This is a genomic window from Azospirillum sp. Marseille-Q6669 (assembly GCF_965111635.1).
Genome location: NZ_CBCOOP010000001.1, coordinates 1,207,844 through 1,261,687, shown reverse-complemented (window position 1 = coordinate 1,261,687; position 53,844 = coordinate 1,207,844). Strand labels below are relative to the sequence as shown.

Here is a 53,844-nt window from a genome sequence, read left to right as displayed (position 1 = left end):
TTCCCCAGGACCAGCGACGACTGTGTTTGGCTGTGGGCCGCTGTGAGGGTGATGTCCATGGCTGTGCAGGTCCCCTCAAAGAACTATCCAGGGTAGTCTTTGTGGGGAGTGCCTAACGAACCATGAATGGCTGCAGCCCCTCATCCCGCCAAGGCGACGACCAGCGGCAGCGTGGCGGCGGAGGCGAGAGTCTGGACGGTGATGATGCTGGCCACGAGCGCGTGGTCGCCGCCCATCTGCCGCGCCAGGACATAGGAACTGGCCGAGCAGGGCAGGGCGTTGAACAGCACGGCGACGGTCAGCGGCAGCCCATCCACCCCCAGCCACAGCCCGGCGAGCGCCGTCGTGGCGGGGACCACAAGCAGCTTCAGGACGCTGGACAGCGCCACGCCGAGCCCGGCGCCGCGCGCCGCGGCGAGGTCCAGCCCGGCGCCGACCGACAGCAGCCCCATGGGCAGGGCGGCCCGCGCCAGAATGCCCACCACGTCACTGACCACCGGAATGCGGCCGATCCCATTCAGGTTCAGGGCGGCGCCGATGGCGACGGCGATGATGATCGGGTTGCGGAGGATGCCGAAGACGACCGCGCCAACGCCGTTGCTTTGCGGCGCTCCGTCCGCCACGCGCCCATAGCGCACCATCGCCGTGACGCAGAGCAGATTGACCAGCGGCACCACCACGGCGATGCCCACCGCCGTCAGTGTCAGCCCGGCGGACCCGTAGAGCGCGCTGGCCCCCGCCAGCCCCACATAGGTGTTGGGCCGGATCGCCCCCTGGAAGACCGAGGTGAAGGCCGGACCGTCCAGCCCGATCGGGCGACGGACGGCGAGCGCCAGGGCGGCCCCGGCGAAAATCCCCACCGCCATCGTCCCGCCCATGGATCCCATGGACAGCGCGCGCAGGTCGGTGCGCGTCAGCTCGTCCACGATCAGGCACGGAAAGAACAGCAGATAGGTCAGCCGGTCGAGCGACGGCCAAGCGGAGTCGGGAATCACGGCGCGGCGGCGCAGCCCCTGGCCGAACAGGATCAGCAGGAAGATCGGGGCCAGCGCCCCGGCGATGGGCAGCATGGAGCCGTCAGGCGTCCCCGTCGCCGCCAATGTCGTTGTCGTACTCGTCGCGCTCCCGCTGCTCCCGCTCCATGCGGCGGATGTGGGCCAGCGCGTCCAGCGCGCCTTGCAGGATGTAGGCGGCGGCCATCTTGTCCACCACCTCGTCCCGGCGCTTGCGGGTCATGTCGGCCTCGCCGATCATGAAACGCTCGACCGCGGAGGTCGACAGCCGCTCGTCCCAGAAGGCGATTTCGGCGTCCCAGCCCAGCAGGTCGGACCGCTCCATAAGGTTCTTGGCGAAGGCGCGGGTGGATTCGGCGCGCGGCCCCTCCGACCCGTCCATGTTCAGCGGCAGGCCGATCACCAGCCCCCCGATCCCGTAATCGCGCAGCGTCCGCGACAGCTCGCGGGCGTCCTGGGTGAACTTCGTCCGCTTCAGCGTTCCGATCGGCGAGGCGACGACGAAGTTCGGGTCGGACACGGCCATGCCGACGGTCTTGGTGCCGACGTCGAGGCCGAGCAGGCGCTGGCCTCGGCCCAGGCGGGCGGCCAGTTCGGGAAGCGTGTGGATCATGCCGCGAACCATAGAAGCCACAAGCCGGAACGGCAAGTCCGGCGAAGATGTTGGGCGATGCGACGGCGCAGCGAAGCCGCTTGAGTTGTTTTTCGGCGCACTTATTCTATCACGCATGAATTCCGGAGTTCGTCCATGTCCACTGCCGCACCGGCTCCACCCCCCGCCATCGCGTACAGCCACCGCCCCCTGTCCGATGCCGACATTCCCGACATCTGCCGGTTCGCCCGTGATCGGGAGGAGCTGTATTTTCTCTTTCCTCGCGCCACGTGGCCTCTGACACCGCAACAGCTGCGCGATTCCCTGGCCTTGCGCCGCGATCCCACGGTGGTGCTGCGCGGCGGCGAGGTGGTCGGCTACGCCAACTTCGCCACCTTCGAGGAGGGACGCAGCGCCAGCCTGGGCAACGTCAGCGTGGCACCCTGGGCGCGACGAACGGGCGTGGCGAAGCGCTTGGTGCGGACCATGATGGACCGTGCCTTCGACCATCACGGCTTGCCCGAGCTTGTGCTGCGCTGCTTCAACACCAACACGCCGGGGCTTCTTCTCTACGCCGCGCTGGGATTCGTCCCGATCGCCATCGAGGAGCGGACGGCGCCCTGGGGAAACCGGCTTGCTCTCTTCACCCTGCACATCGACCGGGCGGGCTGGAACGCGGGCCGTGGCGAGGGGTGACACGGCCCCTCTTTCATCGCCGGGCGTCGTCGCAAGGTCAGGCGCTGCGGATGCGCTGAACGAACTCGTCCCACCATGCGGTGGCGATTGCGGAAACCTTTTGCCGCGCCTCCGTCACCCGGAGCCATCCTGCCGCCGGTGCGGAGGGGCGCGCCGGTGGAAGGGATATCCCTGAATCATTGCGGTAATAGAATTCGGGTGATAGCTTCCAAGCCGTTTTTCCAGACGTTTCGGAAGAGAGTGGAAGGCATGTCGCTCGACAAGGCCACCGTGGCCAAGATCGCGCATCTGGCCCGCATCAAGGTGCCGGACGATGAACTGGATCACCTGGCGGGTGAGCTGAGCCAAATCCTGACCTTCGTCGAACAGTTGGGCGAGGTCGACACGCAGGACGTGCCGCCGATGACCAGCGTGGCCGCGCAAACGCTGCGCCGCCGCAAGGACGAGGTGACCGACGGCGGTTACCGCGATGCCGTCCTCTCCAACGGCCCGGAGACGGCCGAAGGTTTCTACGTCGTTCCGAAGGTGGTCGAGTGATGACCGGTCTTACGCATCTGACCATGGCGGCGGCCCTCGACGGCCTCGCCAAGAAGGAATTCACCGCGGTCGAGCTGACCGAGGCCCACGTCAAGGCGGTGGAGACGATCCGCCCGCTGAACGCCTTCATCACCGAGACGCCGGAGCAGGCGCTGGCGATGGCCAAGGCGTCCGACGCCCGCCGCGCCAAGGGGGAGGCCGGCCCGATGGAGGGCCTGCCGATCGCGGTAAAGGACCTGTTCTGCACCAAGGGCGTGCCGACCACCGCGGCCAGCCACATCCTCGACGGCTTCAAGCCGGAGTATGAGTCCACCGTCACCAGCAACCTGTGGCGCGACGGCGCCGTCATGCTGGGCAAGGTGAACCTGGACGAGTTCGCCATGGGCTCAGCCAACATCACCTCCCACCACGGCAACGTGATCAGCCCGTGGAGCCCGGGCGAGGTCGGCAACTGGTCGCGCCAGCTCGTTCCCGGCGGCTCGTCGGGCGGTTCGGCCGCGGCGGTCGCCGCGCGCGCCGCGCTGGGCGCCACCGGCACGGACACCGGCGGCTCGATCCGCCAGCCCGCCGCCTTCACCGGCATCGTCGGCATCAAGCCGACCTACGGCCGCTGCTCGCGCTGGGGCGTGGTCGCCTTCGCCTCCTCGCTTGATCAGGCCGGCCCGATGACCCGCACGGTCGAGGACGCGGCGATCATGCTGCGCTCGATGTGCGGCTTCGACCCGAAGGACTCGACCTCGGTCGACATGGCGGTGCCGGACTTCCGCGCCGCGCTGACCGGCGACATCCGTGGCCTGAAGGTCGGCATTCCCAAGGAATACCGGGTGGAGGGCATGCCCGCCGAGATCGCCGCGATCTGGGACCAGGGCATCGAATGGCTGAAGCAGGCCGGCGCCGAGCCGGTGGAGATCAGCCTGCCGCACACCAAGTACGCGCTCGCCACCTACTACATCGTCGCTCCGGCCGAGGCGTCGTCGAACCTCGCGCGCTACGACGGCCTGCGCTACGGCCTGCGGGTCGAGGGCGCCAGCCTGAAGGACATGTACGAGAACACCCGCGGCGCCGGCTTCGGCAAGGAGGTCCGCCGCCGCATCCTGATCGGCACCTACGTGCTGTCGGCGGGCTATTACGACGCCTACTACAACAAGGCCCGCCAGGTGCGCACGCGCATCAAGTGGGACTTTGACGAGGCGTTCAAGCAGTGCGACGTCATCCTGACGCCGACCGCGCCGAGCACCGCCTTCGCCATCGGCGAGAAGATGGACGATCCGATCCAGATGTACCTGAACGACGTGTTCACGGTCCCGGCTTCGCTGGCCGGCCTGCCGGGCATGTCGGTTCCGGCGGGCGTCGGGTCGGACGGGCTGCCGCTGGGGCTCCAGCTCCTGGGCCGGCCCTTCGATGAGGAGACCGTCCTGCGCGTCGGTCAGGTCATCGAAAAGGCCGCCGCCGTCACCGCCACCCCGCCGTTCATGGCCTGAGCCGGACGAGAGAAGAGACCGATGTCGTACATTCAGGGCGAAACGGGCGATTGGGAAATCGTGATCGGGCTGGAGGTCCACGCCCAGGTCATCTCGAACGCCAAGCTGTTCTCCGGCGCCGCCACCGCCTTCGGCGCGGAGCCGAACAGTCAGGTCAGCTTTGTCGACGCAGCCTTTCCCGGCATGCTGCCCGTCATCAACGAGCGTTGCATCGAGCAGGCGGTGCGCACCGGCCTGGGGCTGAAGGCGCAGATCAACCTGCACTCGGTGTTCGACCGCAAGAACTACTTCTACGCCGACCTGCCGCAGGGCTATCAGATCAGCCAGTATCTGCAGCCCATCGTCGGCAAGGGCGAGATCGTGCTGGATCTGCCGGACGGCTCCTCCCGCACGGTCGGCGTGACGCGCCTGCACCTGGAGCAGGACGCCGGCAAGTCGCTGCACGACCAGCACCCCGCCAAGACCTACATCGACCTGAACCGGTCGGGCGTGGCGCTGATGGAGATCGTGTCGGAGCCGGACATGCGCACCGCGGAGGAGGCCGGCGCCTATGTGCGCAAGCTGCGCTCCATCCTGCGCTACCTCGGCACCTGCGACGGCAACATGGAGGAAGGCTCCATGCGCTGTGACGTCAACGTGTCGGTGCGCAAGCCGGGCGCGCCCTTCGGCACGCGCTGCGAGATCAAGAACGTCAACTCGATCCGCTTCGTCATGCAGGCGATCGAGTACGAGGCGCGCCGCCAGATCGAGATCATCGAGGAGGGCGGCAAGATCGACCAGGAGACGCGGCTGTGGGACACGACCAAGTTCGTGACCCGCTCCATGCGCTCCAAGGAAGAGGCACACGACTACCGCTACTTCCCCGATCCGGACCTGCTGCCGCTGGAACTGGATCCGGACTGGGTCGAGGACATCAAGCGCACCCTGCCGGAACTGCCGGATGACAAGAAGGCCCGCTTCATCAGCGAGTACAAGCTGTCTCCCTATGACGCCAACGTGCTGGTGTCGGAGAAGGCCCGCGCCGACTTCTACGAGGCCGTCGCCAAGGGGCGCGACCCGAAGCTGGCCGCCAACTGGGTCACCGGCGAGCTGTTCGGCTATCTGAACAAGGCCGGCAAGGAGATCGAGGAGAGCCCCGTCTCGGCGGAAAACCTCGGTGGCCTGATTGACCTGATCGCCGACAACACCATCTCCGGCCGAATCGCCAAGGAGGTGTTCGAGGCGATGTTCGAAACCGGCGAGAAGCCGGCCGACATCGTCGAGAAGAAGGGCCTGCGCCAGGTCACCGACACCGGCGCCATCGAGTCGTCCATCGACGCCGTGCTGGCCGCCAACGCCGACAAGGTGGCGGAGTTCCGGTCGGGCAAGGACAAGCTGTTCGGCTTCTTCGTCGGTCAGGTCATGAAGGCGACCCAGGGCAAGGCCAACCCGGCCCTGGTCAACGAAATCCTGATGACCAAGCTGAAGGGCTGATTGGGAAGCGGTTGTGACGCCGTGCCATGGCATGGTGCGGCGTCATAACCGTTGATTTTGTTCTCCCGTCGGTTTCAAGTGGGGCCGGCGGGAGGCCCAATGATTGCAGATTCGCTGACGGTGGCGCTGTTCGCGCTGTTCGCCGGTCTCCTGGCCGGATTTCTTGCCGGCTTGCTGGCGGCGCGTCGCGTTGGGCGAAGACCCTTGGCGGAGAACATGGCTCCCCCCTCCGTCATGACGGAAGAGCGGTTGCGGGCCATCTTGGACACCGCCCCCATCGGCGTCCTCATCAACACGCGCGACGGCGACAACCTCTACCACAGCCCCAGTGCCGCGACCTGTTTCAAGGTCAGCGGCGAGCAACTCCAGCGCGACGGTATGTGGCCGCTCTACCATGACCCGCGGGACCGCCAGGCCGCCATCGATCGGCTCTACGCTGATGGCCTCTTTGATGGACAGGAGGTGCTGCTGCGCCGCGGCGATGGCGAAACCTGCATGGGCTCGCTGAGTTCGACTGTTATCGACTTCGAAGGGCAACGCTGCCACATCAGCTGGTTCTACGATCTGACGGAACAGAAGAAGGCCGACGCGGTTCGCCGCGATCTGGCCGACCGCCTGGAAATGGCGCTGGACGCCACCGGCGCCGCGGTGTGGGACACCGATATTCCGCGGGGAACCTGCTGGTGGTCCGACAGCTTTCCGCGCATGCTGGGCTACGCCGAGCCGCCGGAGATGCCGGCCCATTTCTGGGACGTGCGTTTGCATCCCGACGACCGGCAGCGCGTGCTGACCACCATCGATGCCCATCTGCGTGGCGAGACCGCGGCCTACGCCTACGATTACCGGCTGCGCCGCGCCGATGGCGACTGGATGTGGATCGCAGCGCAGGGGCGGGCGATCCGCGACGACGCAGGGCAGGCGGTGCGCTATGTCGGCATCATGACCGACATCACCGAGCGCCGCCGCCAGGAGGAGGAGGTCCGCGCCGGCAAGGAGCGGCTGCTCCGGATCCTGGAGGCCAGCCCTATTGCCGTGAACATCACACGCCGCGACGGCCTGCTGGTGTTCTGCAACACCCAGTCGGAGATCATTCTGGGCCGGTCGCGCGACGACCTGCTGCCGATGCCCGCCGAACGGCTGTACGCCGATCCGGCGGACCGTCAGGCTCTGATCGACCGCTTCGAACGGGAAGGCCCCTTCCGCGACGCCGAGGTACGCTTCCGCAAGCCCGACGGAACGATCATCTGGGTGTTGTCGAGTTGGGGTGAGATCGAGATGGACGGGGAGCCGGCGCTTCTGACCTGGCTCTACGACATCAACGACCGCAAGGCGGCGGAGGCCGCCATGGTGACCGCCCGCGACGAGGCGGAGCGCGCTCTTGCCGACCTGCGCGCCGCCCAGGAGAGCCTGATCCAGGCGGAGGCCATGGCCTCGCTGGGCCAACTGGTCGCCGGGGTCGCGCATGAGATCAACACGCCCATCGGCATCGGCCTCACCGCCGCCAGCCACATCGCCGAACAGGCCCGCGACCTGCGCGTCCGTTTCGATTCGGGCGCGCTGAAGAAAACCAACCTGGCCGAGTATCTGGATGCGGTGACGGAGGCCGCCCGCCTGCTGGTGTCGAACATGAACCGGGCGGCGGCGCTGGTGCAGAGCTTCAAACAGGTGGCGGTGGACCAGACCTCCGGCGAGCGGCGAACCTTCGATCTGCGGACCTACATCGACGAGGTGCTGTTCTCCCTGCGGCCCCGCCTGAAGCGCACGCTGGTGACGGTCGACGTGGACTGCCCGGAGGGGCTGGAAATGGACAGCTTCCCCGGCGCGCTGAGTCAAGTGCTGACCAACCTCGTGATCAATGCGCTGATCCATGCTTATGGCGAGGAGCAGCGGGGGACCATCCGGATCGCCGCCCACCCGGACGGTGGTGATCACGTCGTCATCGACTTTTCCGACGACGGGTCCGGCATTCCAGAAGACCATCTGGCCAAGGTTTTCGAGCCATTCTTCACGACCAAGCGTGGCGAGGGCGGTTCGGGTCTCGGGCTGCACATCGTGCAAAGCACCGTGACGGGGGTGCTGGGTGGTACGCTGGCGGTGCGCTCGGTGAGCGGGCAGGGCACGGGCTTCACCCTGCGATTGCCCCGTCGCATCACGCAGGAGGCCGTCGCGCCAACGGCGCTGCCGTCTCTTCCGGGATCGGTGTCGGGGCCAGTGGTGCCGGTCTGATGAACGCCGGGAGATTGCGTCAGGCGTGCAAATCCTGGGGCTGCAGATGCTTGGGCCGGCGGCCGCGCCGCTTGGGTGCCGCGAATGCGGCTGTGGCCCCATCCTCGCCGCGAACTTCGGCTTTCAATTCCTGAACGCAACGCAGCAGCAGTTCCTTCTCCCGAAGGTCTTCGCGGTCGGTGATCTCCAGGCAGCTCAGCTTGATCTCGACCAGATCGATCAGCGTTTCGGCGCAGCGGCGTGACAAGCTCATGGCGTCCCCCTGACCAAGAATTGCTATCGCGTTCTGGTGGTAAACTACCTCTGATTTTCTAAAAAGTACATAAAATTTTATACAGATTTTGTTCTTTCTCGTTTTGATCACATTTTTGGTGAGTAAGCGTTGACAGGCCCCATCCGGATCGTTAGAACGCACCCACGCCAGCGGCGCCACAGAGCGCCGACCCGGTAGGAGGGGTGGCCGAGAGGCTGAAGGCGGCGGTTTGCTAAACCGTTATAGGGGCTCAAACCCCTATCGTGGGTTCGAATCCCATCCCCTCCGCCATTCCTTTCAAATCAAATACTTAGCTGGCTGATTTGGCGGTTTCCTGGGATGCAACCCAGGAGAAACCGTTATAGATGTGCCGGTTTTTGTGCCGGCCCTGGACGGGACATACCCCAGATAAATCTCCGTCGTTTTCACGCTGCTGTGCCCCAGGTGCTTGGACAGGGCGTAGATGTCCCACCCGTTCCGCAAGGCCCGGATGGCGAAGCCGTGCCGCAGATCGTGGCAGCGAAAGGGCCGGAACGGTGTGCCCACCCGCTGTGCCGACTTTTGTGCCGACCACACCATCTCCCGAAACCGTGACAATACGTTGAGATAACGCGACCCCTTCCCGTGCCAGAACACCGCGTCGGAACCCAGGAAGTGGGGCAGGGCGGTCAGCATCGTCAGCGTGTCCGGTTCCAGGCGGATCGTGCGCGGCCGGTTGGTCTTCGTCTTCAGAAAGGTCACCGTGCCGGACTTCAGATTGACCTGCCTCCAAGTCAGGCCGGCGGCCTCCTCCTGCCGGCAGCCGGTTTGGGCGAGGAACCGGATCATGCTGGCGAACAGGCCGGAGCATCGCGTGATGCCGGCCTTGACGTCCGCGCTCGACAGCGGATGGATCGACTCGCGCTGTTCATGGGGGAGGCGGCGATTGCAGTCGCGTGCCGGGTTCGCCTCGCACGCCCCCCACTCGACGGCGGCGCCCAAGACGGCGGACACCGCGGCCAGGTCCTGGTTGATGGTGGCTTTCCTGGGGCCGCCCTTGCTCCTGGCGCTGATCAGGGCGGAGATGGTCTTCCGCGTGATCTGATCGACGTACAGCGCCTCCAGATGTGGGCCAAACCTGCCCAAGGCTGACCGTGTACCACTTCAAAGTGCCGGGCTTCACCGCGTCCGGCCCCGCCTCGGTGAGGTACCGCACGACTGCGGCCTTCCACGTCAGGCGTGATTCGCCGAAGTGGACCGCGGCGGTGATTTCCTTCTTGAGCTGGTCGAGGCGCCTTTGGGCTTTTTTCCGATCAGGTGCGCTAACAATGCGGACTTCATTCTTCTCTCTAAATCAAGATCGCTTGACGTAAGGCGATGTGATCGCAAATCTCTCTTAAACTTTAGTAAATACATCATTTTTTCTTTAGTGTTATCTAATAAGATTTTATGCAATCTACGTATTAATTTATCAAATGCTCCGTCATTTGGCATTGATTCTGCGTCGCATGTGTTTTGTTTGATAAATATAGTATGGTATGCATGCGACGAATTTTCGATATTTGTTGCCACAAATATGCTTTCTCGGTCAAATGCAATTGAGTATCCAGCGCGCCGCCCCGGCAAAGCCTATTACCTGAACGAAGGCCAAGCGCTGGTCATCTGCGCCCTGTCCCGCACCCCGCAAGCCGCCCTGGTGCGCCGGCAGATCATCGAGGTGTTCTTGGCTTACCGGCGGGGCGTGCTGCCCGTGGCCGAGGAACAGCAACAGACCATCGCCCACCTCGCCGCGGCCCCGCACATCCGGGCGATCTTCAAGGGCGGCTACCCACATCGACCAGCACGACCGTCGGGTGGCGTGATGCCGGAGCCGCCCGCCTGCTGCTGGCGCACCAGTTCATCGTTGCCGCCCGGTCGATCAGCAGCGGTTCCGAACGGCAGGAGGCGAACGCGCTAACCCGCTGAAAAACGTTGTGATCGTGGTTTGGAGGGAAACTGATGCGCTGGAAGTCTGGCTATTGGAAGCCGAAGAGACGATCCCCCAGCACGGGACGATGGCTCAACCGGATCAAGGTCCGCCGAACCCACCAACCCTCTGAGAATCCTTGCGATTTAAAAACGAAGCATCCCATGACCACGACCGCCGGTGCGGCGATCCCGCGCGACATTCACGACGACGCCCTGGCGCTGGTCCGTCGCTTCGAAGGCCTGTACCTGAAGGCCTACCTGTGCCCCGCGGGTGTGCCGACCATCGGCTACGGCCACACCGCCGGGATCCGGATGGGGCAGGCCATCAACGGCCTCCAGGCCGAGGTCTACCTGCGCGCCGACATGGGCACCGCCGCGGAGCAGGTCGACAAGCTCGTGAAGGTGCCGCTCACCGATCGGCAGCGCGGCGCCTTGACCTCCTTCGTGTTCAACCTGGGGGCCGGCGCCTTGCAGACTTCGACCCTGCTGCGCCTGCTGAACCAGGGCGACTATGACGGGGCGGCGGCGTAGTTTCCGAATTGGGTCGATGTCATCGTCAATGGCGTCAGGAAGCAGCTTCCGGGGCTGGTGAAGCGTTGCCCGGCGGAGAAGGCGCTGTTCGAGGCGGGCTGATCGTCGGCCGGTTATCGCGCTGGGGTTGGCATGTCAGCAGGCCGGTGGCTCGACAAGCGATAGTGCTCAGCGGCACGGCGCGTGATAGAAAATTGAGCCTACCTCGTGCGAGATGAGAATGAGAACGCCTTCAGCCTTAACAGCTTCCCGAAGCGTCTTTTGTGGACTACTGGCGCTACTCTCCGTTGCGGCTCTGACTGCGCCGGCTGCTGCGGAGCCGGCCTACGGCTTCGCACCAGGGAGCACACTGCCGATCTTCACATTTCACGGTGAGGACGGTGTGCGTCGCTCAACGGCGGAGTTTCGTGGCAAGTGGTTCCTTTTCAAGCGGGGAGCCGAATGGTGCTTGCCGTGCATCGGAGAACGGCCTTCGGTCGAGAGCTTCATGAAGGCCCACCCCGATGTGCCTGTCGTAATGCTCGTTTCCCCGCGTCCCAGCGAGACCGACCTGGAAGGGGCGTTCCAACGCGACCTGGACTATCAGCGGCGAAAGGCGCTGCGCACGGACTACATCGCCGTGTTTGACAGCCGCGACCCGGCACCCCGCGACCTTCCGACGCCGAAGTCCGTCACTGACCTTCCGTTGACCGTTGTCGTCGATCCGCAGGGCGTTATCGCCGCGTTGTGGACCAGCACGTACCAATACCAACGCCACTTCATGAGGCATGGGATCGTCGGCAAGGCTGAACCAGAGTTCCGTGACTACGTCGAGGCTTTGCTTTCGTGTAAGGGAGCTAAAGGGGGAGCTGCAACCTCCACAGCGCTGGAGATTGCGAAGACGTTCGACGTTTCCTGCTCATGACGTAAGGACGCCTCGGCCACCAGTCCAGCACCGCCGAACAGCGCCGTAAACCCAGCCCGCCCGGACCTCCGCGGCGGGCTTTTCCTTTTCCGGCGTCCCCATGACCGATCCCCTCAGCCGGAAGCTGGTCCGCCGGCAGTACGACGAACTGCCCCTGCACGAGCACTGGTGTCCTGGCTGCAACGCGATGCCCCAAATCGCCGCGGACAACCACCGGCGCCTGCACGAACCCATCGGCAACATTCCTCCCGCCGAGGCTGAAACTCGCTACTATGTTCAAACCGAGGACATCGTCATGGTGGCGTGCCCCAAGCCGAATGTACTCAGGAAGAAAAACCCGGAGCGATTTACTATGACCTCTGGCCGCTTGTCCGGCGGGCGGCCTTCTGTATAGTCCAGCCCATCCAGTGTCTAAGCCTTCGTGCTTCCGGTCGGCGACGCCACATCAGCAGCACGAAGGGACAAGATCGCCATGGCGATGCCAAGGAAAGCGGGGCAGAGAGCAAGGCAGATGATGGGAGTGGATGCGGTGCTGGAAGCGAACCGGAGGCGAGAGTCTTGCGGCGGCTTCTGAGAACCAACCGTCCGCTCCGGCGCATCGGCGCGCTCGGTGGGATCGTGCTGGCGGCCCTGTGCGGCGGCACCGCGATGATGATGGATCGTCTGCATGACGAGACGGTGGCCGAGGCGACACTCGGCCTGCGCACGCTCAACGCTTCGCTGGCCGAGCAGACGCTGCGCGCCATCGAAGGCATCGAACTCACCGTCAGCGGAGTCGTCGATCAGATACCCGCCGCCAACCGGCGCAGCGCCGACGCCTTCAAGCGCCTGGGCGCCGACTACGAAACCCATGAATTCTTGAAAGCCAGGGTGTCCAGCCTACCGCAGCTGGAGGCTTTGAGCTTGATCGCCGCCGACGGCACCTTGGTCAACTTTACCCGCCAGTTCCCGGCTCCGCCACACGACCTGTCGAAGCGCGACTATTTCCTGGCGCTCAAGAACGCTGATCCTGAGCGCGTTTTCGTCAGCCGACCAGTGAAGAGTGTCGCCACCCAGGATTGGACGCTCTACATCGCTCGCCGCGTGAACGATCCCGATGGCGGATTGGCTGGGCTGGTCGTGGGGGCCATGCGCCTGTCCTATTTCGAGCAGTTCTACCGCAGCCTGCATGTGACGCCGGGAACCGGAATTAGTCTGTGGTGGCGCGATGGCATGCTGCTGGCGCGCTACCCGACGTTGCCAGACAAGGTCGGGACCATCGCCATCAGCCCCGGCGTCGCCGAACTGGTCGCAAACCACGCAGCCGGCACCTATGAGACGCCGCAGTCGGTCGACGGCCAGGCCCGCATCCTGTCCTTCCTGTCCTTGCGCAACTACCCGCTGGTCGTCGGCGTAAGCCGGACACGGGGAGAAATCCTATCCCGCTGGAATGATCAGGCGCAGATCATCGCCGCCGCCGGGCTGCTCAGCGCGGTGGCGCTTGCCCTGATGCTGTGGGCGATGGCACGCCAATTCCTCGCGTATGAAACCGCCAACCGGGCGCTCCAGGAGCGGCAGCAAGCGGTCGAGGCGCGCAATGTGGCGGAGGAGCATGTTCGCCAACTGCAGAAAATGGAGGCGCTGGGCCAGCTGACCGGCGGGGTGGCTCACGACTTCAACAACCTGCTGCAGGCGGTGCGCTCCAGCCTGCACCTGCTGGAGGGCAGCGGCGAGGTGGTGGAGGCGGAGAGCCGCCGGGCGCTGCAGGTCGCAAGCCAAGCGGTCGAGCGCGGCGCCACCCTGACCCAGCATCTGCTGGCCTTCGCCCGCCGGCAACGGCTGGCTCCGGCACCCGTCGACCTCGGCGCCCAGGTGGCGGGGATGGTCACGCTGCTGGAACGCACTCTGGGCAGCGCCATCCGCATCCGCCTCGACCGGGAAGCCGACGTGCTGCCGGCCCTGGTCGATCCCCACCAGTTCGACATCGCCCTGCTGAACCTCGCGATCAACGCCCGCGACGCCATGCCCGGCGGGGGCACCCTGACCATCGCCATCGCCAGTCTGTCAGTGGGTGAGGAGACCAAGGGAGGGAGCGAGGGAGAGGCGAAGGAGATGGGCGTCTCGCCCGCCTTGGCGCCGGGTGATTACGTCGCGGTGACGGTTCGCGACAGCGGGACTGGGATGCCGCAGGACGTGCTGGACCATGCCATCGAGCCCTTCTTCACCACCAAACCGGTCGGCCAGGGCAGCGGGCTGGGACTGAGCATGGTGCACGGCCTGACCGCCCAATCGGGCGGCGGCATCCGCCTGGAAAGCCACCTCGGCGTCGGCACCGCGGTGACGCTGTATCTTCCCCATGCCCCTGCCGACAGCCGGACCGACACTCCGGACGCCGTCACCGCTCCTCCTCCCCTTGCCGCTCCCCTGACTGCCGCCTCGGACGGACCGCCGCTCGGGATGTCTCACGTCCTGCTGGTGGAGGATGACGCCCTGGTCCGCATGGCCAACGCTGCAGTGCTGGACGAGGCCGGCATGGTGGTGACCGAGGTCGGCTCCGGGGAGGAGGCTCTGGCCCTGCTGGAGGCGGACGAGAATCTGAGCATCCTGGTCACTGACTTCGCCATGCCCGGCATGACCGGCGCCGACCTCGCTCGTCTTGCCCGCCGCCATCGCCCCGACCTGCCGATCCTGATCGTCACCGGCTATGCCGAGAAGGCGGCACTCCAGGATCTCGGCCGTGAGCCCGGCATTCGCATCCTGTCCAAACCTATCCCACCGACAGCCCTGATCGAGCATATCTCAGCGGTGCTGTAGGGATCACGTCGAACTGGTCTCAGGTGGCGCTCGTAACGTTTACAACCGAGCGGCCTTCCTTACTCCAAGCCGCCCGGCAGCTTTTCCTTTTCCGGAGTCCCATGTCTGAACTCCTCAGCCAGAAGCAGCCCGCCGGTTGGAGCGAACGATGAGGCAATGCCTCCATGGTCGGCGGCAAGCGCTCATCGGAAAGGCGCAGCCAACCCCTGGAAACAACTGGTTGGCGACTGGTTCAGGCTGGCCCAGAACGCGCTCAAACTACGGATCGCCTCGGATAAAGCTTCGAAATCCATGGGCTTAACAACGAACGCATTCGCGCCCAGCTCATAGCTGAGTGTGATGTCGTTGTCCTCGCATGACGCTGTGAACATGACGCTGTGAACATGACGATGGGAACGTGCCGGATGGCCGGGTTGCTCTTCACCCGTTCCAGCACCTCCAGCCCGTCGATCTTGGGGAGATCGAGTTCGAGCAGGACGACCGCGGGTAGCTGGGTTGGCCATCCAGATTCCGGATCGCGAAGAGACAGCATCCGTAGCGCCTCTTCACCATCGCGGGCGACAATAATCCCGTTGGAGAGCTTGCATTTCTTCAGCGCCGCCAGCGTCATTTCCAGGTCCCGCGGATTGTCCTCGACCACCAGGATGGGCTTCAGGGCACTTGTCGTCACTCGCATCTCCCGCATCAGTTATTTCTTCGTTGAACACCGCGGGCGCGAATTTATTCGAGCACTCCCCAAATGTGACGATTGATGCTCCTTCGATGCTGTCGAGGGAATTTAGGCGGAGGGCGGGACGATACAGGTTCAGGTCTGCATCGGCTATCGGTCGAAGAACTGGCGGAGATGGCGACAGCACGCACGCTCTCGCCGGACATCCCGGCGGACGAGCCGGATTGAAGGCGTGACCGCCGGGTAGGGACGTCACCCCCTACGTTCAGTCGCCCCACCCGCAGATGGGCCGACGCCGGCCCGTATTGTCCGGTCCACACGGCGGTCACTGTCCGCGACGTGTGCATGCTGAGCCGAGGCTCCTCCCGCCACTCTACGTCCGAAACGTCTTCGCAGACTGACCAGAGCCTACAGCACCGAGGTTTCACCCACCAGCCGCCCGGCCCCCCGCCGAGGCGGCTTTTTCATGCCCGAGTTTAATAAGACAGCCGGACAGGCCCCTTATTGAACGGGCGAATAGCATGCCTGAAGGAGCGGCGTCCCCATGCTGCCACTGCTCATCCCCATCATCTCCGCCCTCGCTCCGGTGCTGCTGCCAGAGATCGCCAAGGCCGCTCTTGGCACTGGCGAGACCGCCCAGAAGGTGGGCGAGGCCGCGGTGTCCGTCGTCTCGGCCGTGACCGGGGTTCCGATCAGCAACACGGCGGATGCCGAGCGGGCCGTCGCCGCGGTGCAGACTGATCCCGCCAAGCTGGCCGAGTTGTACCGCCAGCAGGGCGATCAGGTCGTGGCACTGCTGCGGCTGGACAACGAGGACCAGGCCGACGCTCGCGCGCAGACCGTCCAGCTTGCGCAGGCTGGCAGCCGCATCTCCTGGGGCGCGCCCATCGTCTCGACCATCGTCCTGGTGACGTTCGGCATCGTGCTGTACCGAGTGCTGAGCCGGCCGGCCGGCGCAATTGACCAGAACGCCACGCTGATGCTCGGCGCCCTGACCACCATGGCGTCGGCGGTGGTGTCCTACTGGGTCGGCTCCAGCGCCGGGTCTGCGGCGAAGGACAAGCTGCTCCGGAAGTGAGGGAATCGCCATGATCGTTCCTCATCTCTCCGACCTCTCCGGGGCCGCCGGGTTCGCGCTGGTTGCCCTCTGGCCCTGGCTGTCCGGACGCCGTGCTCTGCTGGCCGGTCAGGGCGCCTTGACCTGGGCAGGCTGGCCATCGGCCTGTGCGGCGGCCGGGATGATCCTCGCCACCGTAGCGCGTTGGTGCCGGTCCGCCCTCCTGCTGCGCGTGTTGTTCCTGGCCGCTGGCGTCTGCTGGGTCGCGCACGACCTGCTGACCGGCTCGACCTTCGGGTTGGCCGCCGACCTGCTCTGCATGGCCGGGCTGGTCTACGGCGCGTTGCGCGGTTGCGTACCTCGGAAGCGTGACGAAGCAGCGCTCCCGGAGTCACTTCCTACCTCCCAAGGGCCAACGCCGGGGCTGCCTTCCGTTGAGCCGCGATGAGGAGCAGGATCAGGAGGAACGGCCGAATGCAGGTGAGAACGAGAAGAATGCCGGCGTTCCCAGGCGCATAGTTCCCGGCCACCCAAATCTGATGAAAGTGGCCGTACGCCACGCCGATGTAGAACAGCGATGCGTAGGTCACGACCGCCGCCTTGAAGCCGAGTGATCTGTGGAAGGCAAGCACCCCCATGACGCCCAGCGCTATGTCGGCGACGCCGATCTCGAACTGAAACGGGCTTGTTGTCCACCCGATGAACGCCGCGGCGCGCTCGGGAGCGAACACATGGAACAGCCCAGCCCAGAGAGCATCGACTCCAACGGCCAACAGCAGCAGCCAGGACAGATAGCTTTCCGGGGTCCGATCAGATCGGCTGAGGGTGGGAATGATAATCGCCAGTAGAAAGGTGATCAAAGGAATGTGTGTCAGGACAAATCGTATCAAATTAGCGATGTCCATTTCGTCCTCCTTGGAAGAGACGACAAGCGGACGTTGAGACGTTTATCTCGCCCGTTCCAAGAGGCTATCGGAAATACCTCGATGTAGGCGCTTTCCTCGCGCCTGTATCTGTTATGGCGAGGTGCGCAACCGTATCGATCCTGCGAACTGATGTCTGCAGATCGTCGGTCTGACTACCCAATCCCTATCATCAATCAAAGGATACCAACCGTGAACGCCTTGTTCCCGGCGCGCACCGTCGCGCCCGACTTCCGCCTCGTCGAAACCCTGTCGCTGAGCACCGGCCCGCTCGCCCCGGCGCTGGGCGCCGCGCGAGACCGCCTGTGCGCCGAACTGGTCACCCGCGGCGTGACACCAATCCTGTGCGACTCCTGGCCGGATATGCAGGCGCTGAATGCCCAGCACCGCGATAGCTGGTTCCCGCTGCTACCCAAGCCGTCCAGTGCCCCGGCCTTCTGGCTCGGGCTGGTCGACGGCGCAGGGGAGGTGGTCGCCACACACGCCGTGGTGTTGCTCGACTGCACCGCGTTCAGCTTCGGCGCCCCGCTGGCGGACCTGTCAGCGCTGCACGATCCCGGCTCGGCGCCGGCGGACGAATGGGCCTTCGTCGCCAGCAAGGCTGACCTGCTCCCCTGAAACTCCTCCAGGCTGAGTTAGAGTCCGTCGAGCAAGGGACGGACATGAAGAAGAGCCGGTTCAGCGAGGAACAGATCATTGGAATCCTGCGCGAGCAGGAAGCTGGCAGGCCAACGGCGGAGGTCTGCCGGCGGAGGTCTGCCGCAAGCACGGGATCAGCGAGGCGACGTTCTTCCGGTGGAAGGCGAAGTAGGGCGGTCTGGAGGTGTCGGAAGCCAAGCGGCTGAAGACGCTGGAGGACGAGAACGCCCGCCTGAAGCGTCTGCTGGCGGAGGCGATGCTCGACAACGCGGTGCTCAAGGATCTCGCTGCAAAATAATTGGCCGGCGGTGTGCGTATCGGACAACGGCGCGACGAGTGCCTCAACGAGACGCTGTTCACCTCGCTCGTCCATGCCCGTGCCGTCCTGGCGGCGTGGCACAGCGATGACAACCACGGCCGACCGCATTCCGGCCTCGGCGCCGCCACACCGATCGAGGTCGCCACGCGGATGTCGCCGAAAGCGGGGCCGGGGCATGCCCCGGTTGCCATCAACGCCCGGTCAGGGCATCACATGAGAGGACTCCCACTCTGAGCGGAGGAAACTTGGGGAGCAGGTCAGTCGTGACAGCGCCAGAGGGGATAGCCATACCTCCCCATGCACCATACTGATGCAGCTGGCTTGTATGTGCCCGGCGCGGAGCAAGTTTATGTCAGCGACAATTGTCGCTCAAGCCGGAAGCCCGAGTCGTCCCCCAAGAACGGAAAATGAACGAGAAGTCGTTGCCGTGTTGCATCCGCGTTGCACGGAATTTTTGGCAAGGCTTGTAAGTCGTTGATTCTTCAGTGAATCGGTTTGCAACCCCTTGCAACACAAAACCCCGCCGTTGGGCGGGGTTAAGTACCTGAATTCTCAGGGAATAAGTTGGCTGGGGCGCCAGGAGCCTGACAGAGGCTCGGTCTTTCCCTTTCAGATCAATGGCTTAGGTTCTGGCTGCGGTCGGCTTGGGTATCATGGTGGAGCTATGTTGCGGAGAGGTCAATGGCCATTCGTTGGTTTCAGCAACTCCGCGGAGCTCCGATGAGTGCTGTAGCGAACATAGCTGGTTGCTTGTCCATCGAGGTTGAACGCAGCCTGCTATAATGCCTTCGCGGCAGAGCTAACGAGAAAATCGCATGAGGCCGGATAGCTGCGGTCGGGCAAACGGCCCTTTCCGCAACCTGTTGGCCTGCGACTAAGTCCGGCGTACGAAAGTGGTTGCGTTTCTCCAATTATGGCAGCGTATATATCACGAATTTCTGAACTTGGTGCTGTCCGTATGGGGAAGTTCGATGCCTGTTGAACGACGTGAGGTGGATGGTTTAGACGGGCTGCTCAAGGAGACTCTGGCGATTGCTCAGGAGCTGTCACCGTCAGAATTTCTTTGGTTCCGAGGTGTAAACCTGGGTAAACATAAGTTGCTCCCGAAAATTATGAGGGATGGAAAGAGTAGCGATGAGGTGTTTGATCGAGAGAGGCGCTTACTAACTCGTTTCAGACAAAGAAGCATAGCATATTGGCCGGCGGGTTATCCCCAAAATGATTGGGAACACCTTTTTGCCATGCAGCATTTCGGAATGCCGACGCGCCTCCTAGATTGGAGCGAGAATTTGTTCGTGGCGGCACACTTTGCGTTAGGCTTGATGCCTCAAGAAAATGAAAGGAATGAAAGCCCGCCTGTTATCTGGTGTGTCAATCCGATTATTTGGAACAGATCGACTCCAGCACTTTCTGATTTTGGTGAGTCCATTCAGGTATTGACAACTTCTGATGAAGAAATTGAGGCGTACCAAACTCAAACAAATAAGCGCAGGAACAAGTTTCCAGTGGCAATATTCGGGACTCATAATTCCAATAGAATAGTTGCTCAGCGCGGTACATTTATGGTCTGGGGAAGCGACGTAAGAGCTCTTGAGGAATTTGCTGAAGAAGTTCCGGCGAAATTATGGAGAATACAGATAAATGGAAATCGAGATGATTTGGCGGAGGCGCTAAATGTGTTAGGGTTTGGCGAAACTATGGTTTTCCCTGAGCTGCCGTCGCTTGCGAGTGAGCTTAGTCGTGTAGAGGGATGGAGGAAGTAACTATGGCTGAACCGAACTCTCTAGAACTCCAGATTGCTGAGGCTCGGCGCTCAATATTTTCCGATGGCTACCCAATGAGCGTTGGGGAGATTACGAACTTATATCGCGACAATGAGCTTATAATTAGGCCCGAGTTTCAGAGGTTTTTCCGTTGGACTAGCATTCAAAAATCGCGACTAGTAGAAAGCCTTCTTTTGGGAATTCCGCTGCCATCGATATTCGTTGCGCAGACAGAAACAGGAAAATGGGAGCTTGTAGATGGGTTGCAGCGTATTTCTACAATACTTCAGTTGCAAGGAGAGCTTCTGAACCCACATGGGGGAAAGATCGAACCTCTGATTTTGGAGGCGACAAAGTACCTTCCAGCAATGGAAGGGCGGGTATGGTATGATGAAGACCCTGCGCGCTCACTTACAGAAGCTCAAAGGCTCGACATAAAGCGGTCTAAGATCGATATTAAGATAATCAAAAGGGAGTCGTCTCCTTCTACAAAATACGACCTGTTTCAGCGTCTAAATAACTATGGAACGCCTTTAACCACGCAGGAAATACGATCTGCTCTTCTTGTTTCTGTGTCTCCTGAGTTTTTCTCTTGGCTGGAGTCCTTGGCTTCGTACCCGAATTTTGTTGAGGCGACACAGCTTGGTGATAGGTTGATTGAGGAGCGATATGATCTAGAGATTGTTACCAGATTTTTAGTGCTTCATAATCGCCCTGAAAGCAAGCTCACACTAACGACTTTGCGTGACGTTCCGCAGGTGCTTGATAATGCATCCGTTGAAATGGCTATGAACTTTCCTGCCGGCATTGCCGAGCAGGAGAATGTGTTCAAGGCGACGTTTGATCATATAGCGATGCACGGAGGTGAGGACGTATTTCGTCGATGGGATAGGAAAAAGAACGAGTTTCAAGGCCCGTTTCTCAATACAGCATTTGAGATATTCGGTCTCGGTATCGGGTATAACATTGCAAATCGGGTACCCGTCCGGTCTGATCTGATGCAAATGGTCAAGGAATTTTGGTTCGATCAGGAAAAAGGCTATGCAACGGGCAAAGCAACCGAATGGCGCCTTGCCAAGTTTATGCCGCTTGGTCGGAAAATCACGGCAATGAACCCAATCTAGAAAAACGAATGTCGTCGACGGTCTCCTACACCCGGCACCCTGTTCTTGTAGCGGAACCACACAGCGGCCGTTGACTAAACGTCGGTGGTGCAACTAAATTCGCCCGATAGTCATCTCGTGAAGGCGTGTCTAGGAGAGTGTCATGGACGGGGCCACGGCTCGTTCGAAGGCGGATGCGAATAGCGCTCATCGTGAGCGGTGCACGTCTCTCCTGCGTCAGGGCGCGATGACGGTCGACGACTATCTGCGGCAGGTCTGCGGCATCACGGGCGACGTGCCGCCCCAGCTGCGCGCTGCTGTGCTGGCGCAGATCAATGCCACCTAAGAGTGCGGATCAAAACCCCGCCTCCTTAGGCTGAAGCCATTGATTTTGCTAGGCCCGGCAGCGGTTTTGATCCGCACTCTAAGCCATCCTGAGCACAGACGTAGAAAAGGGGCCAAAAGGCCCCTTTTTGCTGTCCGCATGTCGTGTGGGGTGGGCGTTTCTGCCACATGCACTGTCTGCCTAGCCGGCGAGTAAGGCGATGGCGAGGAAGAATCCGAAAATCAGGACAACGCCCCAGAAGATGGCCTTTAGCGTGCCTTTGACGACACCTATTGCCGCGTCGGTGGTGGCCTGAACAGCCTTGTCGGCGCTGGCTTCGGGAAGGACGCGGAAGGCGCGTAACAGGTTGACGATGAGGATGACGGAGAAAGCGCCGAGAAGCAGACTACCGATTATACCAAACTCGCCGATGATGCTCGTCATGATGCGTCCCTAAGACGATTGCGCTCCTACGCTTCGCGCGCAACCGTCCATAGTCAAGCTGGAGTTTAGATAGAGTTGAGCATCCCGCCCGGCCGCATCTGCGTGCGCAGCTCCTGTGTCACCAGGGCGCGCATCTGGTCGGTGACTTGGCGGCCGATCTGAGCTGCAAGCTCCTGGTCGGCCTCGCGGTTGCCGCTGGAGCCGCCGTTCACCTCGATGTTGTTAGTGACGCTGATGCTCGTCCCGCCGCCGTTCATCGCGGCATTGATTAGGCGGTCGGCGTTGGTCATCTGCTCCGGGGTGAAGACGGCTTCCCCCTGCTTGGCGATAATCGGTACCTCGCCGCGCAGCAAGCCGCCCTCGTGGAAGCGCGGCGCACCGGAGAACAGAGACATGGGCACGGAGCGCGACGGCATTCCGCCAGCGCCAACGAGGCCGCCCTCGTGATAGATGTACCCGGTTCCGGGGCCGATGATCGGCGTGGCCCCGCCACTGAAGAAGTTGGCAATGCCCATGATCGCCCTCATCATGAGCTGTTGAGCGAGCCACTCCGCGAAAAAGTCGAGCATATACTTGGTCATGTTGGAAAACATGGAGTGCGCGCCCTGGGCGAGCGTCTGTTGGCCGGTGATGACGTTGGAGATGAAGCCGGAAAACTCCCCGGTGAAGGCGTTGATACCGTCAGCGCGGACGAGCTGGAGGCGCTCCTCCATGCTGAGGCTGTATTCGTAGTAGAGCCGGCTGAGCTCGAGGTCGGCGCTGGCCTTGTCGTTTGCGAACAGCTCTGTGCGGAACTCCGGCCGGAAGTAGTCGGCCGCGTGGGCTTGCGTCTCCTTCGTGTTCAGCCGGAGCTGGTCTAGCCGGAGCTGGGCGTGCGCGGCCTGGAGCGCCTTGTCGTCATACAGCGCCAACTCGCGCGCAGCGTCCCGTAGCTGCTGTGTGACAGAGACTTGCGCCTGGAGGCGGAACAGCTTGTCTGTCTCGGCCTGGATGGAGGCGTTGCCGAGGTGCGCCAAATCGAGCCCGACGCGCTCCTGCTGTTCCTGGAGCTGCAACACCTCGCCCTGCACGGCTTTCCGCGACAGCTCGGCCTCGGAGAGCGTGAAGAGGCGTTCCCGCTCGTCCATGAGGCCGGCGGCGATCCGCTTCTGTTCGTCGGCCCGGCGCGCGGCAAACTCGGCGCCGTTGTGGTGCATCATCACCAGCGCGTCGCCGGCCTTCAGAAAGCTGTCGCGCAGTAGGTTGGCCTGCTTGACGGCGGCGCGTAGCTCCTTGTCCATCTGGGCAAGGAGCTTGAAGCGCTCCTCGGCACCCACGCTGCCGTTGCCGGCGTCGCCGAGGTCGATACCGGTGGGCTTCGTCTCGCGCGCCTGCCGCGCCTTGTCCCGGCCTTCTCGGATGCCGGCGAAGGTCGAGGCCGGGTCCGGCAGGGAGAGGGATGACCAGCCGGTTCCCGGCCCGGTCGTGGGGTTGAAGGTCGGCGACGGAATCGGCGTGGCGATGGACTGCGACAGACCCACGAGCATCGCCCGGCGCTCCTCGGCCGCCTCGATCTCGCCGGACAGGGCCTTGCGTTGCGCGGCGATCTGCGCCGGGATGGCGCTGCCTTCGGCGACCAGCCCGACCGGCTTGTTCGCGTCGTCGAGCTGCTTCTTGAGCTGGACGAGCTGCTTCTCCTCCAGGGCGAGCCGCTCCTTGACGACGGCCTGCCGGCGCTCGTCCGTCACCTTGCCGTCAACCACGCTGGCACCGTCGATGGCGAGGCGCGAGAAGTCCTCGCCGAAGGCCCGATCGTAGTTGTCGCGGGTGAAGAAGCGTCCGATGCCGGAGCTGTTCGCCTCCTTGTACCATCCCGCCACATCGCCCTTCATGAGCGCCTCCAGGCCGGCAAGGGCGCTGCCGCCCTCCTTGATCGCGGCCAGCGCGGCGATGATCTGGAGCGGCTTGGCGCCAAGGAGCATAGCGCCGAGAATGCCGTACTGCTTCACCACGTCGGGCAGGCTGTTGTAGGAGGCCATGGCCTCGTTAAAGACGCCCCCGGTCAGTCGGCCGAGGTTCTCCACTAGAGGCGCCACGGCGTTCCAGGTGCCGACGAACGCTTGGGCGACGGCCTCGGCGTCGTCGATCAGAGTATCGCCAATGCCGTCGCTGTTCTGCCGGGCTTCCCGGACGAGCTGCGCGAAGCTGGCGTTGAACTGCCCGGCCATGCCGGCGAGGGCGTCGTTGATGCCGGAATCGACCATGAGGCCGCCAACCTCGGTGCGCCAGATCGTCTTAAAGTTCTGGAGCTGCCCGGTGAAGTTCGCGGCGAGGAGCGAGCCGAACCCCTGGAACTCCTTGGCGCCCTTCGCCCATGCCTCAAAGAACTGGTCTGCGGAGACCTTGCCCTTCTTGGTCAGGTTCATGAGCTCCTGGGTGGTCACGCCGAGGCCCCGCGCGGTGATCTGCATGGCGAGCGGCAAGTGCTCGCCCATCTGCTGCTTCAGCTCCTCTAGGTAGAGCTGGCCCTTGCCGCCGACCTGGGACATCGCGTTGAAGACCTTGTTCAAGCCGTCCGCCGACACGCCCATTGCGGCGCCCGCGCCGATGGTGCCCTTGATGCCTTCCTGGAGGTCGGCGAGCGACACGCCCGCGCCGTGGGCCGTCGTCGCGAGCTTCACCCACGCCTTGCTCAAGCCGTCAAAGTCGGTGCCGGTCTCCATGGCGGTCTTGGAGAGCCATTCGAACTGTTCAGCGGCCGTGGTCGTCTCGCGCCCGGTCTCGTTGACCGACGCGGCGACCAGCTCCAGGCGCCGTTGAAGGGCGATCATCTGCTCGCCGGCCTCAACGGCGCCCTTGGTGACGGTCGCCAGCGCCAGCGTGCCGATAACGGCGTTGAACCCGGCGAAGGCGCGGGAGGCGCGGGCCGTGTTGGCCTCGAACACGCGCAGCTCGCGATGGGCGTTGCGGATGCCGGCGATGAAGGCGCCGGAGTCGAGGTCGAGCGTGGCGCGGAGGCTGCCGATAGTGATGCTCATGGTGTTGTCCTTCGAATCTGCGCCGCGACGGGGGGCGCGGATTTCGAGTGGTGCCCGTTCGATTGGGTGGTCAGGGTGGCGCTACGCCTGGAGGCGGGCGAGAACGGCAACAAGGGCTGTTTCGTCGGCCTCTGCACGTTGCGCGACCGCCTCGGCCAACGCGTCGAGTGCGCGTGGCGCTGGTGCGTCGATGGACAGCGCTAGTTGCCGGAGGGAGACGGCGCCCTGCTGATGCGCGAAGGCGCCGAGGCGCTGACGGAGGTCCGGCGGGGTGTCGGCCGGCGGTTTGGGCGTGGGCGCTTCTGCTGGCGCTGGCGTCGGGGAAGGCGGCGCGTCCGCGTCGTCGGCGGGATCATCGTGGAACCCGAGGCTGGCCTCGGCCTCGATGGTCTGCCGCATCCTCTCGGCATCCTCGGCCGACATGACGCGCACGGTCAGCTCCTCAGCCGCGTCGTTCTCCTCGCCGAAGGTGACAACGCCCACACGCTCCAGCACGTCGGCGACGCCCTGGAGGGCCGTCACGGCGGCTTTCAGGGCGGAAGCGCCAAGTCGGGCGTTCTCGCCGCGAGCAAGCGCGGCGAGCTGTACCAGGAGGTCGCCGGACGCACCAACGATGAGCCCACGCAGCGCGTCGGCAGTCTGTGCGGGCGAGGGCGCGCCGTTCGGATGCCCGACACCGGCCGTAGGAAGGCCGCTGGCGAGTCCTGGGGCAATCGCCGCTGGGGTGGGGGCCGGAGATGGCGCGGGCATCTCCTGAGTCGCGCCACGGCTCTTTAGCCACGCGCCAACCCGCTGCCGCGTGACACCAGCAGCGGCGGCGAGGTCGCGCATCGTCTTGCGTCCCTCGCGCCATGCCTGCACGTCTTCGTCGGTGAGGTCGGCGATTGCCATGGGCTAACCCCGACGTGCGGCCAATGCGGCAGCAATGCGCGATACCCCGAACAGGGCCGCACGCTCGGCCTCGGGCGACGGGGCGGTCTGCTGTTCGGCCTCAGCTTTGCGGCGCTTGGCGTCGGCGATGATCTCGGCACGATCAACGTCGGCCTCGTCGATGTCCTCGCCGGCCAGCGCCCGCTTAACCAAGTCATGCATTACGCGGCCTCCCTCTGAAGGTCACGCCCGATGGCGTTCGCGGCAAGACGCAGATAGTTCGAGGCGATCAGGTCGCCGGCTGCCCGGCGCGCGCCGGTCCATTCCTCATCGGAGAGGGGGCGCCCGATGTCGTCCTCATGCGCTAAGCGAAGGGCGGCGTCGTTCTGGGCGAGGCCGCCCCCTACTTCCAGGCCGCCGATCAGGCTGTAGAGCGTGGGGCGGCTCATGCCGTAGGTCGCAGCGATGCCGGCCAAGGGCAGGGCGACGCGCCCGTACAAGGCAACGGTCATCCGTGCCACTAGCCGGACGAGCGAGGGCTTACGTGCGGGCATCGGTCAGGCCCTCCAGCGCGGCGGCAACGGTGCCCATACGGGCCAGCGCAGCGGCGGCGGTTTTCTGGGCGTCGGAGAACTCGGCCACCAGCTCCGGCACGCGGCGGGCGAGGTCGCGCTGAAGCCTTACGCCGGCCAGGCGGCCGGCGGCTTCGGGCGAGTCCATCTTCAAGAGCGCGGTCTCCAACTCGGCCTTGCGCTTGCCTGCCGTGTCGCGGGCGCTGGCGATCTTCTTGACCTCGGTCTCAAAACGCTCCACGGCGGCGAGGATCGGGGCGGTGTTGCCCTCGAAGCGGACGCCCCAACGAGCGACGGTCTCGCCGGCACGAACGTCGGGGGTGGGGGCGGCGATTATGGCCTCGGCCTCGACGATGTAGCCGCGCACCGTCGCGCGGTCGGTGGTGAGGTCGGCCGGCAGCTCGGCGAGCTGCTGAGCGTCGGCCACCAGCTTCTTCAGCGCCTCGGCGCGTCGGGCAAGGTCAGCTCGGAACGCGGCGAGCTCGGCCGTTCCGGCGTCGGCGATGCCGGCCAGCAACGCGGCGGCGTCGGCATCGTCAAGTTCGTGCGCAGCGGCACAAGCAGCTGAGAAGGTAGAAATCAGCTCAGGACGAACGCGGAACAGCGATACTCCTGAGATGAACGGGCTATTGAAGAAAAGATGGTCTTCAATATTCCCGATAGTAGGGCAGTGAACGAACTTCATTTGCAGTCGCCTATGTTCTGAAGGTGGCTCGATCAGCCATTCTCATAACTATAATCGTCTTAACGATTTCTGTCAAAATGGCACCGGAGCTGCGTCTTGTGCGGCTCCGGGGCGCTACTTGTGGCTACGTGGCGTTGCGTACGATCCGCAGCGCCACACACTCGGCGAGCTGGTCGGTGTCGTCCGGGTCGATGTCGGACACGCCGAGAGCCGCGGCAGCCTGCCGGGCGCTGGCGATGCGCTGGGCGCCGGGCATGGAGGCGACAATCGCTCGAGCATCGGCCAGCGCAGCCGAGCGAGTCGCGGCCTCTGCCGGTGAATTGGCAGACAGAGCGAGCGACCGAACCGCAATGCCAGAGGGAAGCGGTTCGACCGGCGGGGCATCCATGAGACGACGGAAAAGTGAATCCGCCTCCGGCGCGGCCGGCGGAGTGTCAGGATTACCGGCGGGAAACTGGTCAGCCTCTTCGCCGGGATTCAATGAGGTGTCGGCCGGCGAAGGGAGCGAAGCGACCTCGCCGGCCGTGAATGATAGATCCTCTTCCTGTAGGGCGCTCTCTGTAACTCCTTCCTGTAGAATTTCTATGTAATGGCCGGACGCCTTGTCCGGGGTGGGCGGACGCCTTCTCCGGGGAGGGGAGGACACTGTGTCCGGGGAGGGGCGGACGCCGTGTCCGGGGGTGGGGAGGACGCTGTGTCCGGGGGGTGGGGCGGACGCCGTGTCCGGGGTAGCTGCCGGATTGGCGGGCTGCGGCCAGCGCAGCCCATACACGGAACTGCGACCTCCGCGGTGTTCATCCCAGAACATCCCGGCAGCCTTAGCAAGATTGATCGCTTGCCGACGCACCTTGTCGGAGACACGGGCCTTGCGACAGACCGTCTCCGCAAGCAGGGCGTAGTGTCCGTGCTCTGCGTTGTAGTGGCTGGCATAGACGTGCATCACCCGGTCATGGCCGTTGGTGGCGTCGGGAAGCTGCATGAAAAGCCCGAGCCACACGAACCGCTCCTCCATTGTCGACGGCTGGGTATCCTTCCAGCCGTCCGGCATAGCGATCAGCGGCTTGAATTTGGCGCTCATTGCCGGGCCTCCCCGGTCAACTCCGCAACCGTCATAGAGACGTGGGCGGCGAGCCGGTCGGCCAGCACATCCCAGCGCCCACCGCGCCGCACGCCAACTCCATGCCGGACGCACCAGACGCGGACAGCCTCATGCGTCAAGCAAATGCCGCGCTTCGAGAGAAGATCACGAGCTTGATTGATAGTCATCGAATTGCGCTCCCAGTCAAAGTGGAGCGCAGCAACGCGTTGCCTGGGATCGTGCCGGGTGCTATATTCGCACCTACACACACACGATGACCGATCCGCAGCTTGTCGGAGCTGCGCGATTGTGCCGGTGGCGCTGCGAACGCCACCGGCACTTCCCTTATCCTAAAAATCCAAACGGATGTCAAATCGCCTTGAGCCTCGGCCGGCGATGTCTGTTGCCTGTTGCCCGATTCTGCGCCCTGGCGGGAGTATCGAAGGCATTCCGCCTCATAGCGGCTTTGTTTTTTATTCCTATGATTTCGGCATAATTCGCATACGAATAGGCTATGGCTTCGCCCATAACTTCATCTGTTGTTTCTATCTGTCAGAGCTGACTGTGAAAGCTCGCCCCTGGCCTGAGAACATCTTCAAATAGCTTCTCGATTCTCACGAATGCTACACCTTTCGATAGTGGTTGATTCAGACAGGTGGAGTTCAATCGTATGGCGTTAGTGACTATCGTGCTCGATGACGAGCGCTGGGGCGGTATGTCGGAGGCTGATGCTCTGGACTGCATCGTGACGGACTTGGAAGAGAACGGGCTTCGGCCGGGCAACGGCGTACAGGTTATCAGTGTTGCCTTTGGTGCTCCGGCAACGGTCGAGAAGCCGCCAACGGAGGAGGAGCTCGCCGCATGGAGCCGTGAGTATGACGAGCTCAGGGCACCGATACGGGCAGTGCGCCTTGCCGAGAAGGAAGTGAAGCGATTGCGGGCACTGGAGAGGCGTAGGAAGCGACGCCGGGAGCTGCGCCTACAGGCAGCACAGAAGGCGGCATGATGGAAGAGGGCGCCCGGTTGGGCGCCCTTCGCTGTTTCGGCCTAATCAGCGAGACGCTTGAGGGGGCGTTCCACTCATAGTGGGCCAAGGTGCCAACGGCGCTGGCGAGTGTCACCACGGCGCCATCAAAGGCGCTGGCATAGCGGCAAGGCTGAGCAAACACGGTACCGTTGCGGCGGCAATGCTGGGCTTGGGCGTGGATGGCACGGTCGAGGATGTTCTGGAAGGTGAGCATAGTCGGGCCTATCGTGTCGGTCCCGTTACCGCTGCTCGAGATCGCTCATGCCGGACGGTATGATGTATAAGCGCGGATAATCGGCGATTTAGCCGATGCTTGTGCTCAGTGCAACCATCTCAATACGGCCTTCTCGGTATGTTGACTTACCCGGCGCTAATCCCGGAATGTTGGACAGAATTAGTCCCACGGAAAGGTGAGCTATGAAGGCGAACGATCGGGCGTTTAGGGATGTGCTCATTAAAGGTAAGCATGAAGGGCACGCTGGAAGGGCGCGTCACCCACATACCGCGGCAACTCGTGCCATGGTCTATCTAAACAAAGCCGAACCGAGGATTTTCCACTATCATCAGCATTACAGGGTAGAGGTGACGGACAGAGCTTTCGTGGTGACTGAACGTCCTAACGGTGAGAGAAATTGTGATGTGATGGCGCCTTAAATTCTGAAATCCGAGAAAATTATATAAACGTAAATAGGAAATAAATATGTATAAAAATGATGAACGCGAAGAATGTACTGTCCTTGATAATGTAATTAGACTGCAAAACAGCCTTGTTAGCTGTGCTACTGGTGGGGGATTTGACGGCGGAGATCCTGTCTATCAGCGGCTCAGGCGAGAGCTATTGGATAGGGCGGATATAAGAGATAAAGTTCCTGATTATGTTCGGCGAAGCCGCGATACCAATCAGTTCTGGCAGTTTATCAAGCATAAACTTGATACTTATGCGGAGCGGCGAGTATTTATATGGGACTCTTTCCACTCTCTGATTGAGTATCTGGAGGCTATTGACCGTAGCCCCGGTGTGCAGCCAATCACCGAAACGCTTGAACGATTCGATCCTCAGACGGTGCAGGCTGTTTGGCAAAAGGCTCTTGACCGAAGGGCAGAGGACCCGGACGGAGCCATCACGGCTGCGCGGTCACTGTTGGAGTCCGTCTGCAAGCATATTTTAGATGATGCGAGTGTTGAGTACCCGCATGATGCTGACCTGCCGAAGCTATGGGCGTTGTGTTCGGTAGAGGTGAACCTCGCGCCACACCAGCACCAAGAGCATGTTTTCAAATCTATTCTAGGAAACTGCCAAAGCATTGTAAACAATTTGGCTTTCATTAGAAACAAAATTGGCGACGCTCATGGGCAGGGACGAAAGCCAGTGAAGCCCACTTCCCGTCACGCCGAGCTGGCCGTCAATCTGGCTGGGACAATGGCTGCATTTCTTGTTGCGACGTGGGAAAACGATACGGGGAAAAGCGGTCAGCCAAAGTAGCGTTTCCTTTCTTCTGGATGCCTCATTCATCACGCGGCTCGCTGCATGACGCGCTGCACGGCCTTCGCCGTCCACGAACCGTTGTTCGTGGCCGTAGCGATGCCGCGGGCGTTTAGCTCCTTCGCCTTCGCGTTCAGCGAACCGGGGATGCTCTCGATGATCGGCAGCACCTTCGCGGCGAAGGCGCTTGCCTTCTCCGCGTTCACCGCTGCGCCCTTGGCCTGAGCTTCAGCGAGGTTGGTCCGGTTGCCGAGGAGCACCCCTTGTGCCTTCTTGGCGGCCAGCGCCACACGGGTGCGCTCGGCGATGAGGGAGCGCTCCTTCTCGGCCAGGGCGGCGTAGAGGTGGAGCATGAACGGGTCGGCATCGGCGCCCAACTCAGCGACGATGAAGGCGACGCGCTGAGCCATGAGGCCGGAGATGAAATGCACGTCCCGGGACAGCCGGTCGAGCTTGCTGACGATGACCGGGCACTTGGCCTTGCGTGCGGCGGCCAGCGCAGCGGCGAGTTGGGGGCGACGGTCGAGGGCGTCAGCCCCCTTGCCAGTTTCATGCTCCTCAAAGGTGGCGATGATCTCAATGCCCTCGGTTTCGGCGAATCGGGCGATAGCGTCGCGCTGAGCCTCGATGCCGAGGCCGGACTTGCCCTGCGCCTGGGTCGAAACTCGGAGGTATGCAATCGCCTTCGTCATGGTCGGTTCCCCGTGGCGCGTCGTCTGTGTCATGACTATACGAGCGTTTAGAGATGACACAAAGCGCCTTCCGGGGCCGGAGTCATGCGCTCCAGGAATCGACGGGATTCGCGGAGCGCATAACTTGTCAGGGCTTGAGGTGGTCGAGCTGTAGGCCGGGGTAGGCCAGCCGATTGAGCGCGTCGGCGAGCTGGGGGAGGGGGTAGCCCTTGGAATAGCGATGCGTCTCCGAACCACTCCCCTCATGGCCGACCAGATCGCGGATGATCGGCTCCGCTACCTCGGCGCGCTGCAACCCGGTGATCGCGGCATGACGAAACCCGTGAACGTCCAGATCGGGGATGCCCACCGCATCAAAGTACCGGCTCAGCTTCTTCGTCGGATAGAAGCCAAAGCGCTTGTCCGGGCCTCCAGGTTGGAGTTCGGGGAACAGCCGCTCTACCTTGGCTCGCCGCTGCTGCTCGACGTAGCGCAGGAAACCGACGCCGACCAGCTCCTTATGGACGGGGACGCGGCGCACGGCTGCGGCGGTCTTCAGCAGCTTTCCCCCCGCTGGTGTGATGTCGAAGAAGGCGATGCCGGAATCAGTCTGCACGTCCTCGACGCGCAACGCGGCGATCTCCTCCAGGCGCATCCCGGAGAACACGGCGATCAACGGTATCCAGAAGAGCGCGTCGCGCAGCATGAGCGTGCCCGGTGCCGAGCGGCGAGACTCCGATTTGCAGCCGGTCCAGATCGGGGAGGCGAACAGCTTGTTCAGCTCTGGTGCTTCCCATGCGGCCCGCTGCTCCCGTGCCCGGCGGTCCTTTTTGTAGCGGAAGGAGCGCGTAACCGGGTTGTCGTCTATGTGGCCCCGGTCCCGGCACCAGCCGAAGAAGCCCGACAGGGCAATGGTGTGCTTCTGAACCGTCCGGGCCGTCACCGGCTCAACAGAAGGATTGGCGGCGGTGTAGGCAGCTAGCTCCTTGAGGGTCTTGCCGCGGAGGGCTGTGGATTGGCCGTAGGTCGAGGGAATCTGTTGCAACGCCTCCACCCACCGGCCGATGTCGGCGCGTGTGTAGGCGTTTACAGGGCGGTCGCCCAAGAAGCCCGAGAACAGCTCATAGAAGCGCCGGTATTGATGCTCGGTGCTGCCCCGCCATTCCCCGGCCCGGTTCTTTTCGGCGGTGTAGGAGGCCACGGCAGCCGTAAATAGCGGCGCAACGGGCGCTGGCGTGGCACTGGGGGACGCGGGGCTCGGCGCTGGCGCGATGACGCGCACGATGGCCGGCGCTGGCTTCTCAATGAAAGCTGGGTCGGTGGGGGTCGCCGCATAATCGCCCTTGAGGCGTGCCAGATGGATCTCGGCCGCTTGCGTTGAGGCACGCAGCACCAGCCTGCACAGCTCGCGATATTCCGGTTCCTCTCCGTTCCAGAAGTTAATGCCTGCATCAGCGAGCAGCCGGTCAACAATCTCGCTTGCTGCGAGCCAATGGTTGTCAGCCAGCATGGAGCGCGTGGCTTGCCGATCTTCCTCGGCCATTTCGGTTTCGCGCTCGGTAGCTCCAGAGTCGTTCTGCGGCATGGACCTAAGGCGGCTTTCGTAATCCTCGCTCGTTTCCCTAAACCAACGCCGCGCAAGGGCGCTAATCTCATCGCGGGACAAGTGCAGGTTACGGTCAACCATGTCGAACAGATCATCCGATTGAGCAGCAAAAGCGCGTGCTCGCGCGCGTGCAGCGCGCGGCCCGATGTCGCCTAAAGGTATTGCTAGCTCGGACCGGCCAAAGCGGGCAATGAGGTTTTGGGGAATGCGCCGGCGGAACACCAGCCGGTCGCCCTTGCGCTTGAGGTAAGAAGTCACGCGACACCTGCGGGGCGTATGTGGCCCTTCGTGTGGCCCCTTTTGTGGCCCACACGGGTTTCGCCGACTGCGAAGCACCGAAAACGCTAAGCGATTGAAATACTTAGGAGGAAGGTGGCTGGGGCGCCAGGATTCGAACCTGGGAATGGCGGTACCAAAAACCGCTGCCTTACCGCTTGGCGACGCCCCAACCGAACGGCGCGATCAGCGCCGGAAGGGTCGGGACCATAAGCGGAAACCCGACCCGATTGCAACAGCTTCGTTGACCCTTACCGCCCCTCGCGACGCCACGCCATCAACAGCGCGCCCAGCGCTAGGGCCAGCACCGCGCCCACCGGCAGCAACGGCACCTCGGACACGCCCGTCACCGTGAAATCACCGTTGGCGCGCAGGCCGATCCAGTCGTTGCCGGTCTGCGTCCGGTCGGGACGGGTGCGGCGCACGTCGATGCCGGGGCTCACGCCCCCCTCCGTGTCGGAAATCCAATGCACCCCGCCGCCGGTCTCGTCGGCGACGCCCGACAGCCGGTCGCCGGTGGAGCGCACGTCGGCCAGTTCCGGCGGGTTGACGGCGCCCACCACGGCCAGCGCCGTGCGCTCGCCGTCGGTGATGCGGTAAATGCCCGGCTCGCCGGCGACCACGGTGGCGCTGGCGCGGCCGGTGCGGTCCTCGGTCATCTCCAGCGTCCGGGTCTCGTCGGAGGGCGTGGTGAGGGTGATGCTGCGCGGGTCGGGCTCCAGGGAACGGCGCTCCACCGTGATGCGGTTGCCATCCACATGGGCGCGCAGGTCGTTCTCCTCCAGCTCCGGCTCCTTCATCAGCCAGTGGGCGAGGCGGCGCAGAAGCTCGGCCTGGGGACCGCCGCCCTCGAAGCCGCGGCTCCACAGCCACATCTGGTCGGACGCCAGCTGTGCCACCCGGCCCTTGCCGACGCGGTCAAGGATCAGCAGCGGCCGGTCGTCGGCGCCGTTCATCACCACCGCGCCGTTGCCCGGCACGACCTCCACCTGATGGAACCAGCGGCCCCAGTTCGGTTCGCCGTCCGGGCGGTCGCCGGGCAGTCCAGCGGTCACCGGGTGGCGGCGGCCGACCTCCGTCACGGTCGGCTTGAAGGGGCGGTCGATGGCCTGACCGGTCGGCTCCGCCGGCATCACCTGGCCCAGCGGCGTGCGGAACAGCGACAGCGGTGTGGCGTAGCCCTGACCGGAGGCCTCCAGCAGGGCGCCGCCCTTCTGCACGTATTCGGCGATGTTCTCCAGATACATCTGCGGCAGCACGCCGCGCCGGCGGTAGCGGTCGAAGATGATCAGGTCGAACTCGTCCAGCTTGATCTCGAACAGCTCACGGATCGGGAAGGCGATCAGCGACAGCTCGCGGATCGGCGTGCCGTCCTGCTTCTCCGGTGGGCGCAGGATGGTGAAGTGGACGAGATCGACCGACGGGTCAGCCTTCAGCAGGTTGCGCCACGTCCGTTCGCCGGCGTGCGGCTCGCCGGACACCAGCAGGACGCGCAGGCGGTCGCGCACCCCGTTCACCACCACGGCGGTGCGGTTGTTGGCGAGCGTCAGCTCCTGCCGCGCCGCCTCGACCTCCATCTCCAGCACGTTCTGGCCGCCGTGGTTGACCGGCAACTCCATATGGAAGTCCTGGCCCACCGGCACGCGGATGGTGCGCGGCGGCCCGCCGTCCTGGCGCAGGGTCACCGCCGCGTCGGCCGACTGGCGGCGCGGCATGTCGTCCACGCGGATGGTCAGCTCCACCGGCTTGCCGACGAGGCCGTAGGCCGGCGCCTGGACGATGGCCAGACGACGGTCGCCCTCGTCGCGGTTGCCGGTCAGCAGCGTGTGCACTGGGCCGATCTCGGCCAGCCGGGCAAGGTTTTCCGGAACGTCGTGGACCTGCCCGTCGGTGATCAGCACCGCCCCGGCCATGCGGCGGCGGGGCACGTCGGCCATGGCGCGGTTCAGCGCGTCGAACAGGTGCGTCTCGTTGATGGCGGAGGCGCCGGATTCCGCGTCGCCGGCGCGGACCACCCGCAGTTCCAGATCGTCGAAGGACTTCAGCCGCTCGGTCAGGCGCTCCAGCTCGGCCTCGGCGCGGGCGCGGCGGTCGCCGATGTTCTGGCTGGGCGAGGCGTCGAGCACGACGACGGCAACGTCCTTGATCGGCTCTCGCTTCTCCTGCACCAGCGACGGATTGATCAGGGCGAGCGCCAGCACCGCCACCGCCAGCGCGCGCAGCCAGACGCCGCGCGCCCGGCGGAAGACGGCCAGCGCCAGGATCGCCAGCGCCACCACGAACAGCGGCACCAAGAATATCCAGGGCAGCAGCGGCGCCAGAGCGATGGAGGTTCCGTCAAGCAGGGTCACTGGCCGAGCCTCTCAAGGATCGCGGGCACATGGACCTGATCGGCCTTGTAGTTGCCGGTCAGCGCGTACATGACGAGGTTGACGCCGAAGCGGTAGGCCATCTCGCGCTGCCGCTCCCCGCCGGGGACGACGGCGTAGAGCGGCTGGCCGTTGCGGTTCGCCGCCCAGGCGGCGGCCCAGTCGTTGCCGCCGATCAGCACGGGAGACACGCCGTCGTTGGCACGGCCCTCGCGCGCCTCGATCCACAGATTGCCGCCGTTGTAGCGGCCGGGGAAATCGTTCAGCAGGTAGAAGGACTTGGTCAGCACATGGTCGGGCGGCACCAGGGCCAGCGGCGGGATGTCCAGCCCCTGCACCATGCCCTGGAGCGCCTGGTTGCCGCCGACGGCGCCTGCCGACTGGTCGCGCGTGTCGAACAGGATGGTGCCGCCATTGCGCATGTACTCGTTCAGCCGGGCGCGGGCGTGGTCGCTCAGCGCGCGCTGGCCGCCGGACACCGGCCAGTAGAGCAGGGGGTAGAAGGCCAGCTCGTCGGTTTCCGGATCGACGCCTACCGCTCCGGCGGCCTCCACCGCGGTGCGGCGGGTCAGCACGTCCACGAGGCTTTCCAGCCCGGCGCGCGAGGTGTCGTCCACCGTTCCGTTGCCGGTGCGCACATAGGCGAGGTAGGTTTCCGCCGTCACCTTGGTCGACTGCGCGTCGTCGGCGCGGGCGGGGGACCAGGGCACTGCGGCCATGGGGAGCGCCGCGCCCAGCGTCAGCAGGACCGCGGCGGCGGCCCCGGCGCGGCGGCGCTTGCCACCCCCCTTGCCGCCAAATCGCCAGCCGCCGAGCAGGCCGCGCAGCATCAGGGCGATCAGCAGGTCGATCATAGCGAGCGACAGGGCGATGCCGAGCAGCGCCGGCTTCAGCGCCACCTCGCCCCGCGTGCCGTAGGGGCCGCGCGCGACCCCGCCGGGCATGGCGCCCAACGGCTCGATCCGGGTCAGCGTGGCGGTCAGGTTCAGGGCGCGGCGGGCCTCCTCGGTGCCGTAGAAGCCCGGCGGGTGGCGCGGGCCGAGCACGTCGGCACCGGCGTCCCCGGCGATGGGGAAGGCGGCGGCCGGTGGCGGCACCAGCCGGCCGAAGCCGTCCAGCACCTCCAGCGGCTCCAGCGTGCCGCCATGGGCGCCGCCGGCGACGCCGCCGCTCAGAGTCACCAGACGGCGCAGCATGTCGACGAACAGGCCGGACATCGGCAGGTTGGACCATTCCGGGCTGGCGGTGGTGTGGACGAGCACGATGTAGCCGTCTCCGCGCTTTTCCGAGGTGACCAGGGGGGTGCCATCCTGAAGCCGCGCCCAGGTGCGGTCGGCGAGGTCCAGCGCCGGCTCGGCCAGCACCTGCCGCGAGACGGCGACGTCCTCGGGGATGTGCAGGCCGGCGAAAGGACTGCGGCCGTCGAAGGGCTGCAGCTTCGCCGGCTCCGACCAGGACAGGGCGCCGCCCAACGCCCGGTCGCCCAGACGCAGGCGCACCGGGACCAGACGGTCGGGATTCTGGGCCAGCCGCGGCCCGGCGAAGCGCAGCAGAACGCCGCCCTTGCGCACCCAATCCTCGATGGTCTGGGCCTCCTGCCCGGTCAGGGCGCCGATGTCCGACAGGACCAGCACGGCGAGGTCGCGCTTGAGAAGCTCGTCCGGCTCGCCGCGCCGCACCTCGTTGTAGGGGGCCAGCGCCCGTTCCAGATAGTGCAGGTCGGACAGCAGCGGCTGATTCTCGCCGTTGGCGCGGCCCGAGGCCAGCCCGACCGGGCGGCGGCGCCAGCGCTCGTCGAGCAGGACGGTGGCCCCGGCGGTGGTGTCGTTCTCCACGCGCAGGCTGGCGGCGTCGTTGCGCAGCTCCGCCGGCACCTCGAAGCGCACCTCGCGGGTGAGTTGCCCGGCGTCGAAGGCAACGGGCTGGCGGGTCAGCAGGCGGCCGTCGGCGCCGGACAGGCGCACGGTGACGCTTTCCGGACGGGAGGCGTCGGCGCGCACCACGCGGGCCGTCAGACCGGCGCCCTCCGACGAGGGGGGGAGCAGCAGGTGGGGCGGCTTCTCCGCGGAATCGTCGAGGATCTCCAGGGAGCCCATGCGCTGCAGCGTTTCGGCGAGGCCGCGGGCGGTGCGGTCGCCGATGCCGTCCGACAGCCAGACGGTGTGGGCGGAGCCGCGCGCGGCGAGACCGCGCACCGCCTCCAGCGCGCCGGCGCGGTCGGTCGGCCAGGGGTGCGGTTCCAGCGCCTGGATCAGGCGGCGGGCTTCCGAGGCGGGCAGGGGCGGGCTGGCCTTCACCGCCTCGCCCCCGGCGGGCCGGGCGGTCGGCAGCAGGACGACCGGACGGTTCTGCCGCTCCGCCTGCGACACCAGCTCCTCCATGGCGGCGCGGCGGCTCGTCCAGTCGCGGCCCGACGCCCAGCCGTTGTCGACCAGAAGCAGCAGTGGGCCGCTGCCCGGCAGGGCGGCGCGCGGGTTCAGCAGCGGCCCGGCCAGGGCTAGAATCAGCAGCGCGGCGACGATCAGGCGCAGGATGAGCAGCCACAGCGGGGTGCGGGCGGGAGTTTCCTCCCGCGCCGTCAGGTCGCGCAGCAGCCGGATGGCGGGGAAGCGCACCACCCGCGGGGCCGGCGGCGTGACGCGCAGCAGCCACCACAGCACCGGCAGGACGGCCAGGGCGGCCAGCACCCACGGAACGGCAAAGGCGATAGGTCCGAAACCCAGCATCGGCGTCTACGCTGTTGGAGGATGGGAAATCGGGTGCGAAGCAATTGCCTCCACCCCGACCCTCCCCGCTTCGCAGGGGAGGGGTTTTGCACATTGGCCCTCCCCTGCGAAGCGGGGAGGGAGGGACCCGCGAAGCGGGAGGGTGGGGGCAACGCGCCGCCCCACCTAAACCGCCTCGCGCGCCAGGGCGCCCCACAGCCCGAGCAGAGCGGTCTGGGGCGGCCGGTCGGTGCGGTGGACGGCGTAGGTCCAGCCGGCGGTGCGGGCGAGCGCGTCCAAGCCGTCCTGGTGGGCGCGCAGCCGCTCCAGGTAGGTCTCGCGCACCGCCTCCACGCGGGGCACCAGCAGTTCCTCCTCGCCTTCGAAGCCTTCGAACTCGACGCGGCCCTCGTAGGGCAGGGTCTCCTCCGCCGGGTCGAGGATCTGCAGCAGATGGCCGCGCACACCGCGTCCGGTGAGCGCCGACACGGTGGCGTGGATCTCCGGCAGCGGCGACAGCAGGTCGCCAACCAGAACCACCTGGGCGTGGCGGGGCAGCGGCTCGGGCTGCGGCAGCGCGTCGGGAGAATGGGCGTTGCGCGGGTCGGTCATCTGACCGGCCATGCGGTTCAGGGCGAACTTGCCATGGTCCGGGCGCTGGCCGGAGTTGAGCAGGCCCACCCGCTCGCCGCCGCGCACCAGCAGAACCGCGGCGGCAAGGGTCAGCAGGTCGGCGCGCTCCCGCTTCGTTGGCAGACCATTGACCGAGCGGTAGTCCATGGAGGGCGAGCGGTCGCGCCACAGCCAGACGGTTTGGGCGGCCTCCCACTCGTTCTCACGCACATAGACGGGCTGGGTCTTGCCGGACTGCCGCCAGTCGATCATCTGCGGCGAGTCGCCGGGCTGGTAGCGGCGGAACTGCCAGAAGGTCTCGCCCAGCCCGACGCGGCGCCGTCCGTGCACGCCCTGCGCCACCGTGGAGGCAACGCGCTCCGCCGCGACCAGAAGCGGCGGCAGGGTGGCGGCCAGCCCCTCCGCGCGCTGCTGCGCTCGCAGGGTGGTGGCGCCTAGGGTGGGACTGGCCATCGGCGGGTCCTTACGACAGCGGGGCGCAGAGTCGGTTGATGATGTCGTCCAGCGTGATCCCGTCCGCCCGCGCCGCGAAGTTCAGAGCCATGCGGTGCCGCAGCACGGGCTTCGCCAGGGCCACCACGTCGTCCAGCGACGGCGCCAGCCGCCCGTCCAGCACCGCGCGGGCGCGGGCGGCGAGCATCAGCGCCTGGCTGGCGCGCGGGCCGGGACCCCAGGCGACGTGGCGCTGCACCTCCGGCAGGTCGGTCGCCTCCGGGCGGCCGCGCCGCACGAGGTCGAGGATGCCGTCGACGACGCCCTCGCTGACCGGCACGCGGCGGACCAGCCGTTGCGCGACCTGGAGGTCGGCGGGGGAGAGCACCGTCACCGCCTGCTCGTCCAGCGAACCGGTGGTGGCGATCATCATCCGCCGTTCGGCGTCGCGGTCGGGGTAATCGACGTCGATCTGCATCAGGAAGCGGTCGAGCTGGGCCTCCGGCAGCGGGTAGGTGCCTTCCTGCTCCAGCGGGTTCTGGGTGGCCAGCACATGGAAGGGCTGGGGCAGGGCGTGGTAGTGGCCGGCGACCGACACGCGCCGCTCCTGCATCGCCTGGAGCAGGGCGGACTGGGTGCGCGGACTGGCGCGGTTGATCTCGTCGGCCATCAGGAGCTGGCTGAACACCGGCCCCGGAATGAAGCGGAAGGAGCGGCGGCCCTGCTCGTTCTCCTCCAGCACCTCCGATCCCAGGATGTCGGCGGGCATCAGGTCGGGCGTGCACTGGATGCGCTTCTCCGCGAGGCCCAGCACGGTGCCCAGCGTCTCGACCAGCCGCGTCTTGGCGAGGCCGGGGACGCCGATCAGCAGCACATGGCCGCCGGCCAGAAGCGTGATCAGCGTGAGGTCGATCACCTCCTGCTGGCCGAAGATGATCCGGCCGATGCGGTCGCGCACATGCGTCAGCCGGCCGCCCAGCGCCTCGATTTCCGCCATGAGCTGGTGCGGGTTCTCGCCGGCGGGAAAGTTCTGGCCCGGATTGGCCCCCGGATTGACGGCGTCGGTTGCGCTCACGTCTCTGCTCCCGTTTAAGACCATGCACTCTGGTGGGCGATCATGACCGCTCAATCATGACCGCTGGGGTCGAAACGGCCATCGTGGCAAATCCGCCAGTCCGGACCTATGTGACGAGTATGGCGAAATTACGTTGCGCGGCCAGTTCCCTCTGTGCCCCTCAGGCCCGAAAAAGACGAGAAGGCTAGCGATGAAGGTCGGCAATGACGGGGCGAATGACAAGCGCCCAAATGAAACGCGCTCAGGCGGAGAGAGCGGCGAAAGCCTGCCTCCCTCTCTGCCCCTGACCGCAAGGGAGCAGCGGTTCGACATCCGCATCGCCCGCGACGGCACGTGGTTCCACGAGGGCGACCCGATCCGGCGGATCGAGCTGGTCAAGCTGTTCGCCACGGTCCTGCGGCGCGACGAGGCGGGCGACTTCTGGCTGGTCACCCCGGTCGAGCGCGGGCGGATCGTGGTCGAGGACACGCCGTTCGTCGCCGTGGAAATGGCCGCAAGCGGAAGTGGAGACGAACAGGTCCTATCCTTCCGTACAAATTTAGACGAATGGGTCGAATGCGGGCCGGATCATCCGATCAGGGTCATCCACAATCCTGAAAATGGCGAACCGACGCCCTATATCCTCATAAGAAACGGGCTCGAAGCGCGAATTCTCCGGCCGGTCTACTACGAAATGGTGGACCGGGCCGACACGCGCGGCCATGATGGTGAGGCTGAGGTGGGGGTATGGAGCAAGAAGGTCTTCTTCGCGCTGGGCAGGCTGCCTGGCGGGTGAGTCTCGACGAGATCCGCAAGCGCTTTCCGGGAAGCGCCGCCGCCGGTCTGCGCCCCATGAAGGTGCGCGGCGACCACGATCTGAATCCCGGTTTCGAGCCCTCCCAGGGCAAGCTGCGGGAGGCGGCCGTCCTGGTGCCGCTGGTCGACCGTCCGGAGGAGTTGACGGTCATCTTCACCCAGCGCACGGCCAACCTGACCGCCCATGCCGGGCAGATCAGCTTTCCCGGCGGGCGGATGGAAAGCGACGACCGCGACCCGGAAGACACCGCCCTGCGCGAGACCGAGGAGGAGATCGGGCTGGGACGCGACCGCATCGAGGTGCTGGGGCGGCTCGACACCTACGTGACGCGCACCGGCTTCCGCGTGATTCCGGTGGTCGGGCTGGTGCGTCCGCCCTTCCAGGTGACTCCCGACCCGACCGAGGTGGCCGAGGTGTTTGAGGTGCCGCTGGCCGCCATCCTCGACCCGACCAACCCGCAGCGCCACAGCCGGGAGTTCCAGGGCGCCCAGCGCTATTTCTACGCCTTCCCCTACCAGCAGCGCTTCATCTGGGGGGCGACGGCGGGGATGCTGGTGAATCTCTGCGATGTCCTGCGCGCCGAGCGCCTGGGGGGCGACGGCCTGAGGAGCGATCGCCTGGGCGATCACTCCGCCGGCGGGCCATCGTAGGGCGGGCGGCGCGGTGCTGCGGATCTTCCTGACGGTCATCCTGCCCCTGGTCCTGCCAACGGTCGGCTATGCCCTGTATGTGCTGGTCGTCGAGCGGCGTCGCCGCGAGGCGGAGGAGGCGCACAGCCCGGCGCCGTGGTGGGCGACCGCGCCCTGGCCCTGGCTGGTCTTCGCCGGGGTGGCGGCGATGGCGGTGACTCTGGGCTCCGTCGCCCTGACCAGTGGGGTGGCGCCGCACACGCCCTACACGCCGGCCCACCTCGAAGACGGGCGGGTGGTCGGCGGCGGGCCATCTGGCAATTGAGCGTCTTGCGGGCTAGCCTGCCGCCATGACCGTCAACGCCCGCATCGCTCCCCAGCCCTGGATGGTCGCGCCCGAGACGCGCGCCGTGTTCGACGCCCTCGCCGCCGGAGGGGCGGACGCGCGCTTCGTCGGCGGCTGCGTGCGCGACGCGTGGCTGGGCCGCAAGGTCAAGGACATCGACATCGCCACCCATGCCCCGCCGGAGCGGGTGATGGAATTGCTGAAGGCCGCGGGCATCGGCGCCATCCCCACCGGGATCGAGCATGGCACCATCACCGCTGTGGTGGGGAAGGCTCATTACGAGATCACCACGCTGCGCCGTGATGTCGAGACCTTCGGGCGCCACGCCCGCGTGGAGTTCACCGACGACTGGCGGGAGGACGCCGCCCGGCGCGATCTGACCATGAACGCGCTGAGCTGCACGCTGGACGGCTGCGTCTATGACCCCTTCGGCGGGCTGGCGGACATGGCCGCCGGGCGGGTGCGCTTCGTCGGCGACCCGCGCCAGCGCATCGAGGAGGATGTGCTGCGCCTGCTGCGCTTTTTCCGTTTCCACGCCCATTACGGGCGCGGCGCGCCGGACGCGGCGGCGCTGGCCGCCTGCGCCGAGATGGCTCCCCGCCTGCCCACTTTGTCCGGGGAACGGGTGCGGGGCGAACTGTCCCGCCTGCTGGCGGCGCCCGACCCGGCGTCGGCCTGGGCGTTGATGATCCGGCTCGGCGTGATGGCGCATCTGCTGCCCGATGCCGTCCGCACCGCTCGGCTGGACGGCCTGGTCCGGCTGGAGCATGACCTGGACGAGCCGCCCGACGCAGTGCGCCGCTTCGCCGCCGTGCTGGACACCGACCGGGCGGAGGCGCTGACCGTCGCCCAGACGCTGCGCCTGTCCAACGCCGACCGCGACCGCCTCGCCGCCCTGATCGAGCCACCGATGGCCGTGGCTCCCTCCGACGGGCCGGTGAAGCGGCGGCAGGCGCTCTACCGGCTGGGCGACGCCGGGCTGTACCGCGACCTCGTGCTGCTCGCGGCGGTGGACGCCCCCGGCCCGATGGCGCTCGACGCGGTGAAGGCGGCGCTGGCGACCGCCGAGGATCTGCCGTCCCTGGTTCTTCCCATCGCCGGGCGCGACCTGCTGGCCATGGGGATGCCGCGCGGCCCGGCGGTGGGCGCGCTGCTGAAGCAGGTCGAGGCGTGGTGGATCGCCGAGGACTTCCGGCCGGGACGGGACGAATGTCTGGCGGAGGCGAGGCGGCGCCTGGGGTGAAGCGCTGCCGTTACGGCCACTTCACCTCGGGCGGCATGCTCATCAGGATGGCCTCGGTGTTGCCGCCGGTCTTCAGGCCGAAGGTCGTCCCGCGGTCGTAGAGCAGGTTGAACTCGACGTAGCGGCCGCGGCGGATCAGCTGGTGCTCGCGCTGCTCCGGGGTCCAGGGCCGGTTCATGTGACGGCGGACCAGGGCGGGGAAGACGTCCAGGAAGGCCAGCCCGACGTCGCGGGTGAAGGCGAAGTCGGCCTCCCAGTTCCCGGAATCCAGATTGTCGTAGAAGATGCCGCCGACGCCGCGCGCCTCGCCCCGGTGCGGCAGGAAGAAGTAGCGGTCGCACCACTCCTTGTAACGCGCGTAGCAGGTCGGGTCGTGGCGGTCGCAGGCGTCCCGGAAGGCGGCGTGGAAGTCGGCGGTGTCCTGCTCGTCAGGCACCATCGGGGTCAGGTCGGCGCCGCCGCCGAACCAGCCGAGGCTGGTCACGATGTGGCGCGTGTTCATGTGGGTGGCGGGCACCAGCGGCGAGCGCATGTGCGCGACGAGGCTGATGCCCGACGCCCAGAACCGCCCGTCCTCCGCGGCGCCGGGGATGTTGGCGCGGAACTCCGGGCTGAAGGTGCCGTGCACCGTCGAGACGTTGACCCCCACCTTCTCGAACACGCGGCCGCGCATCACCGACATCACGCCGCCGCCGCCCTCGCCGCCGCTATGGTCGGGGCGCTGCCAGGGCTTGCGCTCGAAACGGCCCGGCGGCAGGTCGGCATGGGTGCCGGTCAGCTCGTCCTCGATCCGTTCGACCTCGGCGCGGATGCGGTCGCGCAACTCGGCGAACCAAGCGCTGGCCTGGGCCTGACGGGCGGCTCTGATGTCCATGGCGTCGGCGGGGGGGGTGGTCATGGGCGGGCGTCCGGCATCGGTCAGGGCGAGGGGAGGGGCGAGGGTCTCGGCAATGCGGCCGTCTGCCGCAGGGCTTCACCCAACACCATCGCGGCACTCAGCGCAACATTCAGCGACCGGGCGGGCGGCATCAGGGGGATGACCAGCCGGGCGTCGACGGCCTCGTGCACGTCGTCGGGCACCCCGGCGCTCTCGCGCCCGACCATGATCCGGTCGTCCGGGGCGAAAGCGAAGTCGGTGTAGGGAACGGCGCCTCGGGTGGTCAGCAGCACCAGCCGCCCGGCCTGCGGCAGCGCCCGGTAGGCCTCCCAGGAGCTGTGCCGGACCAGGGCCAGCTGGTCGATGTAGTCCATCCCGGCCCGGCGCAGCTTGCGGTCGTCCAGAACGAAGCCGCAGGGCTCGATCAGGTCCAGCGGCACCCCGAGTCCCGCCGCCAGACGCATCAGAGTCCCGGCGTTCTGGGGAATGTCCGGTTCGAAGAGAACGAGGCGCATGAAATTCCCTTTTGGTTCAGCGATGTCTAATGGTGCACTGCAAAGCGCGACAAGTTGTCCCGATGACAAAACCTTTTCAAGGCGTTGCCGCGACTGTATACCGCACCCCGGATACCCGGGAGATACAACCCCGGTCGACGCGGCGCGCACCCACCCACCCAGTGAGCGGACATGCCCGTCAAGTCGTGATAAACACTGGTCCACGTGTCATAGGGCGCTTCGGCGCGCCGCGTATGCCTTGAGGAGATTAACGCTTATGGCTCAGACCACGCATCCGCCCGGGACGGGTGGCCACGCGGCCCCCGGCGGCGAGGGGGCTTCCCGCCGTGATTTTCTCTACCTCGCCACCGGGGCCGTGGGTGCCATTGGTGTCGCGTCGGCCGTGTGGCCGTTCATCGACAGCATGAACCCGGCCGCCGACACCCTCGCGCTGGCTTCGATCGACGTGGATCTGGCCCCGGTCCAGGAAGGCCAGGCGATCACCGTCACTTGGCGCGGCAAGCCGGTCTTCGTCCGCCACCGCACGGCGAAGGAGATCGAGGAGGCCCGCACCGTCAACCTCGGCGAGCTGCGCGACCCGGCCGCCGACGACGCCCGCGTCAAGAAGCCGGAATGGCTGATCGTCGTCGGCATCTGTACGCACTTGGGCTGCGTGCCGCTGGGGCAGAAGCCGACCGATCCGCGTGGCGACTACGACGGCTGGTTCTGCCCGTGCCACGGCTCGCACTACGACACCGCAGGGCGCATCCGCAAGGGTCCCGCCCCGGCCAACCTCGTCGTTCCGCAGTACGCTTTCACGAGCGACACCGCGGTCCGGCTCGGCTAAGCGGCCCTTAAGGTTCTGGAGACCCCAAGATGGCTCAGGCTCACGCCCCCCAGTTCAAGAATCCCGTTGTGAAGTGGATCGACAGCCGCCTGCCGATCTTCACGATGCTGGACCATGAGTACAACCAGTATCCGATGCCCCGGAACGTCAACTATCTGTGGGCGTTCGGTGCCATCGCCGGCATCATGCTGGTCATCATGATCGCCACCGGCCTCGTGCTGGCGATGCAGTATGCGGCCAACACGCACATCGCCTTCGAGTCGGTGGAGCGCATCATGCGCGACGTCAACTACGGCTGGCTGCTGCGCTACGTCCACGCCAACGGCGCGTCGATGTTCTTCATCGCCGTCTACATCCACATGTTCCGCGGTCTCTACTACGGCTCCTACAAGGCGCCGCGCGAGATCCTGTGGATCCTCGGCGTGTTCATTCTGCTGGCCATGATGGCGACCGCCTTCATGGGCTACGTGCTGCCGTGGGGCCAGATGAGCTTCTGGGGCGCCACCGTCATCACGAACCTGTTCTCGGCCTTCCCGCTGGTCGGCGACCCGATCGTGACCTGGCTGTGGGGCGGCTTCTCGGTCGACAACCCGACGCTGAACCGCTTCTTCGCGCTGCATTTCCTGCTGCCGTTCGTGCTGCTGGGCCTGGTCGTTCTCCACACCGCCGCCCTGCACGTCTCCGGCTCCAACAACCCGCTGGGCATCGACGCCAAGGGCCCGCAGGACACCGTGCCGTTCAACCCGTACGTCACGGTCAAGGACGGCTTCGCGGTCGTCGTGTTCCTGATCTTCTACGCGGCCTTCGTCTTCTTCGCCCCGAATTACCTCGGCCACCCGGACAACTACATCCCGGCCAACCCGCTGGTCACGCCGGCGCACATCGTTCCGGAATGGTACTTCCTGCCGTTCTACGCGATCCTGCGCGCCATCCCGGACAAGCTGGGCGGCGTGCTCGCCATGTTCGGCGCCATCGCGGTGCTGGCGGCCCTGCCGTGGCTCGACACCTCCAAGGTGCGCAGCTGCAAGTTCCGTCCGATCTACCGCCAGTTCTTCTGGATCCTCGCCATCGACGCCCTGGTCCTCGGCTACGCCGGCGCGATGCCCGCGGAAGGCGTGTGGCTGCTGGTCGCCCGCATCGGCACGGCCTACTACTTCTTCCACTTCCTGATCCTGCTGCCGCTGCTGGGCAAGCTGGAGCGTCCTCTGCCGCTCCCCGCCAGCATCTGCGAACCGGTTCTGAAGGGCGGTGGCCGCGTTGCCGCCGGCGCCCACGCCAAGCCCATGGAGAAGGCATAATGCGCTCTCTGAAGTCTGCCATCCTCTCCGCGGCCTTCGCCCTGGGCTTGGCCGGCGCCGCGCAGGCGTCGGAAGCGGTGCACATTCCCAAGCAGGAGTGGTCGCACAGCGGCGTCTTCGGCACCATCGACAAGGCCTCGGCGCAACGCGGCTTCCAGATCTTCAAGGAAGTCTGCGCGACCTGCCACTCGGCCAAGCTGGTCCCGATCCGCACGCTCGCCGGCATCGGCTTCAACGAGGACGAGCTGAAGGCGATCGCCGCCGGCTATGAGGTCCAGGCCGGTCCGAACGACGCGGGCGAGATGTTCATGCGTCCGGGCATCCCGGCCGACCGCTTCCCGTCGCCGTTCCCCAACGACAACGCCGCCCGCGCCGCCAACAACGGCGCCCTGCCGCCGGACCTGTCGCTGATGGCGAAGGCCCGCGTCGGCGGTGAGGACTATCTCTACGCCTTCCTGACCGGCTTCGAGGAGAACCCGCCGGAAGGCGTGACCCTGATGCCGGGCATGAACTACAACAAGTACTTCCCGGGCCATCAGGTGGGCATGCCCAACATCCTGATGCCGGACGGCGTGACCTACGCCGACGGCACCCCGGCGACGGTGCAGCAGCAGGCCCACGACATCAGCACTTTCCTGACCTTCATCGCCGAGCCGCACATGGATGCGCGCAAGCAGATGGGCGTGAAGGTGATCCTGTTCCTGATCGTGCTGGCCGGCCTGATGTACGCCACCAAGCGCAAGCTGTGGAGCACCCTGCACTGAGCCGCGTCCCGGCCCGGTGTGGATGATTGAAGACTGGACAGGGCGCCTTCGGGCGCCCTGTTCTTTTGTGGGCGAGGCTCTTGACCGGCAAACCCCATTCCCAGGCGAAGGTGGTGCAGATGACCGACAGGCTGATCGACGAGATCGTGGATTTCTGGTTCGACGAAGCGATGAAGCCCTACTGGTTCCGCCAGTCCGACAGTTTCGACCGGACGGTGCGCGACACGCTGCTTCCCCATCACGAGGCGGCGGCGGAGGGGCGGTACGATCATTGGCTGGAGGATGTGGACGGCTGTCTGGCGCTCTGCGTCCTGCTGGATCAGGTGCCGCGCAACGTCTTCCGCGGTTCGCCGCGGGCCTTCGCGACCGACGGCAAGGCGCTGGCGGTGGCCCGCCATGTGGTGGAGCAGGGCTACGACCTGGAATGCACCGAGGACGAGCGGATCTTCCTCTATCTGCCGTTCGAGCATCAGGAGGACATGGACTGCCAGGAGCTGTCCTGCACCCTGTTCCGGGAGCGGGTCAGCGATCCGGAGGTCGTGGATTACGCCGAACGCCACCGCAAGATCATCGCGCGCTTCGGGCGGTTTCCCCACCGCAACGCGGTCCTCGGCCGCGAGACGACGCCGGAGGAGGCGGAGTTCCTCAAGGAGCCGGGCTCGTCCTTCTGACGGTCTCGCCCTCGGGCATCCCGGGCTCCAGCCAACGCTTCAGGGCGGCCAGAAGCTCGGGGCGGCGCACCGGCTTGGGCACGTAATCGTTCATCCCGGCGCACACGCAGCGGTCGCGGTCCTCGGCGAAGCCGTGGGCGGTGACCGCGATGATCGGAACCGCGGCGCGCGGGCCGGTCATCGTCCGGATGGCCCGGGTCGCGGCGATTCCGTCCACCTCGGGCATGGCGACGTCCATCAGCACGGCGTCGTAGGGCGCTTCCGCCGCAGCGACGGAGGCGACGGCCTCCGCCCCGCCGTCCGCAGTGTCGACCGTGAAGCCGACCTTGCGCATCAGCGCCGCGGTCAGCAGGCGGTTGGTCGGGCTGTCGTCAACCACCAGCAGGCGTCCACCGCGCGCCAGGGCCCAGGCGACCAGCCGGTCTTCCAGGGGCGATGGCGGCGCGCTGGGGGAAACCGGCGCCGTGCGCGGCGTCGGTTCGATATGGAGGGTGTCTTGTGGCTGTCGGTGCAGAATGTTGTGATTCACGACGAGCCTTTGGCATTTTGCAAATCAATTTGCGCCGGACCGCCGCAGACTCTCGGTTTCCCGAGGGGATGAGATGGCCGGCCTGCCCAGCCAAGCAAAGGGTGGGCCAGTTGGTTACGAGATCGAACTTTTCCCGCCGCCCGCGATGGACGGAACGCGGGTACGACAGCGTGGAGAGGATGTATGGGACTGGTTGATCGGCTTTGGGTGGCCTTCGCGGCCCTGAATGGCGCGGTTGCGGTGGGGGGCGGCGCTTATGCCAGCCACGGGCTTGCCGGCGACCCGCGGGGGCAGGAGTTGTTCCGGTTGGCCGGGCAATACCAGATGTGGCACGCCCTGGCCCTGATTGCCCTGGTCGCTTTGCTGCGCACCGCCGATGGCCCGGCGCGCTTGGCGCTGCGCTTGTCAGGGTGGCTGTTCGTGGCCGGAACTGTGCTTTTCAGCGGAACGCTTTACGCCACGGCGACCAGCGGCCCGCTCTCCTTCGCCATGACGGCCCCGACCGGGGGTAGCGCCTTCATCCTGGGCTGGCTGGTCCTGGCCCTGGCGGTTCTTCTGTTCGGGCGGCGCTTCATCGAAAAGGCTTGAGCCGAGAGGGAGCCGCGTTCAGGCCGAAGCGCCGCTGGGCTCTTCGGCGGAGGCGGGGGACTCATCGTCCTTCTTGCGGCTGACAGGGGCACAGAACAATTCATGGAGCGTCGCCATGATGGTCTGTGCCTCGTGCCCGTTCAGCGAGTAATAGATGTTCTGGGCTGCACGGCGCGTCCGCACCAGCTTGTCGCGGCGCAGGCGGGCCAGATGCTGGGACAGGGCCGACTGGCTGAGGTCGACCAGTTCCTCCAACTCGCCGACCGACTTCTCACCCTCGGTCAGGTAGCACAGGATGAGCAGGCGGCGCTCGTTGCTCATGGCTTTGAGCAGCGTGCTGGCCCGCCGTGCGTTGCTCTGCAGATCGGCAATGTTCATGAAACGACCGTTTCCATCGGCGCCAAGCAACAGCGAACCGTTGCGCCCAACCCTTGCGCCGCAGCACCGCCGTTTATCGTTCGTGTTCAATCATATGGAAGAGTGTACCGCGCTGTCTACCCGTGGATGTCCCGTAGTCGAAAGAATGTTCCCCGTTCTGTGAAACCACTGTTCAACGGGTTGAGGCGCGGGCGCCACCGTTCTAGACTCGCCGCCTCGAATCGTTGCGGCGGTGCCCGAAGGAGTGCAAGGAACGATGGCCGACCAGACGCTCGACGCCAAGGGGCTGCAATGCCCGTTGCCGGTGCTGCGCGCGCGCAAGGCGCTGAAGACGGTGCCGCCCGGATCGACGCTGACCGTCGAGGCGACCGACCCCAGCGCGCCCAAGGATTTCGCCGCCTTCTGCGAAGCCACCGGCAACCGGCTGGCCTCCAGCGTGGAGGAAGGGGGCGTCTACCGTTTCGTGATCGAACGCTGCGCCTGACGGAGCCGCGAAACGGGTTGGCTTGCACGTCCGCCGCGCAAAGGGGGTGGGGGTGGCGGTTGGGGGATGTGACGATAAGCCCCGCAATCATCCTGTACTTTCATTAGCGATCCGGGAAGAATGGGTGCAGGGAAATGCCTCGAACACGAACGAAAAAGACAGAAAAGCATGTTCACCACCCTGTTCACCCACGCCGCCTGCCTGGACCACGACACAGGGCTGGGCCATCCGGAATGCGCTGACCGGCTTCGTGCGGTGCTGGCGGCGCTTGAAACCGAAGAATTCTACATGCTCGAACGGCAGGAGGCGCCGCTCGCCACCCTCGAGCAACTCTCCCGGGCGCACCCGCGGGAGCATGTCGAGCGCATCCTGGCCCTGGTGCCGGAGCAGGAGCACGCCGGCATCGACGCCGACACAGTGATGTCCCCCGGCTCCGGCGAGGCCGCGCTGCGCGCCGCCGGGGCGGTGGTCGCTGCGGTGGACGCGGTGGCGTCGGGCCATTCGCGCAACGCCTTCTGCGCCGTGCGCCCGCCGGGGCACCATGCCGAGCATGAAAAGGCCATGGGCTTCTGCCTGTTCAACAACGCCGCGGTCGGCGCCTATCACGCGCGGGCGGCCCACGGGCTGCAGCGGGTGGCGGTGATGGATTTCGACGTCCATCACGGCAACGGCACGCAGGACATCTTTCAGCGCGACCCGGACCTGCTCTATTGCTCCACCCACCAGTCGCCGCTCTATCCGGGCACGGGCGACGCGGGAGAGAAGGGCGACTACGGCAACTGCGTCAACGCGCCACTCGCCGCCATGTCCGGCTCGCCGGAGTTCCGGCACGCGATGACCCACATCATCCTGCCGGCCATCGACCACTTCAAACCGGACCTGCTGATCATCTCCGCCGGATTCGACGCCCATTCGCGCGACCCGCTGGCCGGGCTGCACCTGACCGACGACGATTTCGCCTGGGCCACGCGCAAGCTGGGTGATCTGGCCCGCACCCACTGCGGGGCGCGCATCGTGTCGGTGCTGGAGGGCGGCTACAATCTGCGCGCCCTGGCCTCGGCCACCGCGGCGCATGTGCGCGAACTGATGTATTGCTGAGCCTTCCGGTTCTTTCCGGCCGGTTTTTCAAGGCCGGTTCTTCCGGCTAGGCCTGCGGTGGGAGCGGAATACGCCCGCCGCGGGCCTTGCGCATTTGGGGGCTGAGCCATAATTTCGGGTTTCGGTCCCATCGCGGGCACCCCATCGTATGGATCATTGGCCGGATGGATCATGGCTGACGCTGCTAACATACCCCCCGACATCGCCGCCCTCAGCTTCGAGGACGCGCTGTCCGAACTGGAGCGCATCGTGCGCCAGCTCGAAGACGGGCGCGGCAAGCTCGACGACGCGATCTCCTCCTACGAGCGCGGCACCGCGCTGAAGCGGCATTGCGAGGCGAAGCTGCGCGAGGCCCAGGCCAAGATCGACCGCATCACCGTTGCCGCCGACGGCACCCTCGGCACCGAACCCGCCCGGATCGACTGACGTGCAGACCGACCTCAAGACAGCCATGGCCGACATGGCGGCGGATGTGGAGCGTGCGATCCTGCATCTCCTGCCGACCACGGACCTCCCCGAATCGCGTGTGCTGGAGGCGATGCGTTACGGCTGCCTCAACGGCGGCAAGCGGCTGCGCCCTTTCCTGGTGTGCCAGTCCGCCGCCCTGTTCGGCGTCAATCCGGATTGCGCGCTGCGCGTCGCCGTGGCGGTGGAGTTCGTCCACAGCTATTCGCTGGTCCACGACGACCTGCCGGCGATGGACGACGGCGACCTGCGCCGCGGCCAGCCGACCGTGCACCGCAAGTTCGACGAGGCGACCGCCATCCTGGCCGGCGACGGGCTGCTGACCTATGCCTTCGAGGTGCTGGCCGACCCGGCGACCCACGAGGACCCGAACGTGCGCTGCCAGCTCGTGGCGGCGCTGGCCAAGGCGGCCGGGCCGCACGGCATGGTCGGCGGCCAGATGCTCGACCTGATCGCCGAGCATGAGACCTTCGACCTCGGCACGACGACGCGGCTCCAGCGCATGAAGACCGGCGACATGATCGCCTTCTCCTGCGAGGCCGGCGGCATCCTGGGCAAGGCCCCGCCGCCGCAGCGCCTCGCGCTGCGCGCCTACGCCCATGACCTCGGGCTGGCCTTCCAGATCGTCGACGATCTGCTGGACATCGAGGGGACGGAAGCAGAGACCGGCAAGTCGGTCGGTCGCGACGCGGAGGCCGGAAAATCCACCTTCGTGTCCATCCTCGGGCAGGACCGCGCCCGCTCGCAGGCCGCGATGCTGGCCGTCCAGGCCAAGGCGCACCTGGAGATCTTCGACGGGCGCGCCGATATCCTCAAAGCGGTCGCCGACTTCGTCGTCGCGCGGCGGACCTGAACGGAGGACGTTTCGAACGTGACCCTCAACGACAAGACGCCGCTTCTCGACCTCGTCCACACCCCCGCCGACCTGCGCGCGCTCAAGCCCGAACAGCTCCGGCAGGTGGCCGACGAGCTGCGGACGGAAACCATCAGCGCGGTGTCGGTGACCGGCGGTCATCTGGGCGCCGGGCTGGGGGTCGTCGAACTGACCGTCGCCCTGCATTACGTGTTCCAGACCCCGGATGACCGGCTGATCTGGGACGTCGGGCACCAGTGCTACCCGCACAAGATCCTGACCGGGCGCCGCGACCGCATCCGCACCCTGCGCACGGGCGGCGGGCTGTCGGGCTTCACCAACCGGTCGGAGAGCGAGTACGACCCGTTCGGCGCCGGTCACAGCTCCACCTCCATCTCCGCGGGGCTGGGCATGGCGGTGGCGCGCGACCAGCTGGGCCGCGACAACCATGTGATCGCCGTGATCGGCGACGGCGCGATGAGCGCCGGCATGGCCTACGAGGCGATGAACAACGCCGGGTCGGCGAACAGCAAGCTGATCGTCATCCTGAACGACAACGACATGTCCATCGCCCCGCCGGTCGGCGCGATGAGCGCGTACCTGTCGCGGCTGATCTCGTCGAAGCCCTATCTCAGCCTGCGCCATCTGGCCAAGGACATCGCGGAGCAGCTGCCGCGTCCTCTGCGCACGGCGGCGCGGCGGGCGGAGGAGTACGCCCGCGGCATGGTCACCGGCGGCACGCTGTTCGAGGAGATGGGCTTCTACTACATCGGCCCGATCGACGGGCACAATCTGGACCATCTGCTGCCGGTGCTGCAGAACGTGCGCGACGCCGGCGACGACAAGCCCGTCCTGATCCACGTCGTCACCAAGAAGGGCAAGGGCTACGGCCCGGCGGAAGCCTCGGCCGACAAGCTGCACGCGGTCGCCAAGTTCGACGTCGTCACCGGCGCCCAGTCCAAGCCCAAGTCCAACGCCCCGACCTACACCCGCGTCTTCGCCAACGCCCTGATCGCCGAGGCCGAGCGCGACCCCGGCGTCCTCGCCATCACCGCGGCCATGCCGTCGGGAACCGGGCTCGACCTGTTCGGCCAGCGCTTCCCCGACCGCTGCTTCGACGTCGGCATCGCCGAGCAGCACGCCGTGACCTTCGCCGCCGGGCTGGCGACCGAGGGCTTCAAGCCCTTCTGCGCGATCTACTCGACCTTCCTGCAGCGCGCCTACGACCAGGTGGTGCACGACGTCGTGCTGCAGCGCCTGCCGGTGCGCTTCGCGCTCGACCGCGCCGGTCTGGTC

General features: G+C 65.7%; 57 protein-coding genes, 2 tRNA genes and 1 pseudogene (2 of these 60 only partly in view). 35 read left to right on the top strand and 25 right to left on the bottom strand.

The genetic code is table 11. The features are described from left to right. From ACWPXE_RS05460 to ruvX, 3 genes are all read right to left on the bottom strand, one after another. Window positions 1-59: the start of a hypothetical protein gene (locus ACWPXE_RS05460; RefSeq protein WP_454016991.1), read on the bottom strand. The gene continues 808 nt to the left of window position 1, outside the view; only the first 59 of its 867 coding nucleotides appear in the window; it begins with the start codon at window positions 57-59; the stop codon falls past the left edge of the window. Window positions 60-140: 81 nt separating this feature from the next. Then, a complete protein-coding gene (locus ACWPXE_RS05455; protein WP_454016990.1) occupies window positions 141-1,070 on the bottom strand; it encodes an AEC family transporter in 930 nt (309 codons plus the stop codon). Window positions 1,071-1,077: 7 nt separating this feature from the next. Continuing rightward, on the bottom strand, window positions 1,078-1,626 hold the full coding sequence (gene ruvX, locus ACWPXE_RS05450) for a Holliday junction resolvase RuvX (protein WP_454016989.1): 549 nt from the start codon (window positions 1,624-1,626) through the stop codon (window positions 1,078-1,080). A 135-nt stretch (window positions 1,627-1,761) separates the two neighbouring features. On the opposite strand from ruvX, the gene ACWPXE_RS05445 reads away from it, so the two are divergent. The 5 genes from ACWPXE_RS05445 (at window position 1,762) to ACWPXE_RS05425 (ending at window position 8,018) form a co-directional block, all read left to right on the top strand. After that, window positions 1,762-2,301 (top strand): GNAT family N-acetyltransferase, encoded by a 540-nt coding sequence (locus ACWPXE_RS05445; protein ID WP_454016988.1) that lies wholly within the window; start codon window positions 1,762-1,764, stop codon window positions 2,299-2,301. Between the two features lie 249 nt (window positions 2,302-2,550). Continuing rightward, window positions 2,551-2,838 (top strand): Asp-tRNA(Asn)/Glu-tRNA(Gln) amidotransferase subunit GatC, encoded by a 288-nt coding sequence (gene gatC / locus ACWPXE_RS05440; protein WP_014198426.1) that lies wholly within the window; start codon window positions 2,551-2,553, stop codon window positions 2,836-2,838. Beyond that, window positions 2,838-4,319, top strand: a complete 1,482-nt coding sequence (gene gatA / locus ACWPXE_RS05435; RefSeq protein ID WP_109071694.1) for an Asp-tRNA(Asn)/Glu-tRNA(Gln) amidotransferase subunit GatA — start codon at window positions 2,838-2,840, stop codon at window positions 4,317-4,319. Before gatC ends, gatA begins: the two co-directional genes overlap by 1 nt. A 21-nt stretch (window positions 4,320-4,340) precedes the next feature. Next, the gene (gene gatB / locus ACWPXE_RS05430; protein WP_454016987.1) at window positions 4,341-5,792 is read left to right on the top strand and encodes an Asp-tRNA(Asn)/Glu-tRNA(Gln) amidotransferase subunit GatB; all 1,452 of its coding nucleotides are present in this window, start codon (window positions 4,341-4,343) and stop codon (window positions 5,790-5,792) included. A gap of 99 nt (window positions 5,793-5,891) precedes the next feature. Beyond that, window positions 5,892-8,018, top strand: coding sequence for a PAS domain S-box protein (locus tag ACWPXE_RS05425; protein ID WP_454016986.1), 2,127 nt, complete (start codon window positions 5,892-5,894; stop codon window positions 8,016-8,018). A gap of 19 nt (window positions 8,019-8,037) precedes the next feature. Here the strand turns inward: ACWPXE_RS05425 and ACWPXE_RS05420 are convergent, their stop codons facing one another. Further along, window positions 8,038-8,271 carry a hypothetical protein gene (locus tag ACWPXE_RS05420; protein ID WP_237905099.1) on the bottom strand — a complete coding sequence of 78 codons (234 nt, stop codon included), beginning with the start codon at window positions 8,269-8,271 and terminating at the stop codon, window positions 8,038-8,040. 197 nt (window positions 8,272-8,468) lie between these two features. Here ACWPXE_RS05420 and ACWPXE_RS05415 point away from each other — a divergent pair. Next, window positions 8,469-8,562 (top strand) — tRNA-Ser (locus ACWPXE_RS05415). Window positions 8,563-8,568: 6 nt separating this feature from the next. Here ACWPXE_RS05415 and ACWPXE_RS05410 read toward each other — a convergent pair. After that, a complete protein-coding gene (locus ACWPXE_RS05410) occupies window positions 8,569-9,396 on the bottom strand; it encodes a tyrosine-type recombinase/integrase (protein ID WP_454016985.1) in 828 nt (275 codons plus the stop codon). Between the two features lie 106 nt (window positions 9,397-9,502). Between ACWPXE_RS05410 and ACWPXE_RS05405 the strand changes: the two genes are divergently transcribed. The 5 genes from ACWPXE_RS05405 (at window position 9,503) to ACWPXE_RS05385 (ending at window position 14,446) form a co-directional block, all read left to right on the top strand. Then, on the top strand, window positions 9,503-10,207 hold the full coding sequence (locus ACWPXE_RS05405) for a hypothetical protein (protein WP_454016984.1): 705 nt from the start codon (window positions 9,503-9,505) through the stop codon (window positions 10,205-10,207). A gap of 173 nt (window positions 10,208-10,380) precedes the next feature. Then, window positions 10,381-10,749: a lysozyme gene (locus ACWPXE_RS05400; protein ID WP_454016983.1), complete on the top strand. Its 369-nt coding sequence runs from the start codon at window positions 10,381-10,383 to the stop codon at window positions 10,747-10,749. A gap of 487 nt (window positions 10,750-11,236) precedes the next feature. Next, on the top strand, window positions 11,237-11,653 hold the full coding sequence (locus ACWPXE_RS05395; protein WP_454016982.1) for a TlpA family protein disulfide reductase: 417 nt from the start codon (window positions 11,237-11,239) through the stop codon (window positions 11,651-11,653). A 100-nt stretch (window positions 11,654-11,753) separates the two neighbouring features. Beyond that, the gene (locus tag ACWPXE_RS05390) at window positions 11,754-12,047 is read left to right on the top strand and encodes a hypothetical protein (protein ID WP_454017928.1); all 294 of its coding nucleotides are present in this window, start codon (window positions 11,754-11,756) and stop codon (window positions 12,045-12,047) included. Window positions 12,048-12,211: 164 nt separating this feature from the next. Further along, window positions 12,212-14,446 carry a response regulator gene (locus tag ACWPXE_RS05385; RefSeq protein WP_454016981.1) on the top strand — a complete coding sequence of 745 codons (2,235 nt, stop codon included), beginning with the start codon at window positions 12,212-12,214 and terminating at the stop codon, window positions 14,444-14,446. Window positions 14,447-14,699: 253 nt separating this feature from the next. Here ACWPXE_RS05385 and ACWPXE_RS05380 read toward each other — a convergent pair whose 3' ends face one another. Then, window positions 14,700-15,116, bottom strand: coding sequence for a response regulator (locus ACWPXE_RS05380; RefSeq protein ID WP_454016980.1), 417 nt, complete (start codon window positions 15,114-15,116; stop codon window positions 14,700-14,702). Between the two features lie 544 nt (window positions 15,117-15,660). Here ACWPXE_RS05380 and ACWPXE_RS05375 point away from each other — a divergent pair. Beyond that, window positions 15,661-16,194, top strand: coding sequence for a hypothetical protein (locus ACWPXE_RS05375; protein ID WP_454016979.1), 534 nt, complete (start codon window positions 15,661-15,663; stop codon window positions 16,192-16,194). Window positions 16,195-16,204: 10 nt separating this feature from the next. Then, a complete protein-coding gene (locus tag ACWPXE_RS05370) occupies window positions 16,205-16,621 on the top strand; it encodes a YgjV family protein (RefSeq protein ID WP_454016978.1) in 417 nt (138 codons plus the stop codon). On the opposite strand, the gene ACWPXE_RS05365 is transcribed toward ACWPXE_RS05370, so the two are convergent. Continuing rightward, window positions 16,572-17,078, bottom strand: coding sequence for a DUF6790 family protein (locus ACWPXE_RS05365; protein WP_454016977.1), 507 nt, complete (start codon window positions 17,076-17,078; stop codon window positions 16,572-16,574). The two genes, ACWPXE_RS05370 and ACWPXE_RS05365, sit on opposite strands and share 50 nt — an antisense overlap. A gap of 210 nt (window positions 17,079-17,288) precedes the next feature. Here ACWPXE_RS05365 and ACWPXE_RS05360 point away from each other — a divergent pair, with 210 nt between their 5' ends. From ACWPXE_RS05360 to ACWPXE_RS05335, 6 genes and pseudogenes are all read left to right on the top strand, one after another. Next, entirely contained in the window at window positions 17,289-17,714 is a 426-nt protein-coding gene (locus ACWPXE_RS05360; protein ID WP_454016976.1) for a hypothetical protein, read from the top strand. Between the two features lie 44 nt (window positions 17,715-17,758). Continuing rightward, window positions 17,759-18,030 (top strand): annotated as a pseudogene (locus ACWPXE_RS05355) (transposase); the annotation flags it as partial. A gap of 15 nt (window positions 18,031-18,045) precedes the next feature. After that, complete coding sequence (locus ACWPXE_RS05350) at window positions 18,046-18,288, top strand: integrase core domain-containing protein (protein ID WP_454017904.1); 243 nt, start codon at window positions 18,046-18,048, stop codon at window positions 18,286-18,288. Window positions 18,289-19,025: 737 nt separating this feature from the next. Further along, a complete protein-coding gene (locus ACWPXE_RS05345) occupies window positions 19,026-19,817 on the top strand; it encodes an FRG domain-containing protein (RefSeq protein ID WP_454016975.1) in 792 nt (263 codons plus the stop codon). Between the two features lie 2 nt (window positions 19,818-19,819). Next, window positions 19,820-20,941, top strand: coding sequence for a DUF262 domain-containing protein (locus ACWPXE_RS05340; RefSeq protein ID WP_454016974.1), 1,122 nt, complete (start codon window positions 19,820-19,822; stop codon window positions 20,939-20,941). 142 nt (window positions 20,942-21,083) lie between these two features. Further along, window positions 21,084-21,266 carry a hypothetical protein gene (locus ACWPXE_RS05335; RefSeq protein ID WP_454016973.1) on the top strand — a complete coding sequence of 61 codons (183 nt, stop codon included), beginning with the start codon at window positions 21,084-21,086 and terminating at the stop codon, window positions 21,264-21,266. Window positions 21,267-21,446: 180 nt separating this feature from the next. On the opposite strand, the gene ACWPXE_RS05330 is transcribed toward ACWPXE_RS05335, so the two are convergent. The 7 genes from ACWPXE_RS05330 to ACWPXE_RS05300 form a co-directional block, all read right to left on the bottom strand. Beyond that, entirely contained in the window at window positions 21,447-21,689 is a 243-nt protein-coding gene (locus ACWPXE_RS05330; RefSeq protein ID WP_454016972.1) for a hypothetical protein, read from the bottom strand. Between the two features lie 65 nt (window positions 21,690-21,754). Continuing rightward, window positions 21,755-24,706 carry a tape measure protein gene (locus ACWPXE_RS05325; protein WP_454016971.1) on the bottom strand — a complete coding sequence of 984 codons (2,952 nt, stop codon included), beginning with the start codon at window positions 24,704-24,706 and terminating at the stop codon, window positions 21,755-21,757. 81 nt (window positions 24,707-24,787) lie between these two features. Then, window positions 24,788-25,597 (bottom strand): hypothetical protein, encoded by an 810-nt coding sequence (locus ACWPXE_RS05320; protein ID WP_454016970.1) that lies wholly within the window; start codon window positions 25,595-25,597, stop codon window positions 24,788-24,790. A gap of 3 nt (window positions 25,598-25,600) precedes the next feature. Continuing rightward, window positions 25,601-25,798 carry a hypothetical protein gene (locus tag ACWPXE_RS05315; RefSeq protein WP_454016969.1) on the bottom strand — a complete coding sequence of 66 codons (198 nt, stop codon included), beginning with the start codon at window positions 25,796-25,798 and terminating at the stop codon, window positions 25,601-25,603. Then, a complete protein-coding gene (locus ACWPXE_RS05310) occupies window positions 25,798-26,088 on the bottom strand; it encodes a hypothetical protein (RefSeq protein ID WP_454016968.1) in 291 nt (96 codons plus the stop codon). Before ACWPXE_RS05310 ends, ACWPXE_RS05315 begins: the two co-directional genes overlap by 1 nt. A 28-nt stretch (window positions 26,089-26,116) precedes the next feature. After that, on the bottom strand, window positions 26,117-26,833 hold the full coding sequence (locus tag ACWPXE_RS05305; RefSeq protein WP_454016967.1) for a hypothetical protein: 717 nt from the start codon (window positions 26,831-26,833) through the stop codon (window positions 26,117-26,119). Between the two features lie 124 nt (window positions 26,834-26,957). After that, window positions 26,958-27,911: a hypothetical protein gene (locus ACWPXE_RS05300; protein ID WP_454016966.1), complete on the bottom strand. Its 954-nt coding sequence runs from the start codon at window positions 27,909-27,911 to the stop codon at window positions 26,958-26,960. 670 nt (window positions 27,912-28,581) lie between these two features. Here ACWPXE_RS05300 and ACWPXE_RS05295 point away from each other — a divergent pair. After that, a complete protein-coding gene (locus ACWPXE_RS05295; protein ID WP_454016965.1) occupies window positions 28,582-28,917 on the top strand; it encodes a hypothetical protein in 336 nt (111 codons plus the stop codon). A 721-nt stretch (window positions 28,918-29,638) separates the two neighbouring features. Continuing rightward, window positions 29,639-30,421 (top strand): abortive infection family protein, encoded by a 783-nt coding sequence (locus ACWPXE_RS05290; RefSeq protein ID WP_454016964.1) that lies wholly within the window; start codon window positions 29,639-29,641, stop codon window positions 30,419-30,421. Window positions 30,422-30,450: 29 nt separating this feature from the next. Here ACWPXE_RS05290 and ACWPXE_RS05285 read toward each other — a convergent pair whose 3' ends face one another. The 7 genes from ACWPXE_RS05285 to ACWPXE_RS05255 all read right to left on the bottom strand — a co-directional run bounded on the left by ACWPXE_RS05285 (window position 30,451) and on the right by ACWPXE_RS05255 (window position 40,188). Then, a complete protein-coding gene (locus ACWPXE_RS05285) occupies window positions 30,451-31,113 on the bottom strand; it encodes a recombinase family protein (RefSeq protein ID WP_454016963.1) in 663 nt (220 codons plus the stop codon). 127 nt (window positions 31,114-31,240) lie between these two features. Then, window positions 31,241-32,956 (bottom strand): DUF6538 domain-containing protein, encoded by a 1,716-nt coding sequence (locus ACWPXE_RS05280; protein ID WP_454016962.1) that lies wholly within the window; start codon window positions 32,954-32,956, stop codon window positions 31,241-31,243. 115 nt (window positions 32,957-33,071) lie between these two features. Further along, window positions 33,072-33,146: transfer RNA gene (locus ACWPXE_RS05275), tRNA-Gln, on the bottom strand. Between the two features lie 79 nt (window positions 33,147-33,225). Continuing rightward, entirely contained in the window at window positions 33,226-35,325 is a 2,100-nt protein-coding gene (locus ACWPXE_RS05270) for a hypothetical protein (protein ID WP_454016961.1), read from the bottom strand. Next, a complete protein-coding gene (locus tag ACWPXE_RS05265) occupies window positions 35,322-38,069 on the bottom strand; it encodes a DUF4159 domain-containing protein (protein WP_454016960.1) in 2,748 nt (915 codons plus the stop codon). Before ACWPXE_RS05265 ends, ACWPXE_RS05270 begins: the two co-directional genes overlap by 4 nt. 165 nt (window positions 38,070-38,234) lie before the next feature. Continuing rightward, window positions 38,235-39,134, bottom strand: a complete 900-nt coding sequence (locus tag ACWPXE_RS05260; RefSeq protein ID WP_014198437.1) for a DUF58 domain-containing protein — start codon at window positions 39,132-39,134, stop codon at window positions 38,235-38,237. Window positions 39,135-39,144: 10 nt separating this feature from the next. Beyond that, on the bottom strand, window positions 39,145-40,188 hold the full coding sequence (locus ACWPXE_RS05255; protein ID WP_376998767.1) for an AAA family ATPase: 1,044 nt from the start codon (window positions 40,186-40,188) through the stop codon (window positions 39,145-39,147). Window positions 40,189-40,378: 190 nt separating this feature from the next. Between ACWPXE_RS05255 and ACWPXE_RS05250 the strand changes: the two genes are divergently transcribed. The 4 genes from ACWPXE_RS05250 to ACWPXE_RS05235 are packed head-to-tail and all read left to right on the top strand — an operon-like array spanning window position 40,379 to window position 43,202. Continuing rightward, window positions 40,379-40,963 (top strand): DUF1285 domain-containing protein, encoded by a 585-nt coding sequence (locus tag ACWPXE_RS05250; RefSeq protein ID WP_454016959.1) that lies wholly within the window; start codon window positions 40,379-40,381, stop codon window positions 40,961-40,963. Continuing rightward, window positions 40,960-41,634: a CoA pyrophosphatase gene (locus tag ACWPXE_RS05245; protein WP_454016958.1), complete on the top strand. Its 675-nt coding sequence runs from the start codon at window positions 40,960-40,962 to the stop codon at window positions 41,632-41,634. The genes ACWPXE_RS05250 and ACWPXE_RS05245 overlap by 4 nt, the downstream gene beginning before the upstream one ends. A 13-nt stretch (window positions 41,635-41,647) precedes the next feature. Beyond that, window positions 41,648-41,938 carry a DUF6111 family protein gene (locus ACWPXE_RS05240; RefSeq protein WP_454016957.1) on the top strand — a complete coding sequence of 97 codons (291 nt, stop codon included), beginning with the start codon at window positions 41,648-41,650 and terminating at the stop codon, window positions 41,936-41,938. 25 nt (window positions 41,939-41,963) lie between these two features. Further along, the gene (locus ACWPXE_RS05235; protein ID WP_454016956.1) at window positions 41,964-43,202 is read left to right on the top strand and encodes a CCA tRNA nucleotidyltransferase; all 1,239 of its coding nucleotides are present in this window, start codon (window positions 41,964-41,966) and stop codon (window positions 43,200-43,202) included. A 10-nt stretch (window positions 43,203-43,212) separates the two neighbouring features. Here ACWPXE_RS05235 and hemF read toward each other — a convergent pair whose 3' ends face one another. Together hemF and ACWPXE_RS05225 are read right to left on the bottom strand one after the other, a co-directional pair. Continuing rightward, window positions 43,213-44,100, bottom strand: coding sequence for an oxygen-dependent coproporphyrinogen oxidase (gene hemF, locus ACWPXE_RS05230; RefSeq protein WP_454016955.1), 888 nt, complete (start codon window positions 44,098-44,100; stop codon window positions 43,213-43,215). Between the two features lie 20 nt (window positions 44,101-44,120). Beyond that, a complete protein-coding gene (locus ACWPXE_RS05225; RefSeq protein ID WP_454016954.1) occupies window positions 44,121-44,594 on the bottom strand; it encodes a tRNA (cytidine(34)-2'-O)-methyltransferase in 474 nt (157 codons plus the stop codon). Between the two features lie 256 nt (window positions 44,595-44,850). Here ACWPXE_RS05225 and petA point away from each other — a divergent pair, with 256 nt between their 5' ends. The 4 genes from petA (at window position 44,851) to ACWPXE_RS05205 (ending at window position 48,153) form a co-directional block, all read left to right on the top strand. After that, window positions 44,851-45,420: a ubiquinol-cytochrome c reductase iron-sulfur subunit gene (gene petA / locus ACWPXE_RS05220; protein ID WP_014198445.1), complete on the top strand. Its 570-nt coding sequence runs from the start codon at window positions 44,851-44,853 to the stop codon at window positions 45,418-45,420. A gap of 29 nt (window positions 45,421-45,449) precedes the next feature. After that, window positions 45,450-46,718: a cytochrome b gene (locus tag ACWPXE_RS05215; protein ID WP_119506531.1), complete on the top strand. Its 1,269-nt coding sequence runs from the start codon at window positions 45,450-45,452 to the stop codon at window positions 46,716-46,718. Then, window positions 46,718-47,482, top strand: coding sequence for a cytochrome c1 (locus ACWPXE_RS05210; RefSeq protein ID WP_145627345.1), 765 nt, complete (start codon window positions 46,718-46,720; stop codon window positions 47,480-47,482). The genes ACWPXE_RS05215 and ACWPXE_RS05210 overlap by 1 nt, the downstream gene beginning before the upstream one ends. A 119-nt stretch (window positions 47,483-47,601) precedes the next feature. Continuing rightward, window positions 47,602-48,153, top strand: a complete 552-nt coding sequence (locus ACWPXE_RS05205; RefSeq protein ID WP_454016953.1) for a DUF924 family protein — start codon at window positions 47,602-47,604, stop codon at window positions 48,151-48,153. Here ACWPXE_RS05205 and ACWPXE_RS05200 read toward each other — a convergent pair. Beyond that, on the bottom strand, window positions 48,128-48,682 hold the full coding sequence (locus ACWPXE_RS05200; RefSeq protein WP_454016952.1) for a response regulator: 555 nt from the start codon (window positions 48,680-48,682) through the stop codon (window positions 48,128-48,130). The genes ACWPXE_RS05205 and ACWPXE_RS05200 overlap by 26 nt on opposite strands. Window positions 48,683-48,865: 183 nt before the next feature. Here ACWPXE_RS05200 and ACWPXE_RS05195 point away from each other — a divergent pair, with 183 nt between their 5' ends. Next, the gene (locus tag ACWPXE_RS05195) at window positions 48,866-49,270 is read left to right on the top strand and encodes a DUF423 domain-containing protein (RefSeq protein ID WP_454016951.1); all 405 of its coding nucleotides are present in this window, start codon (window positions 48,866-48,868) and stop codon (window positions 49,268-49,270) included. An 18-nt stretch (window positions 49,271-49,288) separates the two neighbouring features. Here ACWPXE_RS05195 and ACWPXE_RS05190 read toward each other — a convergent pair whose 3' ends face one another. Further along, the gene (locus tag ACWPXE_RS05190; RefSeq protein ID WP_454016950.1) at window positions 49,289-49,648 is read right to left on the bottom strand and encodes an ArsR/SmtB family transcription factor; all 360 of its coding nucleotides are present in this window, start codon (window positions 49,646-49,648) and stop codon (window positions 49,289-49,291) included. Window positions 49,649-49,904: 256 nt separating this feature from the next. Here ACWPXE_RS05190 and ACWPXE_RS05185 point away from each other — a divergent pair, with 256 nt between their 5' ends. The 5 genes from ACWPXE_RS05185 to dxs all read left to right on the top strand — a co-directional run. Further along, complete coding sequence (locus tag ACWPXE_RS05185) at window positions 49,905-50,132, top strand: sulfurtransferase TusA family protein (RefSeq protein ID WP_137105360.1); 228 nt, start codon at window positions 49,905-49,907, stop codon at window positions 50,130-50,132. A gap of 168 nt (window positions 50,133-50,300) precedes the next feature. Continuing rightward, window positions 50,301-51,230, top strand: a complete 930-nt coding sequence (locus tag ACWPXE_RS05180; protein ID WP_237905924.1) for a histone deacetylase family protein — start codon at window positions 50,301-50,303, stop codon at window positions 51,228-51,230. A 171-nt stretch (window positions 51,231-51,401) separates the two neighbouring features. Continuing rightward, window positions 51,402-51,656, top strand: a complete 255-nt coding sequence (locus ACWPXE_RS05175) for an exodeoxyribonuclease VII small subunit (protein WP_237905925.1) — start codon at window positions 51,402-51,404, stop codon at window positions 51,654-51,656. A 25-nt stretch (window positions 51,657-51,681) separates the two neighbouring features. Then, complete coding sequence (locus ACWPXE_RS05170; protein WP_052584429.1) at window positions 51,682-52,548, top strand: polyprenyl synthetase family protein; 867 nt, start codon at window positions 51,682-51,684, stop codon at window positions 52,546-52,548. A gap of 18 nt (window positions 52,549-52,566) precedes the next feature. Continuing rightward, window positions 52,567-53,844: the 5' portion of a 1-deoxy-D-xylulose-5-phosphate synthase gene (gene dxs, locus ACWPXE_RS05165; protein ID WP_454016949.1), read on the top strand. Its footprint extends 639 nt past the window's final position; 1,278 of the gene's 1,917 nt are visible here — the first part of the coding sequence; the start codon lies at window positions 52,567-52,569; the stop codon falls past the right edge of the window.

What these genes read in the sequence shown, in the direction of transcription:
- gatC (WP_014198426.1), top strand. Translation starts at nt 2,551, where the DNA reads ATGTCGCTCGACAAGGCCACCGTGGCCAAGATCGCGCATCTGGCCCGC.
- ruvX (WP_454016989.1), bottom strand. Translation starts at nt 1,626, where the DNA reads ATGATCCACACGCTTCCCGAACTGGCCGCCCGCCTGGGCCGAGGCCAG.
- ACWPXE_RS05390 (WP_454017928.1), top strand. Translation starts at nt 11,754, where the DNA reads ATGACCGATCCCCTCAGCCGGAAGCTGGTCCGCCGGCAGTACGACGAA.
- ACWPXE_RS05290 (WP_454016964.1), top strand. Translation starts at nt 29,639, where the DNA reads ATGTATAAAAATGATGAACGCGAAGAATGTACTGTCCTTGATAATGTA.
- ACWPXE_RS05215 (WP_119506531.1), top strand. Translation starts at nt 45,450, where the DNA reads ATGGCTCAGGCTCACGCCCCCCAGTTCAAGAATCCCGTTGTGAAGTGG.
- ACWPXE_RS05370 (WP_454016978.1), top strand. Translation starts at nt 16,205, where the DNA reads ATGATCGTTCCTCATCTCTCCGACCTCTCCGGGGCCGCCGGGTTCGCG.
- ACWPXE_RS05195 (WP_454016951.1), top strand. Translation starts at nt 48,866, where the DNA reads ATGGGACTGGTTGATCGGCTTTGGGTGGCCTTCGCGGCCCTGAATGGC.
- ACWPXE_RS05235 (WP_454016956.1), top strand. Translation starts at nt 41,964, where the DNA reads ATGACCGTCAACGCCCGCATCGCTCCCCAGCCCTGGATGGTCGCGCCC.
- ACWPXE_RS05295 (WP_454016965.1), top strand. Translation starts at nt 28,582, where the DNA reads ATGGCGTTAGTGACTATCGTGCTCGATGACGAGCGCTGGGGCGGTATG.
- ACWPXE_RS05285 (WP_454016963.1), bottom strand. Translation starts at nt 31,113, where the DNA reads ATGACGAAGGCGATTGCATACCTCCGAGTTTCGACCCAGGCGCAGGGC.
- ACWPXE_RS05190 (WP_454016950.1), bottom strand. Translation starts at nt 49,648, where the DNA reads ATGAACATTGCCGATCTGCAGAGCAACGCACGGCGGGCCAGCACGCTG.
- ACWPXE_RS05330 (WP_454016972.1), bottom strand. Translation starts at nt 21,689, where the DNA reads ATGACGAGCATCATCGGCGAGTTTGGTATAATCGGTAGTCTGCTTCTC.
- ACWPXE_RS05340 (WP_454016974.1), top strand. Translation starts at nt 19,820, where the DNA reads ATGGCTGAACCGAACTCTCTAGAACTCCAGATTGCTGAGGCTCGGCGC.
- ACWPXE_RS05210 (WP_145627345.1), top strand. Translation starts at nt 46,718, where the DNA reads ATGCGCTCTCTGAAGTCTGCCATCCTCTCCGCGGCCTTCGCCCTGGGC.
- ACWPXE_RS05180 (WP_237905924.1), top strand. Translation starts at nt 50,301, where the DNA reads ATGTTCACCACCCTGTTCACCCACGCCGCCTGCCTGGACCACGACACA.
- ACWPXE_RS05175 (WP_237905925.1), top strand. Translation starts at nt 51,402, where the DNA reads ATGGCTGACGCTGCTAACATACCCCCCGACATCGCCGCCCTCAGCTTC.
- ACWPXE_RS05335 (WP_454016973.1), top strand. Translation starts at nt 21,084, where the DNA reads ATGGACGGGGCCACGGCTCGTTCGAAGGCGGATGCGAATAGCGCTCAT.
- gatB (WP_454016987.1), top strand. Translation starts at nt 4,341, where the DNA reads ATGTCGTACATTCAGGGCGAAACGGGCGATTGGGAAATCGTGATCGGG.
- ACWPXE_RS05365 (WP_454016977.1), bottom strand. Translation starts at nt 17,078, where the DNA reads ATGGACATCGCTAATTTGATACGATTTGTCCTGACACACATTCCTTTG.
- ACWPXE_RS05315 (WP_454016969.1), bottom strand. Translation starts at nt 25,798, where the DNA reads ATGCATGACTTGGTTAAGCGGGCGCTGGCCGGCGAGGACATCGACGAG.
- ACWPXE_RS05445 (WP_454016988.1), top strand. Translation starts at nt 1,762, where the DNA reads ATGTCCACTGCCGCACCGGCTCCACCCCCCGCCATCGCGTACAGCCAC.
- ACWPXE_RS05300 (WP_454016966.1), bottom strand. Translation starts at nt 27,911, where the DNA reads ATGAGCGCCAAATTCAAGCCGCTGATCGCTATGCCGGACGGCTGGAAG.
- ACWPXE_RS05345 (WP_454016975.1), top strand. Translation starts at nt 19,026, where the DNA reads ATGCCTGTTGAACGACGTGAGGTGGATGGTTTAGACGGGCTGCTCAAG.
- petA (WP_014198445.1), top strand. Translation starts at nt 44,851, where the DNA reads ATGGCTCAGACCACGCATCCGCCCGGGACGGGTGGCCACGCGGCCCCC.
- ACWPXE_RS05250 (WP_454016959.1), top strand. Translation starts at nt 40,379, where the DNA reads ATGAAGGTCGGCAATGACGGGGCGAATGACAAGCGCCCAAATGAAACG.
- ACWPXE_RS05325 (WP_454016971.1), bottom strand. Translation starts at nt 24,706, where the DNA reads ATGAGCATCACTATCGGCAGCCTCCGCGCCACGCTCGACCTCGACTCC.
- ACWPXE_RS05310 (WP_454016968.1), bottom strand. Translation starts at nt 26,088, where the DNA reads ATGACCGTTGCCTTGTACGGGCGCGTCGCCCTGCCCTTGGCCGGCATC.
- ACWPXE_RS05420 (WP_237905099.1), bottom strand. Translation starts at nt 8,271, where the DNA reads ATGAGCTTGTCACGCCGCTGCGCCGAAACGCTGATCGATCTGGTCGAG.
- ACWPXE_RS05375 (WP_454016979.1), top strand. Translation starts at nt 15,661, where the DNA reads ATGCTGCCACTGCTCATCCCCATCATCTCCGCCCTCGCTCCGGTGCTG.
- ACWPXE_RS05395 (WP_454016982.1), top strand. Translation starts at nt 11,237, where the DNA reads ATGAAGGCCCACCCCGATGTGCCTGTCGTAATGCTCGTTTCCCCGCGT.
- ACWPXE_RS05400 (WP_454016983.1), top strand. Translation starts at nt 10,381, where the DNA reads ATGACCACGACCGCCGGTGCGGCGATCCCGCGCGACATTCACGACGAC.
- ACWPXE_RS05320 (WP_454016970.1), bottom strand. Translation starts at nt 25,597, where the DNA reads ATGGCAATCGCCGACCTCACCGACGAAGACGTGCAGGCATGGCGCGAG.
- ACWPXE_RS05305 (WP_454016967.1), bottom strand. Translation starts at nt 26,833, where the DNA reads ATGAAGTTCGTTCACTGCCCTACTATCGGGAATATTGAAGACCATCTT.
- hemF (WP_454016955.1), bottom strand. Translation starts at nt 44,100, where the DNA reads ATGACCACCCCCCCCGCCGACGCCATGGACATCAGAGCCGCCCGTCAG.
- ACWPXE_RS05455 (WP_454016990.1), bottom strand. Translation starts at nt 1,070, where the DNA reads ATGCTGCCCATCGCCGGGGCGCTGGCCCCGATCTTCCTGCTGATCCTG.
- ACWPXE_RS05185 (WP_137105360.1), top strand. Translation starts at nt 49,905, where the DNA reads ATGGCCGACCAGACGCTCGACGCCAAGGGGCTGCAATGCCCGTTGCCG.
- ACWPXE_RS05265 (WP_454016960.1), bottom strand. Translation starts at nt 38,069, where the DNA reads ATGCTGGGTTTCGGACCTATCGCCTTTGCCGTTCCGTGGGTGCTGGCC.
- gatA (WP_109071694.1), top strand. Translation starts at nt 2,838, where the DNA reads ATGACCGGTCTTACGCATCTGACCATGGCGGCGGCCCTCGACGGCCTC.
- ACWPXE_RS05205 (WP_454016953.1), top strand. Translation starts at nt 47,602, where the DNA reads ATGACCGACAGGCTGATCGACGAGATCGTGGATTTCTGGTTCGACGAA.
- ACWPXE_RS05425 (WP_454016986.1), top strand. Translation starts at nt 5,892, where the DNA reads ATGATTGCAGATTCGCTGACGGTGGCGCTGTTCGCGCTGTTCGCCGGT.
- ACWPXE_RS05225 (WP_454016954.1), bottom strand. Translation starts at nt 44,594, where the DNA reads ATGCGCCTCGTTCTCTTCGAACCGGACATTCCCCAGAACGCCGGGACT.
- ACWPXE_RS05260 (WP_014198437.1), bottom strand. Translation starts at nt 39,134, where the DNA reads ATGGCCAGTCCCACCCTAGGCGCCACCACCCTGCGAGCGCAGCAGCGC.
- ACWPXE_RS05170 (WP_052584429.1), top strand. Translation starts at nt 51,682, where the DNA reads ATGGCCGACATGGCGGCGGATGTGGAGCGTGCGATCCTGCATCTCCTG.